The sequence below is a fragment of the Dyadobacter sp. HNCC25DJ186 genome, from assembly GCF_056895235.1.
Window position 1 is genome coordinate 461371 of sequence record NZ_JBXHAS010000002.1, and the last position, 56846, is coordinate 518216.

Annotated in this window: 59 protein-coding genes (1 of these 59 running past the window's edge); 27 read left to right on the forward strand and 32 right to left on the reverse strand. The window is 40.0% G+C overall.

Translation table 11 applies throughout. The annotated features are described in order from the left end of the window. Positions 1-623: the 5' portion of a Gfo/Idh/MocA family protein gene (locus tag AC1XUO_RS06825; RefSeq protein WP_483329022.1), read on the reverse strand. The gene continues 754 nt to the left of window position 1, outside the view; 623 of the gene's 1377 nt are visible here — the first part of the coding sequence; the start codon lies at positions 621-623; its stop codon lies beyond the left edge, outside the window. A 172-nt stretch (positions 624-795) separates the two neighbouring features. On the opposite strand from AC1XUO_RS06825, the gene AC1XUO_RS06830 reads away from it, so the two are divergent. Further along, positions 796-1278, forward strand: coding sequence for a DinB family protein (locus tag AC1XUO_RS06830; RefSeq protein ID WP_483329023.1), 483 nt, complete (start codon positions 796-798; stop codon positions 1276-1278). Positions 1279-1303: 25 nt separating this feature from the next. Here AC1XUO_RS06830 and ligD read toward each other — a convergent pair whose 3' ends face one another. Together ligD and ku are read right to left on the reverse strand one after the other, a co-directional pair. Further along, positions 1304-2851 carry a non-homologous end-joining DNA ligase gene (ligD, locus tag AC1XUO_RS06835; protein ID WP_483329024.1) on the reverse strand — a complete coding sequence of 516 codons (1548 nt, stop codon included), beginning with the start codon at positions 2849-2851 and terminating at the stop codon, positions 1304-1306. Next, positions 2851-3624 carry a non-homologous end joining protein Ku gene (gene ku, locus AC1XUO_RS06840; protein ID WP_483329025.1) on the reverse strand — a complete coding sequence of 258 codons (774 nt, stop codon included), beginning with the start codon at positions 3622-3624 and terminating at the stop codon, positions 2851-2853. Before ku ends, ligD begins: the two co-directional genes overlap by 1 nt. Positions 3625-3952: 328 nt before the next feature. On the opposite strand from ku, the gene AC1XUO_RS06845 reads away from it, so the two are divergent. Beyond that, the gene (locus tag AC1XUO_RS06845; RefSeq protein WP_483329026.1) at positions 3953-4255 is read left to right on the forward strand and encodes a hypothetical protein; all 303 of its coding nucleotides are present in this window, start codon (positions 3953-3955) and stop codon (positions 4253-4255) included. 46 nt (positions 4256-4301) lie between these two features. On the opposite strand, the gene AC1XUO_RS06850 is transcribed toward AC1XUO_RS06845, so the two are convergent. The 3 genes from AC1XUO_RS06850 to AC1XUO_RS06860 form a co-directional block, all read right to left on the reverse strand. Continuing rightward, complete coding sequence (locus AC1XUO_RS06850; RefSeq protein WP_483329027.1) at positions 4302-4505, reverse strand: hypothetical protein; 204 nt, start codon at positions 4503-4505, stop codon at positions 4302-4304. 42 nt (positions 4506-4547) lie between these two features. Continuing rightward, a complete protein-coding gene (locus tag AC1XUO_RS06855; protein ID WP_483329028.1) occupies positions 4548-4841 on the reverse strand; it encodes a hypothetical protein in 294 nt (97 codons plus the stop codon). A gap of 78 nt (positions 4842-4919) precedes the next feature. After that, positions 4920-5192, reverse strand: coding sequence for a hypothetical protein (locus AC1XUO_RS06860; RefSeq protein ID WP_483329029.1), 273 nt, complete (start codon positions 5190-5192; stop codon positions 4920-4922). A gap of 650 nt (positions 5193-5842) precedes the next feature. Between AC1XUO_RS06860 and AC1XUO_RS06865 the strand changes: the two genes are divergently transcribed. From AC1XUO_RS06865 to AC1XUO_RS06890, 6 genes are all read left to right on the forward strand, one after another. Next, positions 5843-6226, forward strand: a complete 384-nt coding sequence (locus tag AC1XUO_RS06865; RefSeq protein ID WP_483329030.1) for a hypothetical protein — start codon at positions 5843-5845, stop codon at positions 6224-6226. Between the two features lie 166 nt (positions 6227-6392). Next, positions 6393-6962, forward strand: a complete 570-nt coding sequence (locus tag AC1XUO_RS06870; RefSeq protein WP_483329031.1) for a TetR/AcrR family transcriptional regulator — start codon at positions 6393-6395, stop codon at positions 6960-6962. A 159-nt stretch (positions 6963-7121) separates the two neighbouring features. Next, positions 7122-8384, forward strand: a complete 1263-nt coding sequence (gene fabF / locus AC1XUO_RS06875; RefSeq protein WP_483329032.1) for a beta-ketoacyl-ACP synthase II — start codon at positions 7122-7124, stop codon at positions 8382-8384. A gap of 491 nt (positions 8385-8875) precedes the next feature. Further along, positions 8876-9112 carry a hypothetical protein gene (locus tag AC1XUO_RS06880; protein WP_483329033.1) on the forward strand — a complete coding sequence of 79 codons (237 nt, stop codon included), beginning with the start codon at positions 8876-8878 and terminating at the stop codon, positions 9110-9112. Between the two features lie 102 nt (positions 9113-9214). Further along, positions 9215-10339, forward strand: a complete 1125-nt coding sequence (locus AC1XUO_RS06885; protein ID WP_483329034.1) for a redoxin domain-containing protein — start codon at positions 9215-9217, stop codon at positions 10337-10339. Positions 10340-10461: 122 nt separating this feature from the next. Next, positions 10462-11604: a glycoside hydrolase family 5 protein gene (locus tag AC1XUO_RS06890; protein ID WP_483329035.1), complete on the forward strand. Its 1143-nt coding sequence runs from the start codon at positions 10462-10464 to the stop codon at positions 11602-11604. Positions 11605-11620: 16 nt separating this feature from the next. Here the strand turns inward: AC1XUO_RS06890 and AC1XUO_RS06895 are convergent, their stop codons facing one another. Continuing rightward, positions 11621-13096, reverse strand: a complete 1476-nt coding sequence (locus AC1XUO_RS06895; protein WP_483329036.1) for an aminotransferase-like domain-containing protein — start codon at positions 13094-13096, stop codon at positions 11621-11623. Between the two features lie 80 nt (positions 13097-13176). On the opposite strand from AC1XUO_RS06895, the gene AC1XUO_RS06900 reads away from it, so the two are divergent. The 9 genes from AC1XUO_RS06900 (at position 13177) to AC1XUO_RS06940 (ending at position 22418) form a co-directional block, all read left to right on the forward strand. After that, positions 13177-13812 (forward strand): pyridoxamine 5'-phosphate oxidase family protein, encoded by a 636-nt coding sequence (locus AC1XUO_RS06900; RefSeq protein WP_483329037.1) that lies wholly within the window; start codon positions 13177-13179, stop codon positions 13810-13812. A 155-nt stretch (positions 13813-13967) separates the two neighbouring features. Next, positions 13968-14552 (forward strand): DUF4202 domain-containing protein, encoded by a 585-nt coding sequence (locus AC1XUO_RS06905; RefSeq protein ID WP_483329038.1) that lies wholly within the window; start codon positions 13968-13970, stop codon positions 14550-14552. Between the two features lie 497 nt (positions 14553-15049). Further along, positions 15050-15439 carry a response regulator transcription factor gene (locus AC1XUO_RS06910; RefSeq protein ID WP_483329039.1) on the forward strand — a complete coding sequence of 130 codons (390 nt, stop codon included), beginning with the start codon at positions 15050-15052 and terminating at the stop codon, positions 15437-15439. Between the two features lie 20 nt (positions 15440-15459). Next, the gene (locus tag AC1XUO_RS06915) at positions 15460-16680 is read left to right on the forward strand and encodes a sugar transferase (RefSeq protein ID WP_483329040.1); all 1221 of its coding nucleotides are present in this window, start codon (positions 15460-15462) and stop codon (positions 16678-16680) included. A 65-nt stretch (positions 16681-16745) separates the two neighbouring features. Next, the gene (locus AC1XUO_RS06920) at positions 16746-17411 is read left to right on the forward strand and encodes a TolC family protein (RefSeq protein ID WP_483329041.1); all 666 of its coding nucleotides are present in this window, start codon (positions 16746-16748) and stop codon (positions 17409-17411) included. Continuing rightward, positions 17408-19594, forward strand: coding sequence for an exopolysaccharide transport family protein (locus AC1XUO_RS06925; protein ID WP_483329042.1), 2187 nt, complete (start codon positions 17408-17410; stop codon positions 19592-19594). The genes AC1XUO_RS06920 and AC1XUO_RS06925 overlap by 4 nt, the downstream gene beginning before the upstream one ends. After that, positions 19591-20778: a glycosyltransferase gene (locus AC1XUO_RS06930; protein WP_483329043.1), complete on the forward strand. Its 1188-nt coding sequence runs from the start codon at positions 19591-19593 to the stop codon at positions 20776-20778. Before AC1XUO_RS06925 ends, AC1XUO_RS06930 begins: the two co-directional genes overlap by 4 nt. Further along, positions 20775-20918 carry a hypothetical protein gene (locus tag AC1XUO_RS06935; protein ID WP_483329044.1) on the forward strand — a complete coding sequence of 48 codons (144 nt, stop codon included), beginning with the start codon at positions 20775-20777 and terminating at the stop codon, positions 20916-20918. The genes AC1XUO_RS06930 and AC1XUO_RS06935 overlap by 4 nt, the downstream gene beginning before the upstream one ends. A 12-nt stretch (positions 20919-20930) precedes the next feature. After that, positions 20931-22418, forward strand: coding sequence for an O-antigen ligase family protein (locus tag AC1XUO_RS06940; protein ID WP_483329045.1), 1488 nt, complete (start codon positions 20931-20933; stop codon positions 22416-22418). Here AC1XUO_RS06940 and AC1XUO_RS06945 read toward each other — a convergent pair. After that, the gene (locus AC1XUO_RS06945; RefSeq protein WP_483329046.1) at positions 22415-23956 is read right to left on the reverse strand and encodes a hypothetical protein; all 1542 of its coding nucleotides are present in this window, start codon (positions 23954-23956) and stop codon (positions 22415-22417) included. The two genes, AC1XUO_RS06940 and AC1XUO_RS06945, sit on opposite strands and share 4 nt — an antisense overlap. Before the next feature lie 286 nt (positions 23957-24242). On the opposite strand from AC1XUO_RS06945, the gene AC1XUO_RS06950 reads away from it, so the two are divergent. Then, on the forward strand, positions 24243-25205 hold the full coding sequence (locus AC1XUO_RS06950; RefSeq protein WP_483329047.1) for a hypothetical protein: 963 nt from the start codon (positions 24243-24245) through the stop codon (positions 25203-25205). Further along, on the forward strand, positions 25205-26425 hold the full coding sequence (locus tag AC1XUO_RS06955; RefSeq protein WP_483329048.1) for a glycosyltransferase: 1221 nt from the start codon (positions 25205-25207) through the stop codon (positions 26423-26425). Before AC1XUO_RS06950 ends, AC1XUO_RS06955 begins: the two co-directional genes overlap by 1 nt. Here AC1XUO_RS06955 and AC1XUO_RS06960 read toward each other — a convergent pair. From AC1XUO_RS06960 to AC1XUO_RS07000, 9 genes are all read right to left on the reverse strand, one after another. Further along, on the reverse strand, positions 26422-27273 hold the full coding sequence (locus AC1XUO_RS06960) for a glycosyltransferase family 2 protein (protein ID WP_483329049.1): 852 nt from the start codon (positions 27271-27273) through the stop codon (positions 26422-26424). The two genes, AC1XUO_RS06955 and AC1XUO_RS06960, sit on opposite strands and share 4 nt — an antisense overlap. Before the next feature lie 38 nt (positions 27274-27311). After that, entirely contained in the window at positions 27312-28655 is a 1344-nt protein-coding gene (locus AC1XUO_RS06965) for a flippase (protein ID WP_483329050.1), read from the reverse strand. A gap of 73 nt (positions 28656-28728) precedes the next feature. Continuing rightward, complete coding sequence (locus tag AC1XUO_RS06970; RefSeq protein ID WP_483329051.1) at positions 28729-29490, reverse strand: glycosyltransferase; 762 nt, start codon at positions 29488-29490, stop codon at positions 28729-28731. Positions 29491-29498: 8 nt separating this feature from the next. Continuing rightward, positions 29499-30389, reverse strand: a complete 891-nt coding sequence (locus AC1XUO_RS06975; protein WP_483329052.1) for a glycosyltransferase family 8 protein — start codon at positions 30387-30389, stop codon at positions 29499-29501. A gap of 50 nt (positions 30390-30439) precedes the next feature. Then, on the reverse strand, positions 30440-31567 hold the full coding sequence (locus AC1XUO_RS06980; RefSeq protein ID WP_483329053.1) for an acyltransferase family protein: 1128 nt from the start codon (positions 31565-31567) through the stop codon (positions 30440-30442). Then, entirely contained in the window at positions 31551-32132 is a 582-nt protein-coding gene (locus AC1XUO_RS06985; protein ID WP_483329054.1) for an ATP-binding protein, read from the reverse strand. Before AC1XUO_RS06985 ends, AC1XUO_RS06980 begins: the two co-directional genes overlap by 17 nt. 3 nt (positions 32133-32135) lie before the next feature. Further along, a complete protein-coding gene (locus AC1XUO_RS06990) occupies positions 32136-32474 on the reverse strand; it encodes an STAS domain-containing protein (protein WP_483329055.1) in 339 nt (112 codons plus the stop codon). A 6-nt stretch (positions 32475-32480) separates the two neighbouring features. Continuing rightward, a complete protein-coding gene (locus tag AC1XUO_RS06995; protein WP_483329056.1) occupies positions 32481-33638 on the reverse strand; it encodes a response regulator in 1158 nt (385 codons plus the stop codon). Continuing rightward, positions 33635-34177, reverse strand: a complete 543-nt coding sequence (locus tag AC1XUO_RS07000) for a hypothetical protein (protein ID WP_483329057.1) — start codon at positions 34175-34177, stop codon at positions 33635-33637. The genes AC1XUO_RS06995 and AC1XUO_RS07000 overlap by 4 nt, the downstream gene beginning before the upstream one ends. Before the next feature lie 188 nt (positions 34178-34365). Here AC1XUO_RS07000 and AC1XUO_RS07005 point away from each other — a divergent pair, with 188 nt between their 5' ends. Together AC1XUO_RS07005 and AC1XUO_RS07010 are read left to right on the forward strand one after the other, a co-directional pair. Beyond that, the gene (locus AC1XUO_RS07005) at positions 34366-35283 is read left to right on the forward strand and encodes a glycosyltransferase family 2 protein (protein ID WP_483329058.1); all 918 of its coding nucleotides are present in this window, start codon (positions 34366-34368) and stop codon (positions 35281-35283) included. 3 nt (positions 35284-35286) lie between these two features. Further along, positions 35287-36459, forward strand: coding sequence for a glycosyltransferase family 2 protein (locus AC1XUO_RS07010; protein ID WP_483329059.1), 1173 nt, complete (start codon positions 35287-35289; stop codon positions 36457-36459). Between the two features lie 60 nt (positions 36460-36519). Here the strand turns inward: AC1XUO_RS07010 and AC1XUO_RS07015 are convergent, their stop codons facing one another. The 7 genes from AC1XUO_RS07015 to AC1XUO_RS07045 all read right to left on the reverse strand — a co-directional run bounded on the left by AC1XUO_RS07015 (position 36520) and on the right by AC1XUO_RS07045 (position 43329). Next, a complete protein-coding gene (locus AC1XUO_RS07015) occupies positions 36520-36894 on the reverse strand; it encodes an Hpt domain-containing protein (RefSeq protein WP_483329060.1) in 375 nt (124 codons plus the stop codon). A 218-nt stretch (positions 36895-37112) separates the two neighbouring features. Then, the gene (locus AC1XUO_RS07020) at positions 37113-38138 is read right to left on the reverse strand and encodes an MlaD family protein (protein WP_483329061.1); all 1026 of its coding nucleotides are present in this window, start codon (positions 38136-38138) and stop codon (positions 37113-37115) included. Between the two features lie 2 nt (positions 38139-38140). Further along, the gene (locus AC1XUO_RS07025; RefSeq protein WP_483329062.1) at positions 38141-38905 is read right to left on the reverse strand and encodes an ABC transporter ATP-binding protein; all 765 of its coding nucleotides are present in this window, start codon (positions 38903-38905) and stop codon (positions 38141-38143) included. A 6-nt stretch (positions 38906-38911) separates the two neighbouring features. Then, positions 38912-39700 (reverse strand): MlaE family ABC transporter permease, encoded by a 789-nt coding sequence (locus tag AC1XUO_RS07030; protein WP_483329063.1) that lies wholly within the window; start codon positions 39698-39700, stop codon positions 38912-38914. Between the two features lie 458 nt (positions 39701-40158). Beyond that, positions 40159-41151, reverse strand: coding sequence for a glycoside hydrolase family 43 protein (locus AC1XUO_RS07035; RefSeq protein ID WP_483329064.1), 993 nt, complete (start codon positions 41149-41151; stop codon positions 40159-40161). Positions 41152-41221: 70 nt separating this feature from the next. Beyond that, the gene (locus AC1XUO_RS07040) at positions 41222-42364 is read right to left on the reverse strand and encodes a hypothetical protein (RefSeq protein WP_483329065.1); all 1143 of its coding nucleotides are present in this window, start codon (positions 42362-42364) and stop codon (positions 41222-41224) included. Continuing rightward, complete coding sequence (locus AC1XUO_RS07045; protein WP_483329066.1) at positions 42361-43329, reverse strand: DUF2157 domain-containing protein; 969 nt, start codon at positions 43327-43329, stop codon at positions 42361-42363. Before AC1XUO_RS07045 ends, AC1XUO_RS07040 begins: the two co-directional genes overlap by 4 nt. 91 nt (positions 43330-43420) lie before the next feature. Here AC1XUO_RS07045 and AC1XUO_RS07050 point away from each other — a divergent pair, with 91 nt between their 5' ends. After that, positions 43421-44500: a zinc-binding metallopeptidase family protein gene (locus tag AC1XUO_RS07050; protein ID WP_483329067.1), complete on the forward strand. Its 1080-nt coding sequence runs from the start codon at positions 43421-43423 to the stop codon at positions 44498-44500. A gap of 11 nt (positions 44501-44511) precedes the next feature. Here the strand turns inward: AC1XUO_RS07050 and AC1XUO_RS07055 are convergent, their stop codons facing one another. Together AC1XUO_RS07055 and apaG are read right to left on the reverse strand one after the other, a co-directional pair. Next, positions 44512-45288, reverse strand: coding sequence for an O-methyltransferase (locus AC1XUO_RS07055; protein WP_483329068.1), 777 nt, complete (start codon positions 45286-45288; stop codon positions 44512-44514). A gap of 56 nt (positions 45289-45344) precedes the next feature. Next, positions 45345-45731, reverse strand: coding sequence for a Co2+/Mg2+ efflux protein ApaG (apaG, locus tag AC1XUO_RS07060; RefSeq protein ID WP_483329069.1), 387 nt, complete (start codon positions 45729-45731; stop codon positions 45345-45347). Between the two features lie 152 nt (positions 45732-45883). Between apaG and ung the strand changes: the two genes are divergently transcribed. Further along, positions 45884-46549, forward strand: a complete 666-nt coding sequence (gene ung / locus AC1XUO_RS07065) for a uracil-DNA glycosylase (protein WP_483329070.1) — start codon at positions 45884-45886, stop codon at positions 46547-46549. 71 nt (positions 46550-46620) lie between these two features. Here the strand turns inward: ung and AC1XUO_RS07070 are convergent, their stop codons facing one another. Beyond that, positions 46621-47025, reverse strand: coding sequence for a Dabb family protein (locus AC1XUO_RS07070; RefSeq protein WP_483329071.1), 405 nt, complete (start codon positions 47023-47025; stop codon positions 46621-46623). Positions 47026-47364: 339 nt separating this feature from the next. Between AC1XUO_RS07070 and AC1XUO_RS07075 the strand changes: the two genes are divergently transcribed. Then, positions 47365-48399: a zinc dependent phospholipase C family protein gene (locus AC1XUO_RS07075; RefSeq protein ID WP_483329072.1), complete on the forward strand. Its 1035-nt coding sequence runs from the start codon at positions 47365-47367 to the stop codon at positions 48397-48399. Here the strand turns inward: AC1XUO_RS07075 and AC1XUO_RS07080 are convergent. The 4 genes from AC1XUO_RS07080 to AC1XUO_RS07095 form a co-directional block, all read right to left on the reverse strand. Further along, positions 48396-49313: a sugar phosphate isomerase/epimerase family protein gene (locus tag AC1XUO_RS07080; RefSeq protein WP_483329073.1), complete on the reverse strand. Its 918-nt coding sequence runs from the start codon at positions 49311-49313 to the stop codon at positions 48396-48398. The genes AC1XUO_RS07075 and AC1XUO_RS07080 overlap by 4 nt on opposite strands. 67 nt (positions 49314-49380) lie before the next feature. After that, entirely contained in the window at positions 49381-50226 is an 846-nt protein-coding gene (locus tag AC1XUO_RS07085; RefSeq protein ID WP_483329074.1) for a sugar phosphate isomerase/epimerase family protein, read from the reverse strand. A gap of 91 nt (positions 50227-50317) precedes the next feature. Next, on the reverse strand, positions 50318-50857 hold the full coding sequence (locus AC1XUO_RS07090) for a DinB family protein (protein WP_483329075.1): 540 nt from the start codon (positions 50855-50857) through the stop codon (positions 50318-50320). 78 nt (positions 50858-50935) lie between these two features. After that, positions 50936-52762: a DEAD/DEAH box helicase gene (locus tag AC1XUO_RS07095; protein ID WP_483329076.1), complete on the reverse strand. Its 1827-nt coding sequence runs from the start codon at positions 52760-52762 to the stop codon at positions 50936-50938. 601 nt (positions 52763-53363) lie between these two features. Between AC1XUO_RS07095 and AC1XUO_RS07100 the strand changes: the two genes are divergently transcribed. Further along, positions 53364-53909 (forward strand): outer membrane beta-barrel protein, encoded by a 546-nt coding sequence (locus tag AC1XUO_RS07100; RefSeq protein WP_483329077.1) that lies wholly within the window; start codon positions 53364-53366, stop codon positions 53907-53909. A gap of 55 nt (positions 53910-53964) precedes the next feature. On the opposite strand, the gene ald is transcribed toward AC1XUO_RS07100, so the two are convergent. After that, positions 53965-55077 carry an alanine dehydrogenase gene (gene ald, locus AC1XUO_RS07105; RefSeq protein WP_483329570.1) on the reverse strand — a complete coding sequence of 371 codons (1113 nt, stop codon included), beginning with the start codon at positions 55075-55077 and terminating at the stop codon, positions 53965-53967. Positions 55078-55264: 187 nt separating this feature from the next. On the opposite strand from ald, the gene AC1XUO_RS07110 reads away from it, so the two are divergent. Further along, entirely contained in the window at positions 55265-55726 is a 462-nt protein-coding gene (locus tag AC1XUO_RS07110) for an Lrp/AsnC family transcriptional regulator (protein ID WP_483329078.1), read from the forward strand. A gap of 95 nt (positions 55727-55821) precedes the next feature. Continuing rightward, positions 55822-56844 (forward strand): SPASM domain-containing protein, encoded by a 1023-nt coding sequence (locus AC1XUO_RS07115; protein ID WP_483329079.1) that lies wholly within the window; start codon positions 55822-55824, stop codon positions 56842-56844. The last annotated feature ends 2 nt before the right edge of the window (positions 56845-56846 follow it).

Here is a 56846-nt window from a genome sequence, read left to right on the forward strand (position 1 = left end):
GGAATCGAGTAATTCCATGCACCGAGCGAATTGAAGCGGTCGTTGTTAGATTCTACAAAGTTGATATCACCGATTTCCCCCGCCTGAAAAAGTCTTTTCGCTTCTTTGAAAGAAGCAGAACTGATGCGTTGGCTGCCAATCTGCATCGTTTTTCCAGATTTTTTCCAGGCATCAATGACTGATTTTCCCTCGTCAATGTGTTGAACCATAGGTTTCTCACAATACACGTGTTTACCAGCTTGCAAAGATGCTTTGGTGATATGGTCGTGCCAGTGATCAGGCGTTACAACAAGCACGGCATCGATATCCTTACGTTCCAGAATCTTTCGATAATCGCGGGTTGTGAAAATGTCTTTTCCATAAGTCTCTTTGACATGCGTCAGACGACCGTCATAAAGGTCAGCCGCAGCAACAAATTCAGCGTCAGGAACTCCACGGAGTGCTGCTTTGGTATCCTGATTTCCCTGAATACCCATTCCAATTGTTGCAAAACGGATCTTGTCATTGGGACTTATTTTCTTCAGATCACGGATGATATTGAAAGGCTTCGCAACGCTTCCCGTCGCAATTAAGGCCGAAGCGGCAGTCACACTTTTGATAAAATGACGGCGGTTACTACTCATGGGTTTGGTGATATATGTTTGGGAATATTCAATTCCCTAAAATAAGTAATAAAAACAGGATGTGATTGCTCTCCTGACATTTATTCAATTATCACGTGAAAAAGTACAGTCAGCCCAGGCACTAAAATTGTGTATAAAACCGTATTATATTGTCCAATCAAAATTTTGTGATATGCAACAACTACAAAGGCAAGTGATTATTGAAGAGCTGATCAAGCTTATCAAAACTGGAAATGCCCATGTTTCGCTGGACAGTGCGCTGGCAGATTTATCGCCAGAACAGCGAACTGTTGTACCTGAGAATCTTCCATACAGCATTTGGCAGCTGGTCGATCATATCAGAATCACGCAGTGGGACATCGTTGAATTTTGTTTGTCCGAAAATCATACATCGCCGAAATGGCCGGATGATTACTGGTCAAATAATCCCGATAAAGTTTCAGATATAGCGTGGGAAGCATGTATAGAACAAATTCATCAGGACCGGGAGAGATTTTTTGATTTGTTACAAAATGAAGAAATTGATCTTTTGGCACCTTTTCCTTACGGCGAGGGGCAGAATATATTCAGAGAAGCGTTGCTTATCGCTGACCATACATCATATCATTTAGGGGAAATTCTGGTTTTAAGAAGACTTTTGAAAGATTGGGATTAAATAAAAAAGCACTCACAACGATTCGTTATGAGTGATGCGATGCTTCCAGTTTTTGGATGGCTTTTTCAAGATTAATTCCCTTGCCAAGAACACCTTTGAAAAGATCTCCTTTTTTCTCAATTCTTTCAAGCGTGTTTTTTATCGTAAAATCATGGAAATCCAGCCCACGTTTCACTTCATCCCATTCCAACGGGGTGGAGACAGTTGCACCTGGTTTTGGTCGAACACTATATGCACAGGCCAATGTTTGCCCAATACGATTTTGAAGATAATCCACGTAAATCTGGTTTTTTTTGCGTTTTGAAAGCGATCTTTCCAGTGTAGTAATATCGGGCAGTTTTTCATTGACCATGATGGCGATGATATTTGCAAACTCTCTTGCTTCGTCGTATGTATATTTTTTGTTAAACGGGACGTAAACATGCAGGCCAGAAGAACCGGAAGTTTTGCAGTAACCATTAATACCAGCCTGATCCAGAATTTCCTTCGTTGCGAGGGCCACATCGACCACATCGTCAAAAGTATTTTTATCCGACGGGTCAATGTCGATGACTATATAGTCTGGATTGTCAAGATTTTCGACTGTCGAATTCCACGGATTCATTTCGATACATCCCAGATTCGCAGTATAAAGCAGACTTTTTTTGTCATTACAAACCAGATAATCAATCATTTTATCATTCGATTCGGAATGAATTTCTGCCGTTGTTACCCAGTCCGGCGCATTATCTCCTGCATCTTTATGGAAAAATGCCTGCCCGTTAATTCCGTTCGGATTTCTCTTCAATGAAAGAGGCCTGCCTTTGAGATATGGGAGAATATATTTTGAAACCGAATCATAATAATCAATCAGGTCTCCTTTCGTTATTTTCTCGTCTGGCCAGTAAATTTTGTCCAAATTTGTCAATTCCACCTTCCCCTTCGATTTGGAAGCTTTTTTGACGTTAGCGGTATGTACTTTTTCCGCTGATTCAGGCATTGTGTTTTCTGTCCTTTCCTTTATTTTTTCGCTTTTTTCCTTTTTTGAATCGAATGGCTTTAAAGATTTTACTTTCTTAATATCATATTTTTTATCAATTGAAAACTCATCCTTATGTTTGATAAGAAGCCAGTTTTTTTCGCCGTTTTTCATCCGTACCAGAACAAAACCGCCTTCGATATTCTGGCCTTTTAAAAAAACTTTCAACTCACCTTCATCCAACGCTTTCAAAGCTTCCTTTTCGGTGATTTTTTCAAGATTTTCGTTAACCGGAAAAAACGCGCCCTGATCCCAGACATCGACCGTGCCGGCTCCATAATTTCCGTCTGGGATTGTTCCGAAGAAGTTAATGTAGTTTACCGGATGATCTTCCACCTCAACGGCAAGTCTTTTATCTTCCGGATTCATGGATGGGCCCTTTGGAACCGCCCAGCTTTTCAAAACGCCACCAAGTTCAAGGCGGAAGTCGTAGTGAAGCCGCGTCGCGTCATGCCGTTGAATAACAAACCGAAAAAGACTTTCTTTTTCGTCATGGGCCTCCGGTTCGGGCGTATCCTTAAAATTCCGCTTTTTCTTGTAATTGGTAAGTGACATCAGGATGCTTTTCTTTTACTGTTTTCAAGACTTTCTTTCAGTTGTGCCATCAAATCCTTACTCCGTGAATGAACCACCTTCATAGTCGAAGCCGTAGTTTTTTTACCCTTCGCTTTTGCTTTTATCAAAGACAGAAGTTTCTCGGTATAGGTATCTTTATATTTGCTAATGTCAAAATCGGTGGTCAATTGTTCGATCAGGTGAACGGCCATTTTCATCTCCGCAGGTTTTACTTTCACCTCAGGAATATTCAGCTCGTCGGGTTGTTTTATCTCATCATGAAACCGGATTTTGTTTAAAACCAGCACATCGCCGATTGGTTTAATAATGACCAGACTCTCCCGGTTTCGGAGCACATAACTACCTAAACCCACCATACCGGTTTTGGCGAGGGCCTCACGCAGTAATGCATACGCTCTCACCCCGGATTTTTCGGGTTGCAGATAATAAGGTGTCTCATAATAAATGCTGTCGATTTCTTTTTCCTTTACAAATTCTGCAATCTCAATAATTTTACTCTGCTCCGGGCTGGCTTTTTCGAAATCACCGTCGTCCAGCACCACATATTGGTCGTCTACTTTATAGCCTTTCACAATATTATCCCAGGCCACTTCCTTTCCTGTTTTTGCGTTCACGCGCTGGTATTTTATGTTTGCTTTGTCTTTTTTGTCGAGCATGTCGAGATCGAGTTCACTGTTCTGAACTGCACTGAAGATTTTAATTGGAATATTTACGAGACCAAATCCGATAGCCCCTGTCCAAATTGCTCGCATAACTTTTCATGGTTTGTTGGTGAAGTTATTCCTGAAAAATCTATGCCGTTATTTATTTGTTGACTGGCAGACATTTATAGGGTTCTTCGGGGAAAAATATGGACAAAGAATTCTGTATCAACCCGGTATACATTAAAAGATTTTCAGAATTTTTATGTTTTGGCCAGAGAATCAGGCAGAATGCATTCTTACTAGCAATTATCTATCTTAAATGTTAAATATTTATCGGATTTCATTGTTGTTTTATAAATGCGGTTACTACCCGGTGTGCTGGGAGTTCAATCACGAAAGAATGCGATTTTGCGTTATTTAAATTAAAATTATAAATATGAAAAGTAAGTATTTAGCCATGACAATTTTGGCTGGTTTATCAGGAAGTGTAGTATTGGAATCCTGTGCAACAAGTAAGGAATATTCGGCGACCGGAACGGTTCAGTCAATCGAATTTGGGAAGGATGGTTATACGGCCAGTTTGAAAGATAAGGATGAAAATGATTTCGACGCGTTGATCAGTATCGTCCGTATGCAGAAAGATTATAAGGTGCTGAAAGTAGGGGATAAGGTAGAACTTTCCGGCGATACAATACATCTGGACAATAAAACCCGTGTTTTGGTGAAGAAAATTAAATAACTTGAAAGGAAAATGCCCGGATCATTTCCGGGCATTTTAATGTAACCTATTCTTTGATATAGACCGGAAGAATAATATATTTTGAACCGTTGTAGTCATATTCATTCATCAGCCGTTCAATCACCTTTTCAGCGTGGCGTTCGGATAGGAATTCGGTATACCATTTTCCAATTTCATTTTGTGCACTGACAGGATGCGGCAGTATCCCTTTTTCGGGGTCAAGAATAAATATGCTGAAAGTTTTTTCCATAATTTTTAATGGGTGCATCAAGTTATTGCCGTTGTTATCAAGTTATTCTGACAAATGATTTTTACTTTTTGCCTCGCTCTGTTTTGTGTTTTCAAAAGCGATCTTTATTGTTTCAATGATTTGATCAAGGTCTGAATATGCTTCTTCCACAGAGTCGAATTCGTTTTCGTGGACAAACAACACGTTGCTTTCCCGTTCCGGATACTCACCTGATAAAATTATTTTTCCGATATAACCTACGTCATCTTTTTCAACAGACGTAATGAAAGCTTCAGGATTGGAAGCAATTATCGTCAGATCATCGTAGTCAATTCGAAAAATATCAAAATAATTCATGCGTTTGTGAGTAGAATAATTTGCGTCAAAGGTAGAAAATTTAGCCAATTTCTACTCACAAACTCTTTCCAAGATGGGTTATTCCGATTTGTCCGTGTTCCGAACGGGTTTCAAATTTTCCCAAAACTCAATTTGAACATCATAGGCTTCTTCCTGCGTTACATAGTCGATATATTTTTCCTCCCGTCCCTGGTTTTTCGCCCTGACTACCGGATCAACCCATCCATCCAATTCATAGGTTTCTGCACGATAATCCCAATTTGTTTCATCCTGACTCACATTCGCTGTTACAATTACCTTTACTTTACCTCCCATCGGACGATGAAGGATTTTTTCATAGCTTATTTCCATGGTTCGATAGTTTATATGTTACGTAATGGCATTTGAGCCCATATTTGGCGTTCAATAATACCTATAAATTCGATGCCAACCAGGTCAGTGGCCCACTTTAATCTTGAACCACACCGCATCGCTGAAAATTTCCGATATTTTGGTTTTTGTACTGAATGAAGTAGAAAAGTTTGGTTTTTTGATCATTTAGAGAATAAAATATTTATATTGCATTGAAATTAAAAAAAATGAAGCTTGAACTTATGATGAAATCTGTATTTAACGAAATCTATACATACACTAAAAAGAATGGCGATAGCGTTTTCATGATCTCGATGTTGACAGTTGTTATGATTGTCGTTTTTGTCTTTAAGAAGCCAAATCAGCGTAATATGGGCGAAGAGAGAAACTTCTCAAATGTTGAATTAAAAAAGGATAAGATTAATTTTAACATCTTATTTAAATAACCTGCCTAAAAGTTTCCATCCAATTTCCCCGGAGATTTTATTCCCATAACATACGGTTATAATACACTTTGCCTTTCCGTTAAAGAGATAGTTATGCGCTTAGATTTTTGCGTGTTCAAAATTCATTATGGCTGTCCTATAATTTTATGGCACAATATTTGAACCATAAAAATTATAGAAATAAACCAAACCGACAGATCTGTTATGGAAAACAACACCACCGACAACGAGCCTGAATCTTCACATAGGGCGACGGACATGTCCACTTTATCGCAAGTATTAGAAAAATTACGTTTAAGGAAAATTGATAATGAATATAAATGGACCGAAGAAGGTTTTAACGCCGGCAAAGGCAAAAGTTATGAACCGGAAGATTTAACGATCATCAAGACCTATCGTTTTGAAGGCGAATCAGATCCAGCTGACTCGTCGATTTTATATATTATTGAAGCAAATGATGGAATGACGGGTTACAGCATGGATTCCTACGGCGTGTACAGTGAACATGAGGATGAGGAAGGATACGACAATTTCATCAGGAAAATCCCTATTTCAGATCGGGATGAACAACTAATTTTCGAGGTCTAATCGGAATAATAGTTTTTATAAATCATTATAGAATATTTAAGCGGGGGAAATGGGCGACCATTTTCCCCGCTTTCGTTTTTCAACATTTCCCCGGATTTATACAAAAGGCAATCATAATGCAACCAAAATAGTAGTATTTTTACCGAACAATCGGTAAGGTAAAAATATGGCAGTAGTTAAAGTTTTTCCGGAGGATGTGGATAGAAAACTTGCAGAAGTTTTCACGCAATATGGCTATGACGGCGCATCTATGGAGCTGCTATCAAATGCGACAGGTTTAAAGAAGGCGAGTTTGTATCATCGGTTTCCGGGCGGTAAAAAAGATATGGCCGCTCATGTTTTGAAAAAGACTGAAGCGTGGTTTGAAGAACAAGTCGGTACTTTACTTCATGATCAGAATCGTGAAATAGGAGAGCGGTTATCTGAAGCAATTCAGAGAATAAGTCTGTTATTTGAAGATGGAGCCCGCAATTGTTCGCTAAGAATGTTGTCTGCATGCAGTGAGGCAGCCTACTTTCAGGATACGATTGCGAGTTGTTTTAAAATTCTGCATGGTGGATTTTCCTTTGTTGCAAAGGAAAACGGATTTTCGAAAAAGGAGGCAGACGAAAAAGCCATGCAAGTCATCATAAACATTCAGGGTTCCCTTGTACTTTCCCGCGCGATGGGTGATCATGAGATATTCAAAATAAGCATTTCAGCAATCCCAGAACTTCTTGGCATTCAGAAGAATTAAAACAGAAAATAATTTCTATTTTACCGATCGTTCGGTAAGTTTACAGTTTCTTAGCTGTAAATATATTTTTTTGGAGGTTTTGGATTAAACAAACTTTAATTTCGCACACTGAAATACGCAGGAACTCAAAAAAGCTAAAATAAAATCGAAGTCATACAAATGAAAATTAATAAGGAATTAAACCGCGTCGTAGTTACTGGCCTGGGGGCGCTGACACCGATCGGAAATAATGTAGATGATTTTTGGAGTTCACTAATTAATGGCGTTAGCGGTGCCGGCAATATCACGAAGTTTGACACTACACATTTCAAAACGAAATTCGCCTGCGAGCTGAAAGGAATTAACGCGCAGGATTTTTTCGAAAGAAATGAGGCAAGGAAATACGATCCATTCACACAGTATGCGCTGATTGCAGTAGATCAGGCGGTACAGCATGCCAATATTAATTTCGACAATCTCAATAAAAACAGGATTGGCGTGATCTGGGGAAGCGGTAATGGAGGTATTCAAACCTTCCAGGAGCAGGTTATGGAATTTGCTTTGGGAAATGGTACGCCACGTTTCAATCCTTATTTTATTCCAAAAATGATTGTGGATATCGCCTCTGGTGTTATTTCAATCAAATACGGTCTTCGCGGGCCAAACTTTACAACAGTATCTGCTTGTGCAAGCTCAAACACGGCGATCATTGATGCCTTCAACTACATACGTTGGGGAAAAGCGGACATGATTATCACCGGTGGATCAGAAGCGCCTATCAATGAGACATCGATTGGAGGCTTTAATGCGTCCAAAGCCTTGTCCACTTATAATGAAGATCCTTCTAAGGCTTCACGTCCCTTTGATGTGAAACGGGATGGATTTGTTATGGGAGAAGGTGCCGGAGCGCTGGTGCTTGAAAGTTATGAACACGCCGTTAAACGTGGTGCACCAATTCTTGCTGAGATTGTTGGAGGTGGTATGGCTGCTGACGCTTACCATTTAACTGGTACGCATCCGGAGGGAGAGGGTGCATACCTAGGCATTCTGGAAGCGCTGTCAGAGGCGAATTTGCAGCCCGGTGAAATTGATTATTTAAACGTTCACGCGACTTCAACGCCAATGGGCGACGCGAGCGAACTGAAATCGGTAGAACGGGTTTTCGGGTTTAACTCCGGACTTAACATCAGCGCGACAAAATCAATGACCGGACATTTACTGGGTGGAGCCGGAGCGATTGAGGCAATTGCTTGTATCAAAGCGACCATGCACGACATCGTACCGCCGACAATTAATACGACAGAAATAGATGCTGACTTTGAAGGCAAATTTAACCTGACCCTAGGTGCGGCGCAAAACAGAAAAGTTAATTATGCAATGAGCAATACATTCGGTTTCGGAGGCCATATCGCAACAAGTGTATTTAAAAAGTTCGACGAATAGGCAGATACATATTATTCAGTTGCAAAGACCCCTGGACTTGGATTTAGTTTAGGGGTCTTTATGGTATAGTACGGGCAATACCAGATTGAATAGTGTAACAAATGTCGTAATGATGTTAAAATAAAAAGCCTTGATAACATCAAGGCTCTTTTGCTCATTTTAACCCTCCTCTACACTTGTAAAATAAGTGGCACAAAAGTAGGAGGTGGAAATTTAAGAACAAAGTAAATAATAGAATTAATATTACTTATTTGTAATATTAATTCGCAACTAAAATTCCTGCCTCTTCGTTAATATAGTATTGGGTTATCTTACTGTCGTAGAGATCTGACAAAATACTTGACTGATAGTCCTCCCTTAACTATGGAATTTCAATCTTTTATGAAGTATCATGATTTTATGAAAACATAAAAGAAAACTTAATATTCTACGTTTTAGAGCTGTACAGAAGGATTAGATATCCACTTCAAAATATTAAAATTTATAAAAGTATGTTCGTGCCAAGATTTATGAAGGACGATTGGGTCAGGAGTAAACGAAGTTCGCAGTTGATGCAAATCGATGAATATCAGACGGAGCTTGTTGTAGAAGTATTAGCGGGGAAAAAATCAGCAGAACATGTTCATAGGCAGTACAACGGAAAAGTTTGGTGTACCTGGGTCAATGAAAATGATCATGTGGTATCAGAGCCATTTCCCGAATCTGAATTGGAAGAAGCCAGTCATTAGAGAATGCGGCCTGAGAAATCTGAGTTTTTGCAAGTATAAAGATTTTGATAAATACTTTAACTTAATGTGTTTGTAAAGGTTAAGTTTTCAAATCTTCAAGATATGCGTATACAGTTATCAGTACTAAGGCTATTTGTTTTGCTGGCTTCTTATTCAGCGGTTTATGCATTGCCTCAGCCGGCGACCTTGGCAATCGGTTCTGCCGCACCGGATTTTAATTTAAAAAATGTTGACGGGAAAAATTATTCATTAAAAAACTTCGCCAACGCAGATATCCTGGCGATCGTGTTTACTTGTAACCATTGCCCTACCGCACAGGCTTATGAAGACAGGATAAAAGCGTTAACATCTGAATTTAAAGACAAAAAAGTAGCTGTCGTGGCCATATCTTCCAACGATCCCAAAGCGATACGGCTGGATGAATTGGGATACACGGATATGGGAGACACGTTTGAAGAAATGCAGCTTCGTGCAAAGGACAAAGGTTATAACTTTCCATACTTATACGATGGAGACAATCAGGCGACTGCTTTGGCGTATGGCCCGGTTGCGACTCCGCATATTTTTATTTTTGATAAGGAAAGAAAACTGCGGTACACAGGAAGGATTGATGATGTTGAAAAGCCTGCTGGAACACCTAAAAACAGAGATGCATACAATGCAATTCAGGAATTGGTCGCTGGCAAGCCTGTGACTGTTGCAACAACTAAGACTTTCGGCTGTTCAATGAAATGGACTACCAAGGAGCATAATGTGCAGGATGAGGAAGCGGGCTGGGCAAAAGAACCTGTAAGTTTAGAAACGATAGACGAGGCCGGTATCAAAGAATTAATTTCAAATAAATCGGATAAGCTAAGATTGATCAATGTCTGGGCGACTTGGTGCGGCCCATGTGTAACTGAGTTTCCAGACTTTATGCAGATGCACCACATGTATCGGAACCGGGATTTTGAATTTATTTCAATCAGTGCAGATACGCCGGATAAAAAAGACAAGGCTTTAAAATTTCTGCAAGGAAAGAGGGCTTCGAACAAGAACTTTATTTTCCATATTGAAGATAAGTATAAGCTAATCGAAGCGATTGATCCAAAATGGCAGGGGGCACTTCCTTACACCATTCTGGTGGAGCCGGGTGGTAAAATAGTATATGCCCAGCAAGGACCGATCGACCCCAAAAAAATGAAAAAAATTGTGGTTGAAAATAAATATGTCGGCCGGTTTTACTGATAAGGTTGTTCGTAATACCATCACAACCATGAGGTGTTTAAAAAAAGCACTTCGTGGTTGTTGTTTTAGTGGCCGCAGCGTTTCGGGTTCCATTTTTGGATTAAACAATTTCTTTAGACATTATGCAAAGAAGGACATTTGTTAAAAGTGCGGGTCTGCTTGCCGGTGCCGGTTTGGCACTTCCTGATTTAACAGGTGCGATTGGCACACCTGTTTCAAAAAATAAATTACCGAAATGGAAGGGTTTCAATTTGCTCGATTTCTTCTCACCAGACACAAATTCTTCAAGAAAGAAAACAGAAGAGGAGCATTTAAAATGGATGAGCGACTGGGGATTTGACTTCATCCGCCTTCCTATGGCATATCCCGCATATCTTAAATTCGATAGAAGCAAGAATATCACACCCCGGGAAATTTATCAGATCGACGAACAGGCGGTGGATCGAATTGACTCACTTGTTTCGCTAGCCCACAAATATAAATTACATGTCAGCCTGAATCTGCACAGGGCGCCCGGTTATTGCGTCAATGCTGGTTTTCATGAGCCTTATAATCTTTGGAAAGACCAGGAAGCGCTTGATGCGTTTTGTTTTCATTGGAACATGTGGGCGGAGCGATACAAGAATGTCTCTTCCAAACTGATAAGTTTTGATCTACTCAATGAGCCAAGTTTGCGGGAGGACATGAACGACCAGCTTTCCAAAAGGAGCTCTGTGCCGGGTGCTGTGTATAGAAAACTTGTGATTGCGGCATCGGAAGCGATTCGTAAGGAAAATCCAGATCACCTCATCATTGCGGATGGAAATGATGTCGGTTCCAAAGTGATTCCGGAAATTACGGATTTAAATATTGGTCAAAGCTGCCGGGGTTACCATCCAGGGACAATTTCACATTACAAAGCACCGTGGGCACATAAAGATCCGGAACATCTTCCTGAACCAAAATGGCCAGGCCAGGTTGGGGATCAATTTCTGAGTAGGGAGATGCTCGATAAATACTATAAACCTTGGATCGATCTTGTAAAACAGGGAGTGGGAGTTCATTGCGGAGAATGCGGCTGCTGGAATAAAACCCCGCACGCAGTATTTCTGGCATGGTTTGAAGATGTACTTGCTATTCTCACTTCAAATGGCATCGGTTTTTCATTATGGGAGTTCGCCGGAGACTTTGGTGTTCTTGACTCGGGCAGAACGGATGTTGTTTATGAGGATTTTCACGGCCACAAACTCGACAGAAAATTGCTTAACCTGATGCTGAAATATTAGTTTTCTTATGATCGAATTATTTGTTTTTCAAAAGTTTAATGAGGATTTCTACGCTTTGTTCCAGTTCTGGTACTGTCGATGAAGCAAAACCCAAACGAGTTGCGTTTAACTTCTCCGGGAGTAAATTACTTTCAGCTCCATCTGAAAAGTACAAACCTGTTTTCAAGGCCCTTTGGGAAAGATTTTCAAGGTCAATATTTTTATCAAACCTGGCCCAGACAGCCATACCACCATCGGGAATTTGGAACTGTATAAAATCAGATAAATGTGATTGGAGCAATGTACAAAAAACGTCACGCCTTTGACGGTACGTCCGAAGAGACTTTCGCAAGTGCCTTTGAATAATACCATTTTGAAGAAGCTCAGCCATGGCGTTTTCGAGCATGTTGTCTCCCTGACGGTCGATAATACGGCGCAGAAATGAAAGATGTTTGATCACGTTCTCTGACCCGACCAGATAGCCGACACGGAAAGCTGGCGAAATGGTTTTTGTGAAGGAACCGCAATAAAGCACCATCCCAGCCTCATCTGCTCCTGCAAGCGGAAGCAACGGACGGCTCAGATAGTGAAAATCATAGTCATAATCATCTTCAAAAATGATGAAGCCGTACTTTTCTGACAACGTCAGCAGTTGGAGACGGCGGTCAGCACGAAGTGCGACGGTGGTAGGGTAGTGGTGGTGAGAAGTTACATATAACATCCGTAACTTTATTTTTTTGCAGACATCTTCAAGCGCGTCAACTACAATTCCGTGTTCATCCACAGCGATTTGCAAAATATTTGCTCCTGCCTGCATAAAGTTCATCCTGGCGCCAGACCAGCCGAGCTCAGTAAGTGCGACATTGTCGCCGGGTTTTAAAAGTCCTGTACTGGCAAGATACAAACCCATTACAGTCCCACGGACAATAAGAATATTTTCCGGCCCTGTCTTCAAGCCGCGTGTTTCGTTCAGGTAATTTGAAAGTTGCTGACGGAGCCAATAACTGCCTGAGGGATCTCCGTATCCCAATTTTACATAAGAATTTCCAGTGATCAGCTGGGTCCGATATGCCCTGGAAAGTTCTTCCAATGGTGCAATCCGAGGATCCGGAAAGCCGTCATCGAGTCGCAATGAGGACGCGTTTTTCAAAACACCACGGTGTAAATGAGGTTTTTTCTCAAACGAAAAGCCGGCGATTTTTTTTGTGTCAATTATTTTGTCTGAATGATCATTCAGGGGTTGTGGTTTAATTTCAGGAAAGTTTCTGGCGACAAAAGTTCCGCTGCCGGTTTTGCTTTCGAGCCAGCCTTGTGCCAACAATTCGTCATATCCCCGCACAACCGTTTTTCGATGAATGTTCAGGGTTTCTGCCAATTGCCGGGTACTTGGTAACTGTTGGCCTGCCTGCAAAATTCCTTTCCTGATCAAATCCGTAAGCTGATTTGCGACTTGGAGATAGACTGCGACCTTTTCGCTTTTATTTATAGAAAGCTGAGAAGAGAACGGAAACATAAATTGGACTATCTACTTTGTTGAAATTGGATTATTGTCTTCATCCAATAACCGAACAATTTTGTAAAAAAACAAACGATATGTCAGCACCACTCCAACATCTCATTCCAAGCCGCGCCGCCAAAAAAGCCCAATTTGACACGGCGTCAATTTATCCGATCCTCGATGAAGCACTTTTTTGCACCATAAGTTATTCGATTGATAATCAGCCGTTTTCTATTCCGACTTCATTTGTGAGATATGAAGACAAGATCTACATTCACGGTTCAGTAGGAAGTCATTTTCTAAGACAAATCGCTACTGGGATTCCGGTTTGCATTACGGTCATGCTGGTAGATGCACTTGTTGTTGCGAAGTCTGCGTTCAGTCATTCGGTGAACTATCGATCTGTTGTAATATTTTCCAAAGCGGAGATAATCGAGGATTACGGGCAAAAACTAGCATCCTTTGAATGGCTGACCAACAAAGTGGTGCCTGATAGTTGGGACTATTTGCGACCGGTCAAGCCAAATGAGGTCAAAAAAACAACTGCCCTGGCCTTTAAACTTGACGAAGCGTCTGCGAAAGCGCGAACAGGTATGCCAAACGATGAAGAAGAAGACTTGGAGCTACCGATCTGGTCAGGACTTATTCCTTTGTCAAACAAAAGATTATCTCCAATAAGTGATTCGTTAAGTGAAAATATTTCGCTGCCAGCTCATTTACAAAATTTGTAATCCTTCCCGAAATTTTCGTATCGGCTCCGGAACCACAATGCACTTTGTGGTTCCGGAGCTTTTTTAGTTTTCAGGTCTTTTTAACAAGATTCAGAATTTCTATCGTATTTATCTTTTATTTGTAACATTGTCGGATCAATACTGCAAATATCACCATGGACAAATTAGAGAAAGCTTTTACCCTTTTTGACGCATATAATAAGAAATCCCCTGAAACGATTTTTTGGGAGAACCAGGCGTTTCCCTCTGAATATTTTTATGCGTTAAAACTGTATGAATGGGTAAAAAAACTGGAACCGCAAGCCTCGGAAAGTCTGCTGCTGGCATCCCGCGCACAACATATTGGCCGCTGGGAAATTTCTCGCAAATCTTATCCGGAGGGTAGAGTTGGTTATTTAAAATGGCGTAGTGATTTGGGCAAATTCCACGCACAGACTGCGTCGGAGCTTTTGAAGGAAGTTGGATATGATGATGAGACAATTAAACGCGTGCGTGAAATAATTCAAAAACAACGGTTAAAAACCGACGAAGATGTTCAGACCATCGAAAACGCGTTATGCCTGGTTTTCCTTCAGTTTCAATTCGACGATCTGATTGAAAAGGTAACTGAAGACAAAATGATTGATATACTTCGGAAAACCTGGGGTAAAATGAGCGATCCCGGTCGAAAGCATGCCCTGGATTTAGAATTCAGCGAAGCTGGATCCGCTTTGATAAAAAAAGCTTTGAGCGAAAATTGAATTTATTTGATATTAAAATAACGGAACTGTTAGTATTATTTCTATTGTACTTCTTCAAGTTTTAAATTATTGCATTCCCCGTAAAATTTAATATCTAAATCGACAGTTTTGCCGCTATGGAGGCTGGACTCCCACTTTATTCCCTTTTGGAAAACAACTCCAATATTCTTATAACTTCAATGATTTGAGAATTTAAATAAAATATTATTAAGTTAGACTTGGTGATTGTAGACATTGTTCGTAATTTTACTTTGCAAGTTTTTCGACAAGTAATTTAGATATATTTATACTTTTTAACCTCAAATTTAGCTTGCATTCCTTTATTGCAGAATTTTGACGAGTTATCACTTTTTCCATATCTTGATGAAATGATTGATTTCTGTTCAAGTGAATAAATACTATGGAAGATTGCTTCATAAACTATTTCTACAAAACTGACAGGACTATACACACGCTATGATAAGGACTTTTAAAGTATATCCGATTTTACTCAACATATGAACCCAAGAAAAAATTTACTGGTAATGGATGATGAGCCAAGTATTTGTAAAATACTTGAGCATTTTTTAAAGAAGGATTTTAATGTATTTGTCAAAGGCGACGGTGCTGAGGGTATGTTATGGCTGGAAGAGGGGAATGAAGTTGATCTTATAATTGCGGATTTACAAATGCCGAATTTAAATGGCAAGGAATTTCTGAAAACTGCAAGAGCCAGTAACCTCTATGCTGATATTCCCGTAATTATACTTTCCGGTTCAGATGAAAGTAGTGAACGAATTCAATGTCTTAATCTGGGCGCAGATGATTTTATGGTGAAGCCATTTAATCCTGTTGAAGTTCATGCCAAGATCAATGCCATATTAAGACGTAGCAAAAGATACTCCTGATACCGTAAACCTGCGACAAGATGGAATGGACAAGTCAGTCTGAAACTACTTCTGTTGAAACAAAAGTACCCCCTTCTGCACAATACCGAATTGCTTACCTTACGAAAGATTTCGATCAGTATTTATGGTTTTCAGCTAATTATGGCACTTTTCTCCAGATAGAATATTTCGAAGAAAAGGAAGATCTTTTGAAAGCTTTGCAAGATTATTTTCCCGCTGATGCAATTCTGGCTCATGTAAAAAGCGGAGCCTGGGAGCTTTTGGATACCGTGAGAAACAATCCCGGATTTGGAAATATACCCTTTATCGTTTTAGTCGAAAATTTGAACCCGGCTGTTATCAAAAACGCCAGAGTAAAAAAAGCGGACGACATTTTTGCAACTAGTTTTGCTGAGGGTGACCTTTTGAACAGGCTGCATTACTTCACAAAACGTAAATGGTATGTGGCCCGGAAGGCTTCTCAAAAAATTGAATCTGAAAAAAATCAGACCCCATTCTGGAAAAGGGCAATCGATATCATTTCGACAGGAACGGCGGTAATACTTTTATCCCCAATCTTTATTTTGGTAGCGCTGCTTATCCGGCTGGACTCCAAAGGCCCGGTTTTCTATAAGTCGAAGCGTGTGGGAAGCGGCTATAAAATTTTTGACCTTTACAAGTTCAGAACGATGCGGACCGATGCAGATCAAATGATCAGGAAAATGGCTGCATTGAATATGTATAATGTCAAAACGCCTTCTGCGGAAATGAAGGCTGAGAATTCAAATCTTTGTGAAGTTTGTCAGGCTGGCGGATCTTGTAACCGAAGATTGTTTCTTGACGGAAAAGAGATTTGCGAAAAAGTTTACCAGACCCAAAAGGAGCAGAAAGCGGCTTTCATGAAATTTCAAAATGATCCGAGGATAACAAGAATCGGAAATTTTTTGAGGAATACCAGTCTGGATGAGTTACCGCAGCTTATTAATATTCTGAAAGGAGATATGTCGCTGGTTGGCAATCGGCCTTTGCCTCTATATGAAGCGGAGAAGTTGACCACTGACCGTGCCATTTTGCGTTTCGCCGGGCCGGCGGGACTAACCGGACTTTGGCAGGTTACCAAGAGAGGAAAGGGCAAAGCAGATATGTCCGAGGAAGAGAGAACAGAATTGGACATTACCTACGCCAAGAATTTTTCTTTCAAAATGGATATGGAAATTATTTTAAAGACTTTCCCTGCTCTCTTTCAGTCCGAAAATGTTTAGCAATTTTTTGCTGGTTTTAACGATCAAAACGGCATAATCATTACTATTTACAGTTGATGTTTTTGATGAAATATTTCTATTTATTAGTTGTCTTTTTATTGTTCAACAAGACCGTAAAAGCTCAGGAATCGCTCAGTGGCGATATTTCCTACGCATATGTTGAAAAGCTCGTTGAAACGGCAAAAAAAAATTATCCAAAATTCAAAATGTACGACGCCAGAATGGAAGCTGGCGGTTTTGTTGTTAAAAAGGCAAAACTTTCGTATTTCGAAATCTTTTCGTTTTCATATCTTTTCAGCCCGGATCGTTTGGTAGTCGGGAGTCCATCCGCTTTAAACGGATACCAACTTGGTTTTTTTGTTAATATCGGATCCCTACTGCAAAAACCTTCATTGATCAAACAAGCAAAGAGCGAATTACAAGCTCTGCAATTTGATAGGGACAGTTATGAACTGAACCTGGAAGCTGAGGTAAAAAGACGCTATTACACCTATATACAATACCTGGCATTGCTGAAAGTTAAATCTGAGGCCCTTCAGGATGTTGAAAGTCTTCAGGAGGAAATGAAGTTTCGTTATGAAAAAGGTGAAAGGTCGCTGGATGAATACACGAAAGCTCTGGTTGCTGTTTCGGATAGACAACAAAGTATGATCTCTGCGGAGGTCGATATACTAATTTCGAAAGCCAGCCTGGAAGAATTATTGGGTCAAAAACTGGAAAATATCAAATGACGGAGCTTTCGCAATTCCTTCGAATACTATATAGAAACAAGCTGACAATTATCCTGGTACCGCTGTTAACGGTTGTAGCCTGTTATTTTTTGGTTAAAGAACTCCCTGACCAGTATAAGTCTCATGGCAGTATTGCTACGGGACTTGTTGATAAAACGGACCAGGGGATTATGAATACCGGAACAGAGCAGGATTTTGAGATCGCCAGAAAGTTTGACAATCTTATTCAGATGATGTCTTTGAAAAAGGTTATCGATGTGGTTTCCTATCAGCTGCTAATTCATGATCTGAAAGCTTCCGAAAGTGATGATTTCAGAAAAGAATCTAAATTACTAAGCGGCATGGGTGCCGCCGAGCGTAAGACAGTCTTGAAGATTCTTACCCAAAAATATAAAACCCAGGAAGAGCTATTTCCCGAGCGTAATGAAGAGAGGAAAATTCAGGAGGTACTTGCCGAAATGGAGTATGATGCCGCCCACCTTCAAAAGAAACTTTCGATTTTCAGGTTGTCGAACAGTGACTACATCAGTATTGATTTTGAGGCTGAAAACCCTTTTCTTGCCTCATTCGTTATCAATACATTAAGCAACGAATTTATAAATCTCTACTCAGCCCGTCTTGCAAATAACAGCGACAAGACAATCAGTTTCCTGGCAGATTTTTTAAATCAGAAGCGCGTGGTTTTGCATGAGCAAATGAACGAGCTTAAAAATTACAAGATCAAGAACCGGGTATTAAATCTTGACGAGCAGGCCAAAAGTTTGTATGGGCAAATGGCGGAGTTTGAAATCAGACAGGAGGTTGCAGAAAAGGATATTGTTGCTTATGCTGCCGCCATTAAAAATATAGATGCCAAATTCAAAGGTCCTGACCGGAATTACCTGGAAACTGCATTGGCCGGTATCAATCAAGAGATCGTGTTGACAAAGCAACGGCTGCGATCGGCGAATGAGTTGTATGTCAAAAGTAATTTTGATCCAAAGTATAAGGCAAAAGTTGATTCCATTCAGAAAAAACTCTCTTTTCAAATCGCTGAGGCTACCGACAAGAATATTTACAGCCCTCTGGTTGTCAAGGAAGAGCTGGTTTCCCAGAAAATGACAATGGAAATCGCCCGAGACCTGGCAGTTAATAGTGTTGCGTCGATAAAAGGTGAGTTGAACAGACTCAACGCAAAGTTTGATGGCCTGGTGCCAAACGAAGCAAAAGTTCAGGAGTTTGAAACTGCAATCGACATAGCCAGTAAGGAATATATTGAGGCACTTCAAAAATATAATGATGCCAGATTAGCGTCCAGTTTTCCGGTACAATTAAAAATTGCCGAGCGGGCTCTCCCCGGACGGATACAACCGTCAAAAAAAATTGTGCTTGTAATCCTGTCAGGTGTTATCAGTTTGGTCTTTTGCCTGGTTGTGTTTTTAGTTCTCTATTTTCTGGATGGCGCAATTCGTTATCCTCAGCAATTGGCTGACGCAACGGATCGGCCTGTGCTGGGGTATCTCAATAACATCAAGGGTAGTATGGATATGAGCCAGCTGGATGGTGAAACCTCTCATGAAAAACGAATGCAGCTTTATCGTAATCTGATTCGTTCCATCCGGTTTGAGCTGATGAATGAAGGTCCGGGGACAAAGCTTATTTCGATTACGAGTCTTAAAGAAGGCAATGGAAAAACAATTTTAACGCTAAGCCTGGCTTGGGCATTTTCCAAAATCAGCAAAAAGGTTTTAATAATAGACGGAAATTCGCGTTATTCTGAGATAACAAAAATTAAAGGCGGTTCACTATTTATCGAAGACTACCTCGTTGAAAAAACTAACGAAGTCACCGATACTGACGAAGGTGCCATTTATTTCCTGGGTAACAAAGGTGCAGACACTTCCTTATTTGAAATTGCCAAGGAAGAACGAATCAATATGAAATTGAATAACCTGATGGAGCAGTTCGATATCATTCTGGTCGAAACGGACTCTCTCGAATCAATGAACAAAGCCAAAGAGTGGATCAGTTTTTCTGATATCGTCGTCGCTGTTTTCGGGTCAGGTAATTCCGTTTCTACGGAAGATAAAGCCAAGATAGATTATTTAAAGAATCTGAATGGAAAATTCGCCGGCTGGGTTTTGACAGGTATTCAGGAAGATATTGAACAAACGGGGAAGATTACTAAACGTATAGCTGAATGAGCATCATTTCATTTGTTTGGTGGGCTGTGCAAGGGATCATTGGATTTTTCCTGATTTTTCCTTTGCTGCTGGCTTTTTTTAATCTTTTTAGAAGGAAGAACCAAAAAGCAGAAAACTGGTCTGATTCCGGCTTACGGTCTCAGGCTGATTATGCGCTTATTGTTGCAACTTATCAGCAAACGCAGCAACTGCCGGATGTGATCGATAGTTTATTAAAGATCAATTATTCCAATTATCTGATATACATCGTCGCCGACAATTGCGATATCTCCGAACTTCATTTTTCCGACAGTCGCGTTATATTACTTCAGCCTGATTCTATCCTGGCGAGTAATACCAAATCACATTTTTTTGCTATAAATAATTTCAGGCGTCAGCACGAACGAATCGCCATTATCGATAGCGACAATATTGCTGATCCTGAATTCATAAACGAGCTTAATGTTTATTTTGACCAGGGATTTCTGGCAGTCCAGGGTATCAGGAAAGCAAAAAATCTGGATAGCAATTATGCATGTCTGGATGCTGCGCGAGATATTTATTATCATTACTACGACGGTGAAATGTTGTTTCGTGCAGGATCTTCTGCAACACTGTCCGGATCGGGAATGGCATTTACAACGAAGCTATACAGGGAGTCATTAGAGCATCTGAATATTTCTGGCGCAGGTTTTGATAAAATTTTGCAAAATGCAGTGGTGAGTGCCGCGAAAAGAATTGCCTTTGCCGAACATGCTGTGGTATATGATGAAAAAACTTCTGCTTCCGACCAGCTTGTAAAACAACGCTCACGATGGATCAATACCTGGTTCCGTTATTTTAGCTATGGGTTTTCTCTTATTTATCAAGGTATTAAAAATGCGAGCTGGAACCAGTTTTTATTCGGATTTGTGTTACTTCGACCGCCGCTGTTCATCTTTCTGATCTTATCGGTTTTCTTTATGATTTTGAATCTTTGGATTAATCCATGGATTTCACTAGCTTGGTTTACAGGTCTTTGTGCATTTGTAATTGGTTTTTTGATCTCGTTGATGGCCTCTCCGCTCGACAAGCGTATTGTAAAATCTTTAAAGACAATTCCCAATTTCATGTTCTATCAGATTGTTTCACTGCTGAATGCCAGGAAGGCAAATAAATTGTCTGTAGCAACGAAACATAACTATCGAAAGGAATCTGAACAATGAAAGTTTTTCCAACAAGAAAATACAAAAAACATGAAGTTGTTCCTAAACTGACCAGGGTGGAGCAAATGACAAAAAAGGTGGCGCTTGCTTTGGCATTTATCAGTGTTTTCAGCTTCTTTTTTAAAATCCTGTTTTTTTAGTTTTATAAAATTTTGAAAGGCCTGCCAGAAGATCACAGAGAAAAGCCACAAGATTCTTACTTCAATAGGTTATCAAAACCAGTTGTAGTTGGTCTGCTGGTGCTGTTTTCCATATTTTTTGGTTATTTGGCTATCAAAGGTGGAATGGCTGTTGGCCTGCTGCTGATCGTTGTAATGATTGCAATCCCGACCCTCTATGCGATTATTGTATATCCGATCTTTGGGATACTGGTCCTGCTCACGATGGGTTTCTTCTTGTTTTTTATTCTGAGGTTTGGTGTAGATTTTCCATTAGGTACGCTAATGGACGCGTTGCAGCTTCTACTGATTATTGGATTTTTTATAAAACAGAAGCAAAACCCCGACTGGAAAATATTCAAAAATCCAGTCGCTTTCTGGATATTGATCTGGATTATCTACAATCTTATTCAGGTTGCAAATCCCTGGGCCGAATCACGTCTTGCATGGGTTTATACGGTGAGATCGGTGGCAGCAGTAACGATCATGTACTTTGTATTTGTATATCATTTAAGATCAATTCAAGCCATCAGAATTATTTTGGCCGCCTGGATTATTTTAGCTTTTTTAGGTGCATTATATGGCTTCAAACAGGAATTTCTTGGATTTGGCGCTTCCGAGCTGCGCGATTTGGAGGCTAATCCGCTGACTGTAAGTCTATTGTTTATTAACGGACATTGGAGGAAATATTCAATCTTCTCGGACCCAGTCGCTTTTTCCTATACGATGGTTTGTGGAAGTGTAATATGTATAGCACTTCTTTCCGGAAAGATCTCCAATACGAGACGTATTATTTTGTGTCTGCTGGTTGGAATGTTTGTGATGGCGATGTTATACTCTGGAACACGAGGGGCTTATGTGTTGATACCGGTTGGCCTGATATTGTTTTCTATTTTGAATTTCAGTAAAAAAATAATGATATTTTCCGGAGCACTGGCCGTGGTTATCGGGATTAGTATTTTTATTCCAACATCAAATCCAACGCTCGCAAGATTCCAGACAGCTTTTCGTCCGTCAGATGACGCATCGTTTAATGTTAGAAAGGTCAACCAAAAAAGGATACAGCCATTTATTCTGTCACATCCGATTGGTGGCGGCCTGGGTGCTACCGGGGCGTGGGGCGCCAGATTCTCTCCCAACTCTTTTTTGGCAAGTTTTCCTCCCGATAGTGGGTATATCCGTGTTGCGGTCGAAATGGGCTGGATCGGCCTTTTGTTATTTTGTATGCTTGTTTATTCGATTTTAAAAACAGGGATACTCAACTTTTATAGTATCGTAGACCCGGAGTTAAAACTGTATTGTATGGCGATGACACTGGTAATTTTTGTGTTGAATATTGGAAATTATCCACAGGAGGCACTCGTACAGTTTCCAAATAATATACTTTTCTACGTTGCAGCGGCCATCATTCAAACTACTTTCCTGATTGATCAAAAGCAAAATTTGTTAAAGGCCAAACTAACGGACGAGCAGCTCGCTTAGTTGCGGAATTCGTAAATACGATAACCGCCAAATACCTTGACAATACTATATTTTTCTTTGATTATTTTCCTGAGATCTGGTATGATCAGAAAATCCAGTTCGGGATCGGATTCAACGATGTAACGGACCTTTCCATTTCGTAACATATTTCCGAAATTTTCATATCCCAAAACCTTGGACCGAACGTTCGAAGATTTGAAAATATCAAGCTGCGGAATTAATGCATGTTTAAACAAAATGTTGTTGATCCCTCTACGCCCAAAGACACTGGGTGTAATTGATTCGTCATCCAGGTTTGCAAAGATATAGTCATCAGCTTTCAGATTTTCTTGAAGATAGGAAGATACCTCTTCAATTAGCAGATCTTTTTGATCAATTCCCGGATTGTTACGTTCCTGCAATTGCCGGACCTCCCGGAATTGATGTATAAAAGTCAGAAAACAAATGCAGGTCAGATATAGTGTGTAAGAAGCAAAAACAAAAGGCCGGTTTGTAGCCTGGTAGCGATGAATTCGCCAGGATATCAAAATTATCGAAACCACAAAAAAGGGATAATAATAGGAAACATTTGAACCGCTTTTCAGTACCGTCAGACTTGCAAACGCGAACATGGAACAAGCCGTGAATGACAATAATCTTGTTGTCTGGTCGGATTTGAACAAATTCCAGTGGTAAAATGTAATCCAGAGAACAGCCAAAGCCGGGATCATGATTTTGATTTTAAATCCTAACCCAAAAACGTAAAGGAAAAACCATTCAGGATCTACACCGTTCGCAACGCCACCAATAACGTTCGTAAAAAAAATAGGTCCAAATTGAAGAAAAACAACGGTGATACAAACAAGCATTGAAATCGAAATTGTAATGAATGCAATGGCAAGGCTTTTCCAGTCTTTCGAAAAAACTAAAAAACCCAGTATTATCACGGGCATTTGCACACCACTTTGCTTGACAAAAATGACAATAATAGAAAGGATGGCGGCAACAATTAAAAAGTAAACATTTTTTTTATTTTGAAATAAAATAATCGCCCAAACGGTAACAATGAGGAGAAGATCCATCAAGGAATCAGGGCGAACGGTACATTCCTGACGGAAAACACAAATGAAGGATGCCAATGATGTAATGACGGATAATTCTCTCGAAATCTTCAAATTCCTGGCGCAGACCTGAAAGACAACAATAGCCAGGAGAATATTGAAGAATACATTTAAATATCTTCCGATTAAGTAGATCTTATAAATGTCGATCCCCGGATCCAGAGAGAATAATTTTCCAAGAAAGGCGCATAGGTAGTGGTAAATCGGCGTATACTGTGTGATGGCGAAAGGAGCGAATGTCGGATCTGTGTATATTTTCCCATCGTAAAGGATTTTTTGGATGCTGTATATGACATTCTGTTCAACGCCGCCAAGATCTGTTTGGCTGCTTTGTGCCAGCACGATTCTGAGAATAAAAATTGATAAGGTAATTATTGATACAAGTATTGCCGAGAATTTTAGGATTTTATCTGTAGGGATTATTATACTTTTAATCATTATATGTTATTGGATTTGGAGGTGCCGGTTATAATCAAAGACCGCAGATTACTTACATCAACCCGGGACAAATCGATATAGTATCGAGTTTGATGGCTGTGTTAGTAATACAGGATAATTCCTTGAAAATGATTTGGTAAATATGGTAAAAATTAATTTCTAAAATGTCAATATGTTAAGAATTAGTTCTAGATTTGAGTAGCAAAATTGCTACAATGTTTTCTTGACGATTACTTCACATTCCGTTGCAAAGAAGATAAATATTCCCGTTGTGAACGACATTAAAATGTTAAATAAATTATTAAGTTTTATTGTACTTCTCAGATATGGGCGTCTGCCAATTGAGTTAAGATATTTTTACCGGGATACTTATTATTGTCAGTTGGTCCAGCTGAAATATTTTATTCGTGACTACATCATTAAGAGCCCCTACAAAAAGCTTGAATTTCACGGAGAATTTGCTCCTGAACTTCAATTTGTCTTGCCTTTTGCCTACTGGCATTATAAAAACGGGACTTTGAAAAAAACAGCATCTGCTAAATATACGAAGGAGCTTTACTTCTTTTCTCCTGATCACGAGGATTCTTTCGAAGTAAGGACAGAGCGCGGAAATTACAATTTTGAAATGCCCCGAATCTTGTACAGTCAGAATTACAATATGAAAAAATGGCTGCCTGTTCCCTTAAAAGAGATGTATGCCAACGATATTTATAAATTTAAAAAGCCAATTTTGATCATCGCCAACCGCTATAATATGGAATGGAATGGGCCGCCAATTAGTTATTTCAATACAGAACTGCTGGCTTTTATTATTGACAAGCTGAAAGAACAATATACCATAATCTACAACCGACCACGACCTCAGCATATTACGATGGATAACAGCGACATTTATGATATGAATGAATATGAGTGGTTGGAAAGAGAATATCCTGATGTGCTGCTGATGGAAGATATCTTTCAGCAAAACAAAGGTAAGGCAAACAATTTCAATCATTTACAGTTACAGGTATACGCAAACGCATCAAAATTTATCTCCATTCACGGCGGCACGGCTACCCTCGCCAGCTACTTTGGAGGTACCAATCTCATATTGTCGAAAGAAGGGCCGGAGCATCACTTTGATTGTTTTCATAAACTGTATCCTAAATTCTCTGACGCTACAATACTACATGCGAAAACAGACGACGAGGTAAAGAAATTTGTTGTGGAGCATTTTGAAAAAAAAATTAATTCAATTCCTCTCTGATGAAATTGCAAGGGCAAAATATAATTATTCTGGGGCTACCGAGATTTGATGCTGTAATTGAGTCTACCAACTATACGATAGCGAAGTTACTTGCAGCAGAAAATAATGTTTACTATATAGAACACCCCCATACGATAAAAGACTACCTATGCCTCAGAGAATCTAAGGAAGAAAATAAAAGGGAAGGTTATTTTTCGATTACAGGCAAAGCGATGATTTCTACGCCTGTTCCGAATATGAAGGTGATTGTTCCGCCAGTTTTATTGTCGATTAATTTCTTGCCGGAAGGTGTGTTATTCAGGCTTGCACTTCGTTTCAATGAGTTTTTGATCAGAACTAAATTGAAGGGGATGATCAAAGAACATAACATCAAAGATTTTATTTTTATCAATTCCTTTAATTTCCATTATCCCGACGTTATTGATGGACTAAATCCCAAGCTGACAGTTTACCAATGTGTTGATCCGATTGTCGTACCTTTTGATGCCAGACATGGAGTAGTTTCGGAGGATAAATTGGTAACAAAAAGTGATGTCATTTTGTGTACGAGCCGCGCGTTATACAATAATTGTATCCAAAAAAATAAGAATACTTTTTTCATTCCTAATGCTGCCGACAATACCCACAGCCAGACGGCATTGGATGAAAACCTACCAGTTTCTTCGATTTTAAAAGATTTTCCCAAGCCTGTGATTGGTTATTTTGGAAATATTGAGAGACGAATGGATTATGCGTTACTGGGCGAAGTGGCCGCAAATAATCCTGACAAAAGTTTTGTTTTCGTGGGGCCGCAGGACAGATCGTATATTCCTGATTCGTTTTTCGAAATGAAAAATGTATACTTTACCGGTAGCGTGGCCTATAAAGAAATGCCTGCTGTTTTAAAAGGTTTTGATGTCGCATTGCTTCCTTTTAAAAGAGACGAGGTGAGTAATACAATTTTTCCGCTGAAATTGTTTGAATATCTGGGGGCAGGAAAACCTTCGGTAGCTATTAATTTCAACGACGATCTGGTTGACTTTACAGGAGACACCGTGGCGTATTGCTCAGATGCAGCCTCCTTTTCATCCGCTATTACGAAAGCCTTGGAGACGAATAACGAAGATAAAAAGTTACAGCGAATCCAAATTGCCCGTAATAATACCTGGCAGGTAAGAATTACGCAGATTGCAGATATCCTGGCCAATGCACTGGAATTGAAACGGGAAAAAGCTGTTTAGAGCTTCTCTATTTCTTTTGGTGCCTTTGCATGCAGATTGAAAAAGAAACCTTTGAATTCTTTGATGACACGTTTCGAAAAGAGCTGGAAAAAACTGCCGTCTCTTTTGAGAGTGCGTGCGCCAGTCCAGACTCTCGCCGAGTTTTCTTTCATCTGTTTTATTTTTCCGTAACGCATCAAAGCATAAGCCATTCTTCCATCTTCTCCACGTACATTTTTCATTACAAATCCAATTTTTAAAGCGGGCTCACGTAAAAATCCCATACTGATTCCATAAGTATTCAGATACGGGCGATTGATGTGACGATATTCGGCGATAATGTCCTTTGTTTTTTCTAATAAAGAAAGCTGTATTCTCGAGTACCCGGCTTCACTGATAAAGGAATACCGTCCATAAACACATGAAACACCAGGCTGACTAAGCAGGTCGACCATTTCGTCAAGCCATTTATTCGGATAAAAACAGTCTGCATCTGCCAGCAGAATATATTTTCCTTTTGCATTTTCCAGACCGAGCTGCCTTGCAGGCCCAGGTCCCTGAATGGGCTGAAAAAGCCCTTTTATTTTTAAAGAATCAATAGTTAGCTGTGTATCATCGCTTGAATTGTTGTTCACGACAATAATTTCGAACGGTTTCACCGTCTCCATATTGGCCAGGGTAGCAATACATCTGAGCAGATTTACCTCTTCGTTCCAAGCTGCAATGACGATGCTGACAAGTGGCGCGTCGCTTAAAACAGTGGATAGCTTAGCATTAATTTCATCAAAAACCTGACTAGGGATCTGACTGAAACGCTCATACTGAAAATCGTATTTTTTTAGCCATTCAGGGTTTTTAAATATTGACATTTGCGAAGTTCTTTTGAGTGAACAAATAAGTACTAAGATCAGCTAAAACGAGGTTTTACATATTTCATAAAAAACTCTGGGTAAAACCGGTACGCGTACACGAACGTGTGCAGGATATTTACACGGAGTAATTTATAAAGTATGGTTTGTGCAATGGCAAAAGCTATAAAATTAGAGATCAACGTTGCGTAGGCAGCACCCATAACACCTATCCGGCTTATTAAAAGATAGTTTAGGCTCAGATTGAGTACGGCAGTAATGATCACAATCGTGAAGGTTATTTTTGGCTTCCCTATGGAATCAAGTATGGTTCCAAATTGCCTGCCGTAGGGAATGAGCACACAGTATAAAACCGTAACCTTTAAAATTGGAATTGTTTCTGCATATTTTCCTCCTGCAATCAGATTGACAACAAAATCCGGAAAGAAAAAAAGGAATAACAGCGCGGGAATTAATATGGCAAGGATGGTTCCTACCGATTTTTCATATAGATATTTAATGGCATCTTCGCCGTCCGTTGCCAGTCTCTTTGCGCTTTGCGGAAAAACAATAACTGCGATTGCATTGGTTGGAATGTCTACCAGATTCATGATCCGAACGGCGATATTAAAGGACCCGGAGGCAGCAGGTGATAACAATGATCCAAGCATCATCTGATCTATTGTACTTGAAAGTATCGATCCAACGGAAGTACCGAACGCATATTTACCATAATTAAGTAACTTTTTAATCCATTCACCCGACACTTTAAATGTAAATTTCAAAAGGTCTTTCACAAAAAAATATTCCAGTATGATGCTGAATAGCAGACTGATAGCTTGTACATAAACAAGCTCAACCAATTGGATTTCAATTTTGAAAATGAAGCAGATCAGGAGATATGTAAAAAACAGCCCTTGTTTTAGAAGGTTGGTGAAAAAGATCCCGTTGAACCTGAAATTTGCCTGCTCGACCCAGTGAAATTGCGATAGAATTCCTGAGAAAATATAAACGATACTGTAAACGCCGAACAGAGAAACGATTTCGCCTGACTGCCAGATTTCGCCTAGATAGCTGGAAATGGAAAGGTTAATTAGTACGCAGAGAAAAGTGAGTATGCCGCATAAAGCAAAAGAGGACGAGATGATCTCGTTATGTTTTTCACTTTCTGTAAAAGAAATATATTTGATCAGAGCATTTTGGATCAGACCGCTTCTTACCATTTCGAAAATAGTCGTCGTGGCCATAAAGAGTGTCCAGATTCCAAACTCATGTTTGTCTAACATTCTGACCATCAGATAAAACCCTCCGAATCCGAAAAGCACGCCGGCAAAATTTTGTACTACATTGATGATGCCTGACTTCAACCAATAGTGGTCATTGTTCGGCTTGCTATCTGCCATGATGTCAATTATAATGGATAAAGGTTTTCTGCGTTTTTCTTTATTCCCGATTAAGGAGCCAAGAGATTCAGACTTATGAGGTTAAGTAATCATAATTAAATTTCAAATGACGATACGCGTGACGCGCGCCTGTCACAGCAAAATTTTCTGTCTCACGCCAGTAATTTCTACGGACCGTGCTAGGCTCCTCCGAAGAATTTTTTTGCTCAAACAAGCTGGTGTAATCTTCATAAAATAATGCTTTTCCCTTATTTTTGAGAACAGACATCATCATTTTATACTCAGTAACTTCCACTTTCAACCCTTCGGGATATCGCCCGAATCTTTCGAAAAAATTGCTTCGTCGAAGGTGCGGGTGATCGCTGTAATAGTAAAACTTCTTGTAACCCGGGTTCCATAGTTTAAATATCATCTCTGAAAAACCATGGCTGTAAGGCTTTAAATATGGATACTTGAAATAGGCATAAAACCTGACGAAGTCCAGATCTTTGCGCTGCTCCATGAATCCCAGTGAATTTTCCAGGGCCGCGGGGAATATAGGTTCCGGTACAAAATCTTCCTGGACATATAAGGTATAGGCAGATTTTACCGCATCCTGACCCTTATTAATGTTGTTTCCAAGTCCCTTATTTTTCGGAGTCGTTACCAGATTGAACTCATAATGCTGTTTCAGAGCATTTATATATTCCAGATGTTCCGGCTTACTGCCGTCGTCAGATACCACGATATCACCAAAATTGCATTCCAGGTCACGGAAAGATTTGAGAAGTCTTTCAAGTGAAGTGCTCCGGTTATAGTGCGTTACGAGCAGCGTGACATTTTTAAAATCAGACATAAAAAGCTCTATTTTAGATAGCCGGATACGATTTTCCTTAATTTGTTATACGCTTTTCTCATGAGTCTTATCGAGTCGCTGACTGGTTTATGATCCTTGTAAGGAGTCATTCGTAGGTATTTGTAGAATTCGTCTTTATAAGCAAGGTTGCAGTTGTACGATTTGAAAATTGGTTTAATATCCAGGTAATGTATAAGGTATGGATCTGCAATTTCCAAAACTGCAAAGGTGTTCCATCGCTGGTCGAGTATAACCCACTGGTTTGCCAGAACCACATTTAGACCATACTGATCGGGGAAACTCGCCGAAGCAATATTATCGTAAATACACTGAATCACCCGGTTAGAAATATCGGCTTCTCTCCACTTTATCGGATCCACCAATAACATACCTGCATTGAAATAAGGCGTTTGAGGATCGAAGCCGAGTTCCTTATAATTAGGTACGCCACCCCATTCACTGCTGAAAACTTTTGCAAGATCGGGCACTGCGGCAAAGAGCTTATCTTCAAGATTGATATGCCACAGTTTAGAGATATCTTCTTTCAGGATCATATCCACATCAAGGTAAAGAAATCTTTCTGTTTCTTTCGGAATGATATAAGGCGCGAAAAGTCTAAGATAAGTTGTGATTGGAAATGCGGACTTATCAACCGGAATTTTAACATTCGGAGGTATTACTTTCGCCGTTTTAAACCAGTACATAGTCGTAACATCTTTGCTGCTCGACTGCTCGATTTTTTTTCTGCTCGATTCTGAAACACCATCATCGATAATGTACAGGTCTATTTTTTCAGGAGTTTTATGGTTTACTTCAATCGACTTTATCAAAGCTGCCAGCAGGATAGCGTAGTGATTGTCGGTAGCAACTACGATAGTAATTTTGTCCTTGATGCTCATGAGAGATATGAAACGTTAAGTATTGAATAATAATTTTTCTTTCGCAATCCTTAGTTTGGCACGGCCGATTTTTCAGTTTCCTTCTTTTTATACATGAATCTCATTTCTATATTTTTATAAGTCCAGACGGACGCGAAAAATATGATGATGAAATTGAGAATAAACAGATATGAATAAGCAGACGGTGGAAATTTTAGTATTCGGATGAAAAGCACGTTGAAAAGACTGATGAAGAGCGCGTGCGTCATGTAAATTGAGTAAGAGTATTTCCCCAATTGATGTAAAAAGCCAATTTTTTTCATTCCGGAAGAGAAAATTCCTTTTTCGAAAGCGAAAATATAAATGCAGCAGAAGAATAATATTTCATATACAAAACCTAGTTCTTTCAATAATTCGCCAGCAGCTATGCAGGTGGTTATAAGGCCAAGGATCAAAATTTCTGCAATTGAAAAAATAAAGGTGGGAAATTGTCGTACGCTTGTATGGGATGTATTAAACAGGTTGAAACAAAGCACTCCAACGAAGAAACCAAGGATACCTCTGATAAAGCCGAAATCGTACGTGAAATGCAGTTTAAATGAATGCGAAACAAGCCAGAGTGCTCCAAGACTTATGCATACTGTAAGGCCGTAATATCGATTTCTGTTTTTAGTTTGCCGGGATGAATTGATGAACCAAACAAGTACTCCAAAAACCAGATAAGCGCACATCTCCACACTGATTGACCAGCTTGGTATATTCCAGCTGACATCCTTAACTCCCGGGACAGGTGTAGAGTTAATCAAAAAAAGCGAAGTAAAAAATGTCGTCAGATTATTATCAGGGTTGTTAAGATTGTTGACTTTAATGTAGGGACTCAGTATTGTTTTGGAAAATTCCACGACTACAAACAACATCAGCATGAAGAAGTGTAGTGGGTATATCCGATAAAATCGCTTGATTAAAAACAGTTTGGCAGTTTGGCTGTCAGAAATATTTTGATAACTATATCCGATCACAAATCCACTCAATACAAAGAAAAAATCCACGAACATATCAGAATTTTCGATAAAGCTGTTGTTCAATATCGGGGTCTCTGAAAAGGCGCATAAATGAAACAGAAATACCAGAGAAGCAAAAATGCCTCTAAAAATATCCAAAACTTCAAATCTGTGTTTCTGACTAAGTAAATTGTTCATTCATATATTTAAATGTCACGCTGAAAATATTTTTTTTGGTATTGGGCTCATATCGATACTGAAATTCTTCTGAGGCCTTCGCGATAATCATTAACCCAAAATGCTCGCTGGTTGTGATCAAAAGCTGCGGCATTTCCACATCCTCCATTTCCGCTACAACAAAATCGGCATCCAGTTCAGATCGGACGATGACCTGCAAAGAATCCATTCCGTTTTGATATACTTCTAGTTGCCGCTCTGAGACAAAATCATTAAGCGGCCAGACCAAATGTTTTTCGCCACTATTAACCAGTAGCTTTAATGGGTTTCCCCGGTCTTCCTTTTCAATAGTAAGCGAATTTTCGGTCACATTTATGTGAAGAGCGCTCTCGTCTGTGCCTGCATGTTTTGCGCCATTAATTAGCAATTCTGTTAATGCCCATTTTATCCGAGACAGCACTTCTGGTGACACAGGTACCAAATCCTTCGGTTCTTCAATAAATTCTACACAACTTCTTACCACCGAAGCAACATCTTCCGCCTTGTTTGAGAACACAAAAGACTTACTATACCCGTTATTTTTCATGCATTAATTTAACATTTCCATAGCCTGATTATAATCCTTGTAAATTTTAAATACCTTATCCATTCTGATTAATGTAAGCAGATTTTTAACATCCGGCTTTAATGATACAAGGTAAATATCTGTTTTCCTTGGCATTGCGTATTTCAACGCAACGACCAAACTTCCTAAAAATGAGCTGTCGATATAATTTACGTTTTCAAAACTGACAATGATCAAACCAGCCCCGTTGGCAATCAGCGTGATCATTTCTTCTTTAAACTGGTCTGCGTTTGAAAGGCTTGCTTCCGCTGGTATTATGGTTGCCTGAACGACTTGATCGATTTGGTTAACTTGAAGTATCATGATGGGTTATTGTTTTTCTATAAAAATTATACTTGCGTCGTCCATTTGGTTACTGTCATTGATCTGATTTAAAACATGTGTTTTGATCAGATCAAAACTTTTAAATTTCCCCAGATATGGTCTGATCTTTTCAACAAAAAAAGGATAGTCACTTTTTTTGGAACCATTTGAAGGAATATCAATCATGCCATCTGTAAAGATGGCCAGCTGATCACCCGACTTCATTTGGATGATCTGCTCATCATAGAATCCATCTTCCAGAAGTCCCAATAAAAGGCCACCCGAAAGAACGGTACTCGTGGTATCCTGTTCAGCATTAAAACTTATCAGCGGCAAATCTCCGGCTCCGGTGTAAGATATCTGCCCAGTCTGATTGTCCAGCAGAAGAAGTGAAAGGCTCGATAAAATATTTTGCAGACTTTCGTCCAGACAAACCAGTTTGTTTATTTTGTGAACAATCGTATTTAAAGCAAAATCATTGTCGAGCACACAAAACCTGATGGCAGCACGGATGTAACTCATAAATCCAAAAGTGAAAAACCATGCTTTCCACTTTTTTCCCATAATATCACCTAGGAGGGCGAAGCAATAACGCTCATCCACTTTAATGAAATCGATAAAATCACCTCCCGGATATCCAAGATATCCTTTGTGCCAAAAGTGGATTCTAAAACTTTGTAATTCGGGGCTTCTTTCAGGAACAGATTTTACGTTTAAGGTCTCCGCGGCTATGCGTAATTCCCGAATGGAGCGGATATGTTCATTTTCAAGTGACTTGATAATATTATTCAGCTTGGAAATGATCACCGGCATAGGTGTTTCCTTATTTATATAATCTAATGCATTCATATTCAGTCCTTCCAGCATCATGGAGTCGTCTGTAAACGATGTCAGAAATACAAAAGGGATATCTCGAATATTTTGGTTTAGTAATACGGTTTGCCGGAAATCGAAGCCGTTGATTTCGGGCATATCATAATCTGACAAGATCAGATCCGGCCTTTCCTGTTCCAGCAAACTCAGTGCTTCGGCTGCTGAATCAGAAAGCAGGCATGTATACCCAGCTCTTTTCAGAGACGACTCTATAACTTTCCTGAAAAGAAGATTATCTTCTACAATCAAAATAGTTTTTACTTTCGAAGGAGGTTCCGGGAAGGCGATCATTTCTTTTTCAAATTTAAAACGAACATTAAAACTCCGCCGAAAATAATTAACAGCGAAATCAGATCCATGATCGTCACGCCGTCATTTGCATTAAAAAAAAATACAGTGAAAATCTCAAAGCTTGGCGGTGCCGGCATAATGATCATCGCAAAACCTACTACAATTAATAGTAAGGCGAGAATAAACATTACTCCTTTTTGTACTGCATTTTTCCTTAAATAATTCTTGCTTATTTCACTATCAATTTTCGTTTCAGACAATAATTTTTCAAGACCTTCCAATAATTCCTCGCGAGATAAATTATTATCTTGATCAAGTGCGGTGTAAGGTTCCAGCTTTTTCGGCGTGAATAGTGACCTCTGGAAAGCATCCGCGATTTGCTGTTGATAACGTTTTGAACTTTTACTATCGACACTCGTTTTGTCGATTAATGCAATCAATTCACTCACTTTTTCTTCCAATGCAATATTTCCGTCGCCATTTGCCGGCAACTTGGAAGATGGAATATTATTAAAACCAGGTAAGCGAGTTATTTTCACTTTTTTAACAATTGATTACACTTTCGGTAGTTCGAACGTTGCTCAGATTGCTTTTTGATCAAAAAATAGAGCAGTGCGACAAATTTTGGTTAAAGCTATGTTTTTATTGTTAATTTTGAAATACTTCTACAAATCATTGAAATTAATTCTTCATTTTTATAGACAACAATTCGATACATTTCGACCGGATGAAAAGAGTTTCTATTGTTACTGTTAATTTTAATCAACCAAAAGTTACAGAAGATTTGCTCAAATCCTTGAAGGAGGTAAACACTTATCCCAATTTGGAAGTAATTGTTGTTGATAATGGGAGCAAGGAAAACTGCGTTCCCGATTGGGAAAAGCGATACAAAGACGTCACCTTCATTCGTTCAGAGCGGAATACCGGCTTTGCGGGAGGAAATAACATCGGTTTAAGCAAAGCAACTGGGGATTACTATTTTCTTATCAACAATGATACCGAAGTGACCGCAGATTTAGTTGCAAAGCTAGTGGGGACACTGGAAAAAAATCCTGATATCGGTATTGTATCTCCCAAAATCCACTATTTCGATCAGCCCGGAATGCTTCAATATGCCGGATATACACAAATGAACTATTACACGGCAAGAAATGCTTGTATAGGCCAGTTTGAAGAAGACAGGGGGCAATTTGATTCCTTAACCGGCGTAACCGGATATGCGCACGGAGCAGCAATGATGCTTTCCAGAACAGCGGTGGAGAAAGCGGGGTTCATGGCGGAAAACTATTTTTTATATTACGAAGAGCTGGACTGGTGCGAACGTATACGAAGGGCTGGTTATGAAATTCACGTCAATTTGCAGGCATTAATTTATCATAAAGAATCTGTTTCTGTTGGTAAGAGATCAACGCTGAAAGAATTTTTTATGACCAGAAACCGGATACTTTTTATCCGGAAAAATACGCCTACCGTCACTTTTACAATTTTCTGTTTTTACTTCCTTTTGACGGTGATACCGAGAAATTTATTTGGTTATATAAGAAATAAAGAGTTTAATTTTATTCCCTTTTTTATAAAGGCGATTCTGTGGCACTTCTCGAATGCTGTTGATAGTAAAAATCTAGGCTACCCTGTCAAATTTTAATATATGAAACTCCTTTTCTGGCTTAGTTTATTCATTGTTTTTTACACGTTTCTCGGTTACGGAATTTTACTCTATTTCCTGGTTAAGATTAGGAAAATTTTTAAAGGTAAGCGGCTCATTCCGGGTTTAGATCAGGATTTTCCCACGCTGACTTTGGTTGTGGCAGCTTACAATGAAGAGGATCTGATTTTAGAAAAAATCGGAAATACGCTGAGTCTTAACTATCCAAAGGAAAAGCTGAATCTATTGTTTATCACGGACGGATCCTCGGATAAAACGCCTGAATTGATACGAGGATTTGCGGATATAAAACTTATGCATTCGCCGGCACGGAAGGGTAAAATCCATGCGATCCACCGCGCTATGCATGAGGTGGATACCGAGGTCGTGGTTTTCACGGACGCCAATACTTTTCTAAATAAGGATGCCTTGTTATTGATCGCCCGACATTATGCCGACCCCGAAGTGGGAGCAGTATCGGGAGAGAAGCGTGTCATGCAAGATGATGTTTCTGATGCCACAGCGGGAGAAGGGTTTTACTGGAAGTACGAATCAACGTTGAAGAAATGGGACTCTGAATTGTATTCCGTGGTAGGAGCTGCGGGAGAGTTATTTAGTGTGAGACGCTCTCTCTACGAGCAAGTTGAGCCAGATACAATTCTGGACGATTTCATGATTTCCATGCTTATCGCGCAGAAGGGATATCGTATCATCTACGAACCGGAAGCTTATGCATCAGAATTATCTTCTGATAATATTAAGGAAGAATTAAAGCGGAAAGTGCGGATTGCAGCAGGTGGAATTCAATCCATTTTGAGGTTAAAAAAGCTATTTCTGCCATTTAGTTTTCCTTTGCTCTGGTTTCAGTATATCAGCCACCGCGTACTGCGATGGACGGTGACACCATTTCTGATGATACTGGTTTTTGTTTTAAACGGTATCATTTGTGTCCGGTTTCCGGATACGATATATTTCCTTGTCATGGCCGGACAAGTGCTTTTCTATGGAGCAGCGTTAACAGGATGGATACTGGAGAAACGCAAAATAAAAGTGAAAGCCCTATTTGTTCCCTACTATTTTTGCGTAATGAATTACGCAGTAGTTGCCGGTATCGGCCGATATTATAAAGGAAGCCAAAGCGCAGCCTGGGATAAGGCAAAGAGAAAGACCGCTTAAAAATCAAAAACCTCTGAATTTCCCGTAGAATTTCAGAGGCTTGAAAATGAATATAAGCCCTCAGGAAGAAAGGTGGCCAAGTTTTTCAGCTTCCGCTTCCAGGATTGGAATAATAAGTTCCACTTCATCATCAATCCGAAGATAATGTGCTACAATTTCTTTTGTTTCAACCTCATTATGAATATCACGTTCAAGTGCTTCAACTTTCGTTCTGATCGCTGTAAGTCCGGCCATTGTGAAAGAGGGCTTAATTCCATGAACGACACTAGCAGCTTCCGGGATATTTTCCTGTTCAATAAGTGACTTAAGGCTTTTCCAGCGTGGTAATGAGTCAGATAGAAACGCTTCAAAGATAATCTGTACTATTGACGCGTCATCACCATAGATTTGATCAAGATAACTAACGTCAAGTGCGGGGTTAAGTGATAGAGCCATTAAGATATTTCTTTGGAATTATATGGGTGTTAAATGATTTCAAAACTTGTTAACAATAATAACGAATATCTTAACTTTTTTCAACAACAGAAATAACAATATCGAATAGATTATAATGTAAAGTTATAAGTACTTCTCTAAATCTTCCCGAATTAGTATCTTGAATAGGTTGTCGAAATAACAATTGGCCTGATTCACAAATAGTTTATCTTCAAAATCTAAGGCTTTACCTCAGTTTCTTTCATTTCCTCTTTTTTTGACTCTTCCTTCGCCTTTTCTTCATCTTTGTCTTTCTTCTTGAAATATCTTCTGAATAAAAAGTTCTGACGAAGAGCCAGCATGTTTTCATCCAGTTTCGCTGTACTTGTTTCAAGATTCTGAATCGTATTTTTCAAATTTGACGCAGTTCCTTCGTCATGAAGCAAAACACCCATTGGGCTTTTTGTGTTAGAATTAATATCAGCACTGGCAGTTTTTAAATTATTTACCATAGTGTTTGCAGAAGCTACGGTTTCATTTAAGCGCACCATCGTTGCTCTGACATCGTGCATGATAATGGTATCAGTGGCCAGGTCATTTGCCAAGCCACCTTTTTGATTCAACTTAGCTCCGTAAGTCGACAACGCAGCTGTTAGATTCTGCGCATTCATAGAGGCTTTTTTCAATCCGGCCATGGTTGCATCTACGTCGCGGTATAACTTGTCATCATTCAAAAGCATCCCGACAGTACCTCTGCCTTCAAGGATATTCTTACTGATTTTCTTAAAAGCGTCTGTGATGGAAAGTAGATTTTTGTTGTTTTCGGACAACACACTCAGCATTTCCTCGGTGCTCTCAACTTTTGCAACTGCGAGTTGGTCGCCATCTTCTATGGATGGCACTTTCTGCGTACCACCGTAAATTACAATGATTTTATTACCAATGAGTCCATCCGTACTGACTTTCGCCAATGCATTCTTCCGGATAAACTCCTGGGATTTTTCTTCGATATTCAGCATCACCTCAACTTGTGAGTTCGGAAGAAATTTCAGAGACTTCACAGTCCCGATCTTGACCCCGGAATACCAGATGTTGTTTCCTGCCTTTAAACCATTAACATCTTCAAAAATCGTCTTGACCGTTATGTTGGATGAAAAAACTTTTTTCATGCTCCCGATCGTAAGAATTCCGACGAGTAAAATGACCAGTCCGACAATGACGAAAAGACCTACTACTACGGAGCGTTTTCTATTGCTTGTTTCCATTACTATTGAATAAAATTATAATCGTAAAAACTTTTAACTCTTTCCTCATTTGAAGCAAAGACTTCTTCAAAAGTGCCCGTCATCGCGAACTTGCCGTCAAGAAGCATGGCAAGTCTATCGCCTGTTTGTCGTGCACAGGTGAGGTCGTGGGTAATAATAATTGCTGAGGTGTGATATTTTTCCTTCACTTCATTGATTAACTCATTGATTTCGATACAGGTAATCGGATCCAGTCCGGCGGTCGGTTCGTCATAGAGCATGATTTCCGGCTGCAAGATAAGTGTGCGGGCGATACCGATACGTTTACGCTGTCCTCCTGAAAGCTGAGAAGGAACCTGATTTATTGTCTGCGATAATCCAACAGACTCCAATACCGATTCAACCTGGTCTTTGACCTCAGCCTTGGAGAGATTTGCAACATTTCGAACCAAAGGAAATTCAAGATTTTCCCGAACGGTCATACTATCATATAACGCACTATTCTGAAACGAAAAGCCAATTTTTCTACGGAGCTCATTTAATGTTTTGCCCTGTAATTCGGAAACTTCCTGGCCCAGCACATTCACTGTTCCTTTATCCTGAAGAAGTAACCCGACGATTATTTTAATTAAAACCGATTTCCCGGTTCCAGACCGCCCAAGTACGACGACATTTTCTCCTTTGAATACATCCAGGTCCACTCCATTCAAAACATGTAAGTCGCCAAACGACTTATACACGTCCCGGATTGAAATGATTGGATCTTCCTGATTTGTATTTTCTGACATACAATTCTAACCTCTGAAATAATTAGATACTTGAACTATTATAACCTCTTCTATAAAAATTAAAAACATGGAAAGTACAACCGAAGTATTTGCTGCTTTTCCAACGCCTTCCGTTCCCTTTGTAGCGTTATATCCCTGATAACAACCTACCATTCCAATCGTGAAACCGTAGGCGACTGCCTTCGCAACTGAGGTACCGAGATCAAGGAAGGTAATCTGCTCAAATGCTTTTTCGACGAATGCTACGCCACTGGTGCCTTCGTTCAAATAAACATTTAGGAATGCTCCAAGCAATCCGACAAGCGTACAATAAAACATAAGCAAGGGAATTGTGATGGTGGAGGCCAAAACACGGGTTACAACTAAAAATTTAAAAGGATTAATTGCAGAAACCTCCATGGCGTCGATCTGCTCTGTTACACGCATCGAACCAAGTTCGGCACCTATACTGGATCCTACTTTACCTGCACTAATCAAGGCAGTTACCAGTGCGGCCAATGCCCGCACAATGGCTATGGAGACAAGAGAAGGCAGCCATGACGTAGCGCCAAATTCCGCCAGTGATGGCCTCGATTGTTTGGTAAATACCATTCCGGTAATGAAGCCAGTCATCCCTATAAGCAACAGCGATTTGTATCCAATAGCATAACATTGCTTGACGAGTTCCTGGAATTCCATTCGCCCGCGAAAGGCTTCTACGAAAAAGCGGATAAAAAACTTATAGCCGTTGTATACTGATAGAAAGGCGTGATCTAAATTTTTTGTAAAAACATGTTCTTTTGGCTTCGTGCTCATTAAAAATTGTGCAAAAGTTGATAACCTATATTATGTTATGGAATGATTTGGCCGTATTTTCCAAGTATAAATTTTGCGTTTTCAGGTATAGAGAAGAGCCTTCAACGTTTAGTGTTTAAGTCATAGCAAAAATTATTCCATGGAACTTCAATTTATCCAATATTTGTAAAATAATTTGAACAAAAAAAATGATCTGTGACGAGCGGCTTGGTTGATTCTACTTCTATAATAAAATTTTATACCATTAAAAAAGTCGTTCGCAAAAGGAAGTGTGGGGAATTTTTGCCGGGATATGAAATAGATGACCCTGAGATTCAGGTTGTTTTCTGAGAGATAATTTGGAGTATCGTTGTGAAGATATAAATCTCTGCGAGGGTTCAAGATCGGATCGCAACTTCAACGCCAAGCCTCGGAAGAATCCGGCAGAGGACTAAATTTTTATTCCTCTGCCGGAAAAATTATTTTAGAGGCTGCGGTTTCACACCTTCGTTGGTGATGATGACGGGATTGATCATTCCTTTTTCATCAAATGTCATCAAATCTATACAGGTCACACGGTGATTGCCATCCGTTTCTGTAAGTGGGCGGCGGTGATAAACGATAAACCATTCGTCTTTTCCCGGAATTTGTATAACCGAGTGATGACCTGCGCCGGTTGCTACTTTCGGATCCTGCTGGAGAATTTTTCCAATTCGTTCAAACGGACCAAACGGTGAATCAGCAATGGCGTAGGCTACCGAGTAATTCGGCCCTGTCCAACCACCTTCTGACCACATAAAATAATATTTTCCATTACGGATAAACATGAACGGTCCTTCAACATAACTGGCCGGCGTAATTTCCCTGAATATTTTTCCGTCTTCAAAGGGAATAAACCCTGTAAAATCATTTTTCAGTTTGGCCACATTACAATGTTTCCAACCGCCATAATAAAGGTAGTATTGTCCGTCTTTGTCCTTAAAGACAAACTGGTCGATAGGTTGAGCACCATTATGGAATTTATCAATCAGCGGTTTTCCAAGATAATCTTTGAACGGGCCTTCTGGTTTGTCGGAAACAGCCACGCCAATTCCGCCGGCTTCGTTGTCGCTTTGAATATCATTGGCCCCAAAAAACATGTAATATTTTTTATCTTTCTCAATAATGGAAGGAGCCCAAACTGCTTTTTTTGCCCATTTTACATTCAGAGTATCTAAAACCCTGTCGTGTTTCTTCCAGGTCACCAGATCTTTTGATGAAAATGCGTCAAAGAAAACCTGGTCTTTGTAAGGCGCTGAAAAAGTAGGGTAGATCCAATACTCTTTTCCTCCTTTTGGACTATTGAAGATAATTCCCTCAGGATCTGCATACCAGCCTGGAAATACCGGATTCCCGGAAGTCTTCTGGCCTTTCTGAGCGTAGGAGGAAATTGAAATAATGACGAAAATGACTAATAAGAATTGTTTTTTCATAGATCGTTTTTTTGATGCAAGTTAAGCGCACTGGCAAGGAATTCAAATTTTGAACTTTTTAACAGACCATTTAATAATCATTTCCGGCTCCGCCACCACCAAAATCTCCACCTCCGAATTTAAGGGAATCCCCTTCCGGAGCCTGGCCAAATTGATTGGCGATCAGTAAAGCTTCCAGGTTAGCCAGATTTCTTTTTTCGGAAACATCATCGGAAATACCGAATCGTGGGATTTTTAAATAATTTATGGTTAACAAACTGAGTATGATCAGCAAAGAACCTGCGAAGCATAAAACTGCTTCAATGGCGGGCATATCAAAATAGTACCGAAAGGTGAAACAAGAAAATGCCACAGTGAGAAGTCCAACCAGAAAAAATAAACGGTCTTTATTTTTCAGCCCTGTGAAGCAGTAGAAAAGCGGAATCGCAGCAGTCAATATGTAAAAAAGTATCGCGAATGGAACCTGTGGGGCATTGGGTGTCGCAAGATCAGCGAGTAGCGCATTTCCTTGCCTTACGATGAAATAATTTCCACCAAGGTAGAAAGTAAACAGGACAAATATTTTGATCAGTTTCTGGCATTCATGGTAATAATGGCTTTGTTCTTTTTTATTTATTAGATAAATGACTGCGGACAAAATCATTACGGCAAATGGCAACAGCGATTTCCCGATCGAAAACTTAATCAAAATTGAGGCAAATAGAACGAAAACGGATGTGATTGCGATGAATACAGTAAAAAGGTCGGCATAACGCAACGAGCTAACAACATTGATTAGCAGTACAAACAAACAGTATTGCCATATTTCCAGACCTTCGAACAACACAACAAAGAAGGCAATTCCGGCTAAATTGCCCATATAAAGAAGTGCATTGTCTATACCCGAATGAAATAATTTACGATCCTTGATAAAATATTCAAGGAAAAAATAGTAGCACACTGCACTGACCAGGCATAAGATGGCAAAAGTTTTATTTCCCGCACTTTCAATAAAGAACAGAGAAAGGAATCCTGCGAAAAAGCTGCCACCAAATATTGTAAAAAGAAATAGTCCAATTTTAACAAATATTCCGGGTCTGTAAAACGATTCGGGATAAGCGACTTCAACTTGCTCGACCTGCCCGGCGGTCATCAAATTATTTTTCAACCAGGAACGCACGGTATTTTGAATAAACAAATTATTAACCCAGGATTCTTTATATGCTTTTTTCATTTTTTAAGTCCTAAGATTTTTTTAACATTCAATAGGAAAAACAGAACACCGACGCTGCTGAGCATAAAATAATAAATACTAAAAGCGGCCAAAATTGTGTCGGGGAGGTAAGCGAAGAGCGAATAACTGATGAGGATATAACCATAGATCACACCCATCAGGAGAAATATGAGCGACTGGGAGTTTCTTGCATAATATACCAGAAAGAAGCACAAAAAGGCAACTACTGATAGATAGACTATTTTTGATTCCTGATTAAACACGCCCGCAAGCCCGGCAACAGCGGCCAGATTTCCTCCCAGCAGAAGATAAGTAAAGGCAAAATGTTTTTTCAAATTTCTTGTTTCAGATAACCAACCGATCAGGCAAAGCACTATACCAAGAATTGTTCCGGTGGCAATAAGTCCGGGAGAGGTGAAATCATTTTTTGCCAAAATAGACATAGGGGAGATGGTGAGTCCTAACCAGGAAGCCAATCCCGTTATGGCCATTGACAAGACGCCCCGATGATCAAATCGATAAGCTAGAAAAAAGAAGATAAGCGTTGGAATGAATATTGCTATACCATAGCGCGTACCGAAAAAATTATATTGGAATTGCAGGTAACCTTCCAGAATAAGGAAAAGCGTGCAGCCAAATAGTAGTGCGTATTCGGCAAATTTGGTTGTTTGTTTTATTTCTGACCATTGGAAAGTTTGCCTGTTTTTAAAGACATAATAGAAACAGGTGAGCATTAGCGCTGAAATGACGGCGATAATTGCCTGATGACCAATGGTATCAATGTTTTCATAAATAAGAATTCCCAGGCCGGAAGTCAGCAACGTTATGCCAAGATATAAAATGGAACGAAGCTCCCAGTGAATTGAAAATGGTTTTTCCGTTTCGTAGGCCAGGATTTTTTTGGCCTGCTGTTCCGGAATAATCTCTTTAAGTATAAGGCTTTCAAGTATTGATTTAATATTCATTGGCTTGTGAGGTAAGGGAATTTCTAAATATAATTTATAAAGATAATTGATTCTTGGAATCTGTATATTGCCCGTAAATAAGTAGTCGAATATGAAGTTATTTAAGTGCAGTAATTGCAGCCACGCCGTTTATTTTGAAAATATTTATTGTCAGTATTGTCATTCTTCGCTGGGTTTTGAAACGCAGGAATTAAATCTTTATGCGCTAAAACCTGAGAGAAACAGAAATTACACGCTGATTAACAGTTCAGGAAATCAGAAAGCCTACAAATATTGTCAAAATCACGGCTACAATGTCTGTAACTGGCTGGTTCCGGTTGGCAGTATTTCACCCTTTTGCAAAGCATGTGAGTTAAATCGGACGATTCCTTATTTAGGACAAAAAGATGATTACGATAAATGGTATCGTGTAGAAACAGCCAAACGCAGGCTGATCCATTCGCTGCTGCGTTTCGGATTGGAAGTTAAGAGTAAGAACGCCGCATCATTTGGCGGTATTATGTTTGACTTCCTATCGGACCGGAATATCACCGATGGAAACCGCGTGTTGACCGGGCATGATAATGGGTTGATTACCATTAATATAGCCGAGGCGGACGATATTTATCGGGAAATGTCCCGAAATCAGATGAATGAGGTTTACCGTACGCTTCTGGGACATTTCCGACACGAAATCGGGCATTATTATTGGGATATTTTGATAGGACGAAGTTCGAAAATTATTGAATTTCGTAATCTCTTCGGTGATGAACGCGCAGATTATGGCTACGCATTGCAGCAGTACTATTCCAATAATACCGCGAAAATCTGGAAGAAGCAGTTTATCAGTAAATACGCCAGCGCACACCCATGGGAAGATTGGGCAGAGACGTGGGCACACTATATGCATATTGTAGATACGCTGGAAACAGCGGACTCTTTTGGGTTAAATGTTCAGCCCAAAGTGACAACCGGTGCCATGAAAACGTCCTTTGTCGATCCCTACACCGTTGCGGATTTTGATAACATTATTGACATGTGGCTACCGCTAACCTTTGCCATGAACAGCCTTAACAGAAGTATGGGACTGCGCGATTTGTATCCCTTTGTAATCAGTAAAACGATTAAAGAAAAATTACGCTTTATACACCAGATCGTAAAGGAAGCTGGCAGCAGTAATCAGCCGCAATAATAATCAGGCGTCTAAAACCTTAAAACAAAATTCTCCTTCACCTGTTCTTTACGAAAAAATACAAGTCCGATCCAGAATAAATCGACGGTGAGCGTAACCTGAGGATGTGCTTTGATATGTTCCCAAGCCTGTGTCATTTCCTCTGACCAGTAGATATCATCAAAAATAAATATAGATTCGTTTTTCGCGTATGGAAGGCATTCTTCGAAATATCTCACTGTTGGTTCATAACGGTGATTTGCGTCAAAATAAGCATAGTCCAACCCATTTGTTAGTTTGCTTAGCGTTTTTGGCAATGTCTCATCGATATTACCCAGAATCACTTCAATATTTTTAGCATCTGATTTTTCGAAATTCCTCTGGGCAATTTTTGCTGTTTCAGGGCAACCTTCAAATGATAGAATATGCGAGTCGGGTTTGGCTTTCGACATATAGAGCGTCGTCAAGCCGAGCGAAGTACCAAGTTCTAAAATACTTTCGGGTTGAAAATGACGGATCAAACGATGAAAAAGTTTACCGAATTTCTCGGGCTTTTCTGCGTTTTTAGCAATAGTTTTTATTTTTCTTAGATTCGATTTATTGATACGGGATCCTGCGCCAAGGTCAAGAATTTCGATTGTTTCATTTGAGGCAAGTAATTCCTGACGCAATAATTTCAAATTTTTATAATCTGGGTGCGTTTCGCTTTTATCCTTAATTACCTTCGTGTAAAGTTCAAACAAAAAGGGCGAATGGATTGAGTGTTCATTCCCTGAGCGCAGGAGATACTTGAAATAAGAAGTAATCAATTTGGGTATTTTTTATTTTGATATTCTGTTCGCTTTCACAATTCCAGTGAAAGTTTTTAATTCAGGCGGTAGGGAACGACAAGGGAAAATGCAGGGATGATCACACGGAACTGGCGTCCGTCCAGCACCCTTTCCATTAAATAAGTACCAGACATCTTCCCAAGATCTGTACGTAAATTGCAACCTGAAACATACTCATGTATGTCGCCAGGCTCCAAAACAGGTTGCAAACCTACAATTCCCTCTCCTTCAACTTCTCTGACTGTTCCGTTAGCATCGTATATTAACCAGTGTCTCCGCAGCAGCTTCACAGTGTGCTCACTATGATTTTCTATGAGAATCTTATACGTGAACACATAATGATCCTGTCGCGGATTCGAATAATCCGGCTGATACTCAGTAAGTACTGTGACTTTAACGCCGTCTGTGACTTTCGAAACCATATGCATTAAGGATATTAATGAAATATTGCAGTTTACAAAAACGGGTGGTATGTCTTTTGTAAACTCCAATATAAACGAAAATAGTCATCATTTACTGATAAAACCAAATCAAAAAACAATTAATTTGGTTTTAAATTCAATAATCAAAAAGCATGGATGTTAAAATAGAAGAATCCTGGAAAAAACGACTGTCAGCAGAATTTGAAAAACCATACTTCGGCACACTGACTAATTTCGTTAAGCAGGAGTATACAACGAAACAAATATTCCCACCCGCAAAACAGATTTTCAACGCTTTTAATCATTGCACTTTCGACAATTGCAATGTGGTCATTTTAGGGCAGGATCCATATCATGGATTCGGACAGGCAAATGGACTCTGTTTCTCTGTTAACGATGGTGTCAGAATGCCGCCGTCGTTACTGAATATTTTCAAAGAAATTAAAGAAGATTTGGCAATCGATATTCCTAAATCCGGAAATTTGGAACGTTGGGCGGATCAGGGAGTTCTACTGCTCAACGCCACATTGACTGTTGAGGCAGGTCAGGCTGGTTCTCATCAAAATAAAGGTTGGGAGACATTTACGAATGCCGTGATCAAATGTTTGTCAGATGAAAAAAAAGATCTGGTTTTTATGCTTTGGGGTAAATATGCTCAGGATAAGGGAAAAATAATTGATGAAAGTAAACATCATGTTTTAAAAGCCAAACATCCGTCGCCGATGGCCGCAAATTACGGAGGCTGGTTCGGCTGTAAACATTTCAGTCAGGCCAATGATTATTTAACTCAACGAGGATTGAAATCAATTATCTGGTAGCTTAATCAAAAAAAAGAGTCGGGAAGTCCCGACTCTTTTTAATAATTTTCACTCCTATTACTATTTAATAATTACCTGTCAATATTGGAATTCATTTCCAATACTTTATCCCAATGGGCTTCATTACTTTTCACGAAAGCGTTGCGATTTTTATTCGATGCATACTGCTTCGCTGCTTCGTTCGTACGGAAAGTCAGGTAATGAACAACATCATATTCCTTTTCGCCTCCTTCTGAATTTTGTACGCGACCAGCGGAATAAGCTACGACGTCGTTCACGTTATTTTTTAATACAGCAAAATCACGCATGTGCTTTTCGATGTCTTCCGAAGTTGTACCAGGTTTAAATTTGATACAAACAACACGTTGTGTTTCTGCTGGTTTATGGGGAACATAAGCTCCGTAAATGATTAGCATGAAAATGCTCAGCAGAAATACTGGCAGTAAATATCCTAGTGTTTTATTTTTGGTTCTCATTATTTCTATGTCGGCTTAACCCTTAATTCTAATACTAAACAAAAATAAAACAAATAATTAACATTGCACTATTTCTATAAATAATATAATGTATTCTGTATTTTGACTGTTTTTCGAAATATTCATTGGTAATATTTGCTTCAACGATATTTTATTTTCTAGATGAAGTTTCGCTGGTTTTGTTAAAATAACAGTGTTTAGGTTAAAAATTTAAGTAGAGGTTTTTAAAAAATTCAACAATCCCCAAACTGCGCTTAAATAATTACTGGAAAGTTACTTTTTTTATAAAAATGAGTATAAAGTGGTGATAAACGGCGATGTCAATACACCAAACTTTATATGGAATACTCACGAAAATCCGGGGCATATTTTCGAAAAAAAATCAATGTTTTTTTTCGAAAATCGTTGATTTTGAGCTTCGCGTGTCTCATTTCGACAATTGACACTGGATTTATGCCAGCCTGGGGATTTTGGGCGCACAGAAAAATTAATCGTCTGGCTGTGTTTAGGTTGCCTCCGGAGATGCAGTATTTTTACAAAACACATATTGATTACCTTACAGAAAATGCAGTAAATCCTGACCGCAGGAGATATGCCGTAGTAGGTGAAGCTGAAAGACATTTTATCGATCTTGATGTTTACGGAGATAGTGCGCTGACAATTTTGCCGAAATTCTGGTCTGCCGCTGTAAAAAAGATAGGAGAGGACAGTTTGAGAAAACATGGTATTGTTCCATGGTATATCCAAACGGCAGCTTTTCAATTGACAGATGCATTCAAGGAGAAAGATGTAAGGCGGATTTTGCGGATTTCGGCGGATCTGGGACATTACGTTGCGGATTCGAATGTACCGTTGCACACGACCAGAAATTACAATGGACAACTAACAGGGCAGGAGGGAATTCATGCTTTTTGGGAATCCCGTCTTCCCGAGCTTTATGCACAGGATTACGATTTATGGATTGGTCAGGCTGTATATATTGATAATCTGGCCGAAACTGTCTGGAACTCAGTGAATCATGCACATTTGGCCAGTGACTCCGTTTTTTTGTTTGAAAGGCGACTAAGCCAATCTTTCGATCCGGACAAGAAGTTCAGTTATGAATTGAGGAATAATGTCCTGGTGAGAACCTACTCCCGGGAATTTTCTGAACAGTATCATCACTTGTTAAAAGGTCAGGTTGAAAGGCAAATGAAGGCATCGGTCGAGATGGTCAGCAATCTATGGTTCACATGCTGGATTAACGCAGGACAGCCTGATTTGGAAAAAATGAAAGATTTCGTTCCGGATGAAAAGGAGAAAAAAGCAGAAGCCGCTGAGCAACGGAGTTGGTTGCAGCGGCTTCTGCGTATCCGGTCAGAAAATGACGATTAGGCCTCTTTGAAAACCAGTTTTTTCATATACTCGGCGTCATTTCCGATGCTTGTAATAACCGGTCCGGGATATTCCTCCTGCTCAACAATAAATTGTGTGATACCGCTGTCTGCACCTACTTTTAATAAACTGGCAAAGTCAATCTCGCCCGTTCCCAAATCCACAGAATGCGGCTCTGGTTTGCTTACGAGGTCTTTAATATGACAAAGGTCGTAGCGGCCGGCGTACTTTTTCAAATGTGCAACAGGATCCTGACCGGCAGCAACGATCCAAAGCAGGTCTAGTTCATAATGAACAAGCGATTTGTCGGTGTTGTCGAGTAAAATTTCCTGAGGTAGTTTTCCTTCCTGGTCTTTAAAAGAATAATCGTGATTGTGGTATCCGAATTTCACACCCGCTTTTTGACAGATTTCACCTCGTTTGTTAAATTCATCAGCACGTTTCTTCCATTCATCCAGTGTTTTCTGCGGGCCGATATACGGTTGTAGCAAATAAGAAATACCAGCTTCCGAAGCTTCTGCCGCCGCTTTTTCCAAATCTTTTGTCGTATCAGCGTGGGTGCTTACAATAGTCATCCCAAGCTCGTCCATATAAGCTTTGAATTCTTTGGGTTTCATACCCCATAAAAATCCTTTGTCACCAGCGTAACTTTCAATCTTTTTATAGCCCAAACCAGCAATTTGTTTTAATACGCCTTTTGGATCTGCGCCAATGATATCACGCACACTATATAATTGTAAACCGAAATCGGGAATAGAAGGAGCACCAGATGCGCCTGACGCTGAAAGGCTGGTTGAGTCGGTGCTTTCTGACGATTTTTCTTTGGAACCACCACATGACGAAATGGAGAAAGCAAGCGTGCCTGCGGCGGCAACACCAGCTGATTTTAAAAATAATCGGCGATTATAGGTCATAAAAAATGTACTATTAAGATTAAAAGGAAATTTATTGTTCTGATTTTAAACTGCATTTCCGGCAATTTTATTTCGATTTTCCGAAAGAGGCCCGGAAATATTTCACGCTTTCAGCCACTTCTGCACTGCTATTTTCCCAATGGTACTCATACTCAGCGGATATCGGGCCTTTAAATTTTTGGTGTTTCAGTTCCGAAATAACAGCGTCCACTTTGCTATCGCCTTTTCCCCAGACAACATCGTGGTATTTGCCGTCGGGCGTGTCTTTCATCACATCCTTAAAATGTGACCCAAGCACATGACCGTCCAACTTTTTCAGGCATTCCACAGGATCCAGACCGGAACGAACCCAGTGGCCAATGTCCGAACATGAGCCAATAAATTTACTTTTCGCTGCATATTTCAGAACCGAATCCGGATGCCAGTAATGTGATGGCTTGGGATGGTTATGAAGCGCAACATTAATCTTATACTGATCAGCAAGCGGAGCGATATAGGCGAATTGCTCAGGTTTTGGCTCCGTGTTGATATTCAGAATTCCCATGTCTTTGGCAAACTCGAACAATGTTTTCCATTCGCTTTCATCTTTTGCGTTCACAACGCCGAAGGCGGTCATCGTTATGCCGTGCTTTTTAAGAAGTGCTTTAACTTGCTGACGTTTTGTAGCATCCATTTTAAAATCCATATTACCTTCCAAACCACCGCCCAATTTCTGCCCGGGGAATGCTTCGACATACTTCAAGCCACAGCTATCAATTTTGCGTAGGGCTTCATCGAAAGTGAATAAACGAAAGGTATACGACTGAGCACCAAGCTTCCAACCCATTTTATCTTCTGGATTTTTTTGTGCGAAAGCCGCAAAGTTAAATAAGACAAACAGCGAGCAAAGAATTGTAGATTTTGGAAATTTCATGTATTTGAATGGTGATGTAAAATAAACACTTAGAAAAGTTCAGGTGGTTATCGAACTACTCAACATTCGCGAATTGTCTATGATATACAGCTTAATCCAAATTCGACCTATTGTAAAAATCTGAGCGTAATATTTGAAAAGTGACAAATAGCTGACCAAAATGTCTGGTGGTATGTTCTGCTGCGTGGAAAAGTAAGCCAAGATGTGTTGAAGGGATCTGTGAACGGCCAACCAAACGAACTTCTAAAAGTGTAGCAGAATCAGTACGTTCTATTTGTGCGATTGAGCTGGAAATTTGTTTATTAATATTTTCCAGTAAAGCAATAAAAGTACAATTTGGAAATGGTTCATGCCCTTCCCCTTTGAGATATTTAAGCTGTTCATCAGTCAGTGACTCCGACCGCGCATAAGTCAGCAAACGATCCAGAACGCCGGCAAGGTGTTGCATGTGAAACCCTACGGACGCAAGACCTGAGGGTTTTTTCCATAATAATTCGGTAGGGAAATCCTTGTCGAGCGAATTTATTTCTTCCTGAACCTGCAAAATTGCGTGCGCGACAGGTTGCAGCAGAGGAGTTATGTTGACGAGCGGTCCACGCAGCCAGACTTCGGGTTTTTGTTTTTTTTCCATCCTGAAAACAACAAAAAAAGGGACTCTTTTACAAGTCCCTTTTCAATTCATATATTGGTGTCAGAAATAACTAACTGATTATTTTGCAATATCAATTTGTACTGCTTTACCTTTAATCGTGTTACCGTCCATAGCGCGTAATACTGTACGAGCATCACGTTCCGGAACGTCAACGAAGGTAAATTTGTCATAAATATCTATCGCTCCGATTGTTTTACCAGGAATATTTGCTTCACCAGCAATGGCTCCAACGATATCGCGAGGCATGATATGATCCTTACGTCCAAGACTTAGGAAAAGGCGAGTCATACCAGCTTCCGGTGCCGCTGTACGTTTTGCTTCTCCGTCACGTTCACGTGGTTCACGCGGTGCACGTGATTCGCTGCCAGAACGTTCTCTGCTTGAAAAACGGTCACTTCCTCCACGACTTCCGCCGTCACGGCTTCCACCATCGCGGCTGCCTCTGTCGAAACGTCCGCCTGTTGCGCTTGAAGAGCGACGTTCGAAACGGTCACTTCCGCCTTCACGACGATCGTTACCTCCACGTCTTTCTTCCCATGCAAGATTTCCTTCTGAATATTCGTTTTTCTGAACACCCATAATTTGTTTAGCAAGAGCAGCAACAATCTGTTCTGTTGTGAAACCGCTGTGACGCAACATTTCCAGAACATCCTGGTAAAGATCTGTGTCGCCTTCCTGAATTGCAGCAGAAATACTTTCTACAAAACGGGCCTTACGAACACCAACGATATCTTCATAAGAAGGAATAACGCCTTTTTCGATTTTTACTTTTGTATAATTTTCAATGGTTTTCAAACGGAACTTTTCGTCACGTGCAACCAGAGAGAAAGCTTTTCCGGACATACCGGCACGACCTGTACGGCCGATACGGTGTACGTAATATTCTTCATCCAATGGAATGTCGTAGTTGATAACTCCGTCAAGACCGCTAACATCAATACCACGGGCAGCTACGTCAGTTGCAACAAGGATCGTGGTTACACCAGCCTTAAATTTGCTCATTACATTGCTACGTTGTTGCTGACGCAAATCACCGTGGATACCTTCTGATGCATATCCGCGAAGCTGAAGATCTTCAACGATCTCGTCAACTTTACGTTTTGTGTTACAAAATACAAGCAATGATTTCAGATGATACATATCGATCAAACGAGTCATTACTTCCACTTTCGCTTGTGGTTTTACTTCAAAACAAACCTGTTCGATATTCACGTTAGTAAGCTCGTTACGAACCACTTTGATCAATATCGGATCATTCAGGAAGCGTTTTGTGATTGACATAATCGGCTTAGACATTGTTGCCGAGAAAAGAATCGTTTGACGATCTTCAGGCATGTCAGCCAAAATGCTTTCAATATCCTCACGGAAACCCATGTCAAGCATTTCATCCGCTTCATCAAGTACCATCATGCGTACTTCATCAAACTTCAAAGTGCGGCGTTGCATGTGATCCATTACGCGGCCAGGAGTTCCTACAACAATATGAACACCTTTTTTCAACGAACGTATCTGGCGATCAATAGAATCACCACCATATATTGCTTCAATTTTAATTCCACGCTGAAATTTAGCAAGTCTTCCGATTTCCTCAGAAACCTGTACAGCTAATTCTCTTGTAGGGCAAAGTATAAGTGCCTGAACAGCATTGCTAGATGTGTCAATACGTTCAAGTACAGGTATTCCAAATGCAGCAGTTTTTCCGGTTCCCGTTTGAGCCTGACCAATTACGTCAGATCCTTGCATAACAGCAGGGATACCTTGCGCTTGTATTGGAGAGGGTTTTGTGAACCCCATTTCAGTTAAGGCTTTAAGGATGTTTTCTGAGAGTCCTAAATCAGCGAAGGTCTCAAAATCTTCAATTGTCTCAATTGTTTCAGTAGTCATCTATCTTATTATTGTTAAATTCTTTAAAAATTATTTTTAAGAATTAGAAGTCAGTAGGTTGCCAGCAATATCAGATCCGATATCCTTCATGACGAATATCAAATACAATATTGAAAACCTGCACAATTTGAAATCATGTCTGATTGTTAAGGTAAACCGCGAAAAACCGGTCTGGTACAACAACGCTGATGACTTCGGGTATTTTAAATTTAAGGGATTGCGCTAAGCCCACCACAAGACATCCGTGGGGCTCTGCATGACGAAACGGGTAAAACCAACCAGGCGTTTTAAAGGTTGGTGGCGCAAAAATAATCGCCGGACCGTGATATGAAGCAGAGAAGCGAACGGATGTTCGTTCTAATTTTTTTACAAAAGTACGAATTAATATTTAATAAGCAAATCTCTGACAAATAATAATTGTAATATTTTTAGAAAGCTGCATTTGTCCTTTTACTGAGCCTGGGGCAAATGTTACGTTGCCAAGCAGGAAATAACTTTTTCTTTATGTCTGGGTAAAGTTACTTTTTTGTATTAACACCGTATAAAGGAACAAATCACCGAATCAGGTGAACATTTTATCTCTAATACAAAACCCACTACAATGAAAAAGTACTTTTTGGGCGTATTTTTCGCCTGTGCTGGTTTATCTGCTTATGCGCAAAGCAATACACTTCTCGTGTATGGAAATCTGGGGATCAATTCTAGTAAATCCGCTTCGGATATCAAAACGAGCAGTTTTGAATTTTCGCCAGGGGTAGGATATCAGTGGGATGACCATTGGACGGGCGGGTTAAATTTGAAGACATCTTCGGCAAAGACAGGATCGCCTGAAATCAAATCAACATCTTTCGGCGCTGGTCCCTTTATTCGTTATGCCTATCCATTGTCGGATATCTTTGCAGTGTATGGACAATTGAATACCAATTTCCTGGCTGGCAAAACGGCCGGTGTGAAAATGAATGGATTTGAATCCACTCTCTTTCCTGCCATCGGAGTCAATCTGAAAAATGGGTTTGCGTTGAACTTTAATTTTGGAAGTCTTGGTTTCGCAACCGGAAAAGTAAAGGGTCAGAATAAAACCAATAATTTCGGCTTGAATTTTGGCAGCGGAGTGGGATTTGGTATGTCCAAAAACTTTGGCTTGTAAAAAGTAAGGGCTGTATCGCTTCGATACAGCCCTTACTTTTTACATTATATATGAATCATAACACTTCACTCACCTCTGTATAAGGTAAGTTCCAAGCCTCGGAGACGCCCTTGAAAACAATTTTTCCATTTACAACATTAAGTCCTTTGCGCAATTCTTCGTTCGTCGCGCATGCCGCTTTCCATCCTTTGTTTGCGAGCTGCAAAGCATATGGAAGTGTCGCGTTTGTTAACGCAAGTGTCGATGTGTAAGGCACAGCACCGGGCATGTTTGCCACACAATAGTGGACAACACCATCAACTTCATAGATTGGATCTTCGTGTGTGGTCGCGTGAGAAGTTTCAAAACATCCGCCCTGATCGATCGCTACGTCAACCATAACCGTTCCCGGCTTCATCAGTTTCAACATGTCGCGGGTTATTAATGAGGGCGCTTTTGCACCAGGGATCAGCACACCACCAATAATCAGGATCGAGCTTTTTACCAGATCGCGGATGTTATATTCGTTTGACATCACCGTGTCAACATTGGCGGGCATAATATCTTCAAGATAACGAAGACGTGCAAGGCTGATATCTACAATTGTTACATTGGCACCTAAACCTGCCGCCATTTTCGCAGCCTGTGTTCCAACAATTCCACCACCTAAAACCAATACGTTTGCAGGTTTTACTCCGGCTACGCCGCCAAGTAAAATCCCGAATCCACCCATAGGTTTTTCAAGATATTTCGCACCTTCCTGAACTGCCATACGTCCGGCTACTTCGCTCATTGGAATTAGTAGCGGAAGGCTTCTGTCGGTTCTTTCCACCGTTTCGTATGCAAGGCAAACAGCCTTACGTTCGATCATGGCATGCGTCAGCGGTTCTGACGAAGCAAAGTGGAAATAGGTAAATAACAATTGATCTTCTTTGATGAGCGCATATTCGCTTGCAATGGGCTCTTTTACTTTTACAATCATTTCAGCGATTGCGTAAACTTCTTCGATCGTAGGAAGAATCACCGCGCCTGCTTCGGTATATTGTTCGTCTGAAAAACCACTTGCTTTTCCCGCTTCCGTTTGAACGTAAACCGTATGGCCGTGTTTGCTAAACTCAGTTACTCCGGCTGGCGTAACGGCCACACGGTTTTCATTGTTTTTGATTTCTTTCGGAACGCCGATGATCATAGTCATTGAATGTTATAATTTTGGAAAAGAGTGAATTCAGTCTGGATTGTAAAATTACCAGATTAGGGAAAAACATTCTTTTGAGGCAGAAAAATATAGAAAATAAAACTGTCTGATTCCAATTGTAAAGAAAATTATTCTTTCATTTACCCTAAAAAACAGCCTGAACTATTAAAAATTACTTTCTATGCAACTCGATACCACAGATCGCCGGATTTTGGAACTACTGCAAGAGAACGCGCAATTCACAATGAAAGAAATTGCGAGCCGGATCAACCTTTCTGTTACACCAGTCCATGACCGTATACGAAAGCTGGAAAGGGAGGGGTTTATTGATAAATATGTTTGCCTTCTTAATCGCAGAAAACTCGGGAAATCGCTGATCGTTTATTGCAACATTACACTTGATAAACAACAGCGCGAAAGTTTTGAAGATTTCAACCAGGCCATCGTCAATATGAGTGAAGTTTTGGAATGCTCAGTTGTTTCAGGCAATTTTGATTACATGTTGAAAGTGGTGGTTGAGGATGGCGAGGCTTATAATCAATTTTACCAGCATAAACTTTCTGCACTAAAAAGCGTGTTACACATTAGCAGTTACTTCGTAATTTCAGAAATAAAGTACTCAACTGGTATTTCAGTACGTTGAGGAATTTGAAGTTTGTCAGGTAAGCCATGTTCAAAGTGTTGTTTATTGCTCATTTCGGGCTGAAGTTACCGTCAAGCGGGCTAAAAATTAAAAGAATGAATAAGAATTTTAAAGATGGTTTGAACCTGATGTCGAAGGTAACGCCTAAACGTGCCTGGAACGCCATTCAGATTTTAAGCAGTTATTTTTACTCAAAATCTACTGGCATGCCGGTTCATTGGGGTATGCCGATTGCAATTTCTTTTGAACCGACGACTTCCTGTAATCTGCGTTGTCCGGAATGTCCAAGCGGTCTGCGGTCGTTCACCAGGCCAACCGGTATGATGGAAGAAACGTTATATAAAAAAACCATCGACGAATTGGCGGATACGCTGTTGTATCTGATTTTTTACTTCCAGGGCGAGCCCTATCTGCATCCTAAGTTTTTTGAACTGGTGCGCTATGCACATGACAAAGGAATTTACACGGCAACCTCAACCAACGCACATTATCTGACAGATGAAAAAGCGAGAAAAACGGTTGAATCCGGTCTGGATCGTTTGATCATTTCAATTGACGGCACAACCCAGGAAACTTATCAGCAGTATCGTATCGGCGGAAAACTGGAAAAAGTGCTGGAAGGGACACGGAATATTATCAAGTGGAAAAAGGAGCTGAAATCAAGCACGCCACATGTAATTTTCCAGTTTTTGGTCGTCAAGCCTAATGAACATCAGATCGAAGATGTGAAAAAGCTGGCTGAGGAAATGGGTGTGGATGAAGTGGGATTGAAAACGGCTCAGATCTATGACTATGAAGAAGGTTCTGACCTTATACCATCCATTGATAAATATTCCCGATATAAAAAGGAAGAGTCAGGGCGCTTTTCAATCAAGAATAAGTTCGTAGACCATTGCTGGAAAATGTGGCATTCCTGTGTCATTACCTGGGATGGAGCTGTTGTGCCTTGCTGTTTTGACAAGGATGCCGAATATCAATTAGGCGATATGAAACGCTCTACATTTAAAGATTTGTGGCGAGGCAAAAAATATACTGACTTCCGTGCTTCACTGATTCGCTCGCGGTCAGAGATTGAAATGTGCAAGAATTGCACTGAAGGAACTGAGGTTTGGGCGTGAAA

What these genes read in the sequence shown, in the direction of transcription:
- AC1XUO_RS06830 (WP_483329023.1), top strand. Translation starts at nt 796, where the DNA reads ATGCAACAACTACAAAGGCAAGTGATTATTGAAGAGCTGATCAAGCTT.
- ligD (WP_483329024.1), bottom strand. Translation starts at nt 2,851, where the DNA reads ATGTCACTTACCAATTACAAGAAAAAGCGGAATTTTAAGGATACGCCC.
- ku (WP_483329025.1), bottom strand. Translation starts at nt 3,624, where the DNA reads ATGCGAGCAATTTGGACAGGGGCTATCGGATTTGGTCTCGTAAATATT.
- AC1XUO_RS06845 (WP_483329026.1), top strand. Translation starts at nt 3,953, where the DNA reads ATGAAAAGTAAGTATTTAGCCATGACAATTTTGGCTGGTTTATCAGGA.
- AC1XUO_RS06850 (WP_483329027.1), bottom strand. Translation starts at nt 4,505, where the DNA reads ATGGAAAAAACTTTCAGCATATTTATTCTTGACCCCGAAAAAGGGATA.
- AC1XUO_RS06855 (WP_483329028.1), bottom strand. Translation starts at nt 4,841, where the DNA reads ATGAATTATTTTGATATTTTTCGAATTGACTACGATGATCTGACGATA.
- AC1XUO_RS06860 (WP_483329029.1), bottom strand. Translation starts at nt 5,192, where the DNA reads ATGGAAATAAGCTATGAAAAAATCCTTCATCGTCCGATGGGAGGTAAA.
- AC1XUO_RS06865 (WP_483329030.1), top strand. Translation starts at nt 5,843, where the DNA reads ATGGAAAACAACACCACCGACAACGAGCCTGAATCTTCACATAGGGCG.
- AC1XUO_RS06870 (WP_483329031.1), top strand. Translation starts at nt 6,393, where the DNA reads ATGGCAGTAGTTAAAGTTTTTCCGGAGGATGTGGATAGAAAACTTGCA.
- fabF (WP_483329032.1), top strand. Translation starts at nt 7,122, where the DNA reads ATGAAAATTAATAAGGAATTAAACCGCGTCGTAGTTACTGGCCTGGGG.
- AC1XUO_RS06880 (WP_483329033.1), top strand. Translation starts at nt 8,876, where the DNA reads ATGTTCGTGCCAAGATTTATGAAGGACGATTGGGTCAGGAGTAAACGA.
- AC1XUO_RS06885 (WP_483329034.1), top strand. Translation starts at nt 9,215, where the DNA reads ATGCGTATACAGTTATCAGTACTAAGGCTATTTGTTTTGCTGGCTTCT.
- AC1XUO_RS06890 (WP_483329035.1), top strand. Translation starts at nt 10,462, where the DNA reads ATGCAAAGAAGGACATTTGTTAAAAGTGCGGGTCTGCTTGCCGGTGCC.
- AC1XUO_RS06895 (WP_483329036.1), bottom strand. Translation starts at nt 13,096, where the DNA reads ATGTTTCCGTTCTCTTCTCAGCTTTCTATAAATAAAAGCGAAAAGGTC.
- AC1XUO_RS06900 (WP_483329037.1), top strand. Translation starts at nt 13,177, where the DNA reads ATGTCAGCACCACTCCAACATCTCATTCCAAGCCGCGCCGCCAAAAAA.
- AC1XUO_RS06905 (WP_483329038.1), top strand. Translation starts at nt 13,968, where the DNA reads ATGGACAAATTAGAGAAAGCTTTTACCCTTTTTGACGCATATAATAAG.
- AC1XUO_RS06910 (WP_483329039.1), top strand. Translation starts at nt 15,050, where the DNA reads ATGAACCCAAGAAAAAATTTACTGGTAATGGATGATGAGCCAAGTATT.
- AC1XUO_RS06915 (WP_483329040.1), top strand. Translation starts at nt 15,460, where the DNA reads ATGGAATGGACAAGTCAGTCTGAAACTACTTCTGTTGAAACAAAAGTA.
- AC1XUO_RS06920 (WP_483329041.1), top strand. Translation starts at nt 16,746, where the DNA reads ATGAAATATTTCTATTTATTAGTTGTCTTTTTATTGTTCAACAAGACC.
- AC1XUO_RS06925 (WP_483329042.1), top strand. Translation starts at nt 17,408, where the DNA reads ATGACGGAGCTTTCGCAATTCCTTCGAATACTATATAGAAACAAGCTG.
- AC1XUO_RS06930 (WP_483329043.1), top strand. Translation starts at nt 19,591, where the DNA reads ATGAGCATCATTTCATTTGTTTGGTGGGCTGTGCAAGGGATCATTGGA.
- AC1XUO_RS06935 (WP_483329044.1), top strand. Translation starts at nt 20,775, where the DNA reads ATGAAAGTTTTTCCAACAAGAAAATACAAAAAACATGAAGTTGTTCCT.
- AC1XUO_RS06945 (WP_483329046.1), bottom strand. Translation starts at nt 23,956, where the DNA reads ATGATTAAAAGTATAATAATCCCTACAGATAAAATCCTAAAATTCTCG.
- AC1XUO_RS06950 (WP_483329047.1), top strand. Translation starts at nt 24,243, where the DNA reads ATGTTAAATAAATTATTAAGTTTTATTGTACTTCTCAGATATGGGCGT.
- AC1XUO_RS06955 (WP_483329048.1), top strand. Translation starts at nt 25,205, where the DNA reads ATGAAATTGCAAGGGCAAAATATAATTATTCTGGGGCTACCGAGATTT.
- AC1XUO_RS06960 (WP_483329049.1), bottom strand. Translation starts at nt 27,273, where the DNA reads ATGTCAATATTTAAAAACCCTGAATGGCTAAAAAAATACGATTTTCAG.
- AC1XUO_RS06965 (WP_483329050.1), bottom strand. Translation starts at nt 28,655, where the DNA reads ATGGCAGATAGCAAGCCGAACAATGACCACTATTGGTTGAAGTCAGGC.
- AC1XUO_RS06970 (WP_483329051.1), bottom strand. Translation starts at nt 29,490, where the DNA reads ATGTCTGATTTTAAAAATGTCACGCTGCTCGTAACGCACTATAACCGG.
- AC1XUO_RS06975 (WP_483329052.1), bottom strand. Translation starts at nt 30,389, where the DNA reads ATGAGCATCAAGGACAAAATTACTATCGTAGTTGCTACCGACAATCAC.
- AC1XUO_RS06980 (WP_483329053.1), bottom strand. Translation starts at nt 31,567, where the DNA reads ATGAACAATTTACTTAGTCAGAAACACAGATTTGAAGTTTTGGATATT.
- AC1XUO_RS06985 (WP_483329054.1), bottom strand. Translation starts at nt 32,132, where the DNA reads ATGAAAAATAACGGGTATAGTAAGTCTTTTGTGTTCTCAAACAAGGCG.
- AC1XUO_RS06990 (WP_483329055.1), bottom strand. Translation starts at nt 32,474, where the DNA reads ATGATACTTCAAGTTAACCAAATCGATCAAGTCGTTCAGGCAACCATA.
- AC1XUO_RS06995 (WP_483329056.1), bottom strand. Translation starts at nt 33,638, where the DNA reads ATGATCGCCTTCCCGGAACCTCCTTCGAAAGTAAAAACTATTTTGATT.
- AC1XUO_RS07005 (WP_483329058.1), top strand. Translation starts at nt 34,366, where the DNA reads ATGAAAAGAGTTTCTATTGTTACTGTTAATTTTAATCAACCAAAAGTT.
- AC1XUO_RS07010 (WP_483329059.1), top strand. Translation starts at nt 35,287, where the DNA reads ATGAAACTCCTTTTCTGGCTTAGTTTATTCATTGTTTTTTACACGTTT.
- AC1XUO_RS07015 (WP_483329060.1), bottom strand. Translation starts at nt 36,894, where the DNA reads ATGGCTCTATCACTTAACCCCGCACTTGACGTTAGTTATCTTGATCAA.
- AC1XUO_RS07020 (WP_483329061.1), bottom strand. Translation starts at nt 38,138, where the DNA reads ATGGAAACAAGCAATAGAAAACGCTCCGTAGTAGTAGGTCTTTTCGTC.
- AC1XUO_RS07025 (WP_483329062.1), bottom strand. Translation starts at nt 38,905, where the DNA reads ATGTCAGAAAATACAAATCAGGAAGATCCAATCATTTCAATCCGGGAC.
- AC1XUO_RS07030 (WP_483329063.1), bottom strand. Translation starts at nt 39,700, where the DNA reads ATGAGCACGAAGCCAAAAGAACATGTTTTTACAAAAAATTTAGATCAC.
- AC1XUO_RS07035 (WP_483329064.1), bottom strand. Translation starts at nt 41,151, where the DNA reads ATGAAAAAACAATTCTTATTAGTCATTTTCGTCATTATTTCAATTTCC.
- AC1XUO_RS07040 (WP_483329065.1), bottom strand. Translation starts at nt 42,364, where the DNA reads ATGAAAAAAGCATATAAAGAATCCTGGGTTAATAATTTGTTTATTCAA.
- AC1XUO_RS07045 (WP_483329066.1), bottom strand. Translation starts at nt 43,329, where the DNA reads ATGAATATTAAATCAATACTTGAAAGCCTTATACTTAAAGAGATTATT.
- AC1XUO_RS07050 (WP_483329067.1), top strand. Translation starts at nt 43,421, where the DNA reads ATGAAGTTATTTAAGTGCAGTAATTGCAGCCACGCCGTTTATTTTGAA.
- apaG (WP_483329069.1), bottom strand. Translation starts at nt 45,731, where the DNA reads ATGGTTTCGAAAGTCACAGACGGCGTTAAAGTCACAGTACTTACTGAG.
- ung (WP_483329070.1), top strand. Translation starts at nt 45,884, where the DNA reads ATGGATGTTAAAATAGAAGAATCCTGGAAAAAACGACTGTCAGCAGAA.
- AC1XUO_RS07070 (WP_483329071.1), bottom strand. Translation starts at nt 47,025, where the DNA reads ATGAGAACCAAAAATAAAACACTAGGATATTTACTGCCAGTATTTCTG.
- AC1XUO_RS07075 (WP_483329072.1), top strand. Translation starts at nt 47,365, where the DNA reads ATGGAATACTCACGAAAATCCGGGGCATATTTTCGAAAAAAAATCAAT.
- AC1XUO_RS07080 (WP_483329073.1), bottom strand. Translation starts at nt 49,313, where the DNA reads ATGACCTATAATCGCCGATTATTTTTAAAATCAGCTGGTGTTGCCGCC.
- AC1XUO_RS07085 (WP_483329074.1), bottom strand. Translation starts at nt 50,226, where the DNA reads ATGAAATTTCCAAAATCTACAATTCTTTGCTCGCTGTTTGTCTTATTT.
- AC1XUO_RS07090 (WP_483329075.1), bottom strand. Translation starts at nt 50,857, where the DNA reads ATGGAAAAAAAACAAAAACCCGAAGTCTGGCTGCGTGGACCGCTCGTC.
- AC1XUO_RS07095 (WP_483329076.1), bottom strand. Translation starts at nt 52,762, where the DNA reads ATGACTACTGAAACAATTGAGACAATTGAAGATTTTGAGACCTTCGCT.
- AC1XUO_RS07100 (WP_483329077.1), top strand. Translation starts at nt 53,364, where the DNA reads ATGAAAAAGTACTTTTTGGGCGTATTTTTCGCCTGTGCTGGTTTATCT.
- ald (WP_483329570.1), bottom strand. Translation starts at nt 55,077, where the DNA reads ATGATCATCGGCGTTCCGAAAGAAATCAAAAACAATGAAAACCGTGTG.
- AC1XUO_RS07110 (WP_483329078.1), top strand. Translation starts at nt 55,265, where the DNA reads ATGCAACTCGATACCACAGATCGCCGGATTTTGGAACTACTGCAAGAG.
- AC1XUO_RS07115 (WP_483329079.1), top strand. Translation starts at nt 55,822, where the DNA reads ATGAATAAGAATTTTAAAGATGGTTTGAACCTGATGTCGAAGGTAACG.